This window comes from Pseudomonas fluorescens (assembly GCF_902497785.1).
Taxonomy (GTDB): Bacteria; Pseudomonadota; Gammaproteobacteria; order Pseudomonadales; family Pseudomonadaceae; genus Aquipseudomonas; species Aquipseudomonas fluorescens_BO.
Genome location: NZ_CABVHK010000013.1, coordinates 173,014 through 218,280, shown reverse-complemented (window position 1 = coordinate 218,280; position 45,267 = coordinate 173,014). Strand labels below are relative to the sequence as shown.

Sequence of the window (45,267 nt, the reverse complement as noted above, 5' to 3'; positions counted from 1 at the left end):
GCCGCCGTAGCTGGTGGTCACCTGTTGCTGACGGTCTTCGACGATCAGGTAAGTCTGCACGAACAGATTACCCGCGCTGCCCGCAGCGGCCGGGCGCAGGCCTCGCTGATCCAGCTGATCGGCCACCGACTGGCGGATGCGCTGTTCGGTCAGGTCGCTCTTGATCCGCGGATCATCGGGACGATATTGCAGGGCGGGGTCTTTCCAGCTCCAGCTGCGATAGGCGGCAAAATCGCGGCTGGCGTCGAAGTCATGATTGACCTGGTTGCCGGCGCAGGCACTGAGAAGCGCAGCCACAGCCAGTATAGCGAGACGGCGGAACATGATATTTCTCCGGTTGAAGACATGAACCTGATGGCTTCTTTAGCGTAGAAGCTAATTGGGAGGATACGCCGACATGGCCTTTTCCACAGCCTCCCGGATCGCATCGGCTTGCGCGCTCTGGCTGCCTTTACTGCTGGTTTCGGCGCTCGAACTCCACACGGGTTGACCGCTTTGCGCATCGAACAGGTCCACCTGCACCACCACGACCTGCTCCGAATACGTGCGAACAATCGGCACTGTGTTGTACATGCCGTAACCGCTGCCGTAACCGCTGCCATAGCGGTTGTAACCGCCATAACCGCCGCCGTAGTAACCGTAGTCGTCCCGAACCTGACGCAGGCGGGTTTCCAGATGCAGATTGGCGCTGACGAACAGGTCTGCCGGGCGATTGTCATGCAGCGGACGCAAACCGCGTTGATCGAGCGCATTGCTCACCGCCTCCGCCACTTGCGCCGAGTCCGCCCAGGCGGTGCCCGGCGGCAGGCGCCCGTCGAGCCAGGCCCAGCTGCGGTAGCGTCCGTAGTCGCGCGGCGGTGCCGGGTAGGCGCTGCGGTCAAACGTGTTGGCCGCACCGGGCGGCGCTGGCGGCAAGGGGTTGGACGTCGCCACGTAAGGATTGCTGCCTTGGCACGCGGCCAGCCCCAGGCAGATCATCAACAACCCTGAACGACTTTTCATTTCGCGCTCCGATCAGACCGGCCGACAGATCCAGTGCAAGTAGCGCCCAAGTCCGGCAAAGCTTGGGTGACGCCGGTGGGCCAGTTCCATTTCGAGCAAGTCCACCAGTTCGGCGCGGGCCTGGAATTCCACCGGCATGTAGTCGTGGAAAACACGCACCCCGCTCTGGGTTTCGACCTGCCACAAGCCCTCAAGTTGCGCCGCCAGTTCACGCGGATCAAGGGGCTGCTGCGGGGTCAGGCTTTGCTTTTCGCCGGCCATGTCGTTCTTGCGCATTTTGCGGAAATGGCCCTTGAGCAGGTTGCGGTAGATCAGTGCATCGCGGTTGTAGAAGGCCAGGGACAACCAGCCGTCCTGCCGGGTCAGTTGATGCAGCACCGGCAGGATCGCGTGGGGTTCGGCCAGCCATTCCAGCACGGCGTGGCACAACACCAGGTCGTAAGGTTCGGTGAGCTGACCGAGCAGCTCCTGCCACGGCGCCTGAATGAATGTCGCGCTCTGCCCGGCGTCGGCGAAGCGCTGGCGGGCGCCTTCGAGCATCGGCTCGGCCGGTTCGGCCAGCGTCACGTCATGCCCGCGCTGGGCCAGCCACAACGACATGTGGCCAAGACCAGCGCCGATGTCGAGTACGCGCAAGGGTCGGTCCGGCAGGGTTTCGGCCAGATCGGCCTGAAGCACGGCCAGGCGGATCGCACCTTTGGCACCGCCGTAGATCTTTTCGGCGAAACGCGTCGCGAGTTGATCGAAATGACGGTCGCTCATCAGCTGAACCTCCGTTCACTGTCGGCCAGTTTGCTGCGCACTACTTCATTCATGTCCAGGCCCAGCTCGCTGCACAGCAACAGTAGATAAAGCACGATGTCACCGACTTCCTGCCCGGCGTGGGCCAGTGTGTCTGCGGGTAATTGTCGCGACTGGTCTTCGTTCAGCCATTGGAATATCTCCACCAGCTCGGACATCTCCACGCTCGCGGCCATGGCCAGGTTTTTCGGGCTGTGGAATTGCTTCCAGTCATTGCGGTCGCGGATGGCGTGCAGGCGTTCGGTCAGTTCAACAAGGTTCATCGGGCTCTCCTGAAGGCGTATAGCTTCGGGGGGATGGCCGGGGATGGCAAGTGCGCCGTTTTTTGTGGGAGCGAGCCTGCTCGCGAAAGCGTCATCACATTCAACATCAGCGTTGACTGTCAGACCGCTTCGCGAGCAGGCTCGCTCCCACAGGGGTGCAACCTCTATGCGACGAGGGAACTCGCCAGCGTGATCAATGGCCCAAGGCTCAACCACTTACATCAGGACGTTAACGACATGCAGGTAGAAAGTTTTTTCGAATGGCTCGGCCAGGCCATAGGTTCGGTCATCCGCTTTATCGTTGACGGCCTCAGCGGCCTGTTCAATCTGTTGAGCCATGCCGGCAGCAATTTCGTCGAAGGGTTGTCCCGGGCGTTGGGCATGGACACTTCGATCATCAGCATCATCGCGTTGATCCTGGGGCTGATGCTGTTGTGGTCGGCGATCCGGGCGTTCATGAATGCGTCGATCATCATGGGGATCATCTGGCTGCTGCTGGGGTTGTGGTTGCTGAGCTGGATCATCCACTAACGCCACCAACACCTGTGGGAGCGAGCCTGCTCCGGGCGGCGTTCCGACGATGGTGTGTCAGCCGCCACCCACGCTGCTGACACACCGTCGTCGGAACGCCGCCCGGAGCAAGCTCGCTCCTACAATGGATCACGGCAGATTCAAAATGAATCGCTACAATGCCGGCTCTCCAAGGAGTCTGCATGTCCAACCTGATCGCCGACTGGCGCGACCGCCCGACCCATCGCCGGGTCTGGGCGCTCGCCGCGCCCATGATTCTTTCCAACATCTCCGTGCCGCTGGTGGCGCTGGTGGACAGCACCGTCATCGGCCACTTGCCCCACGCCCATCAACTGGGCGCCGTTGCGGTCGGGGCCAGCCTGTATACCTTTCTCGCCTGGGCCATGGGATTCCTGCGCATGGGCTCCACCGGGTTTGCCGCGCAGGCCGCCGGGCGCGGGGACGGCGCGGCGTTGCGGCAGATTCTGTTGCAGGGTTTGTTGCTGGCCATGGGCCTGGCCATTGTCCTGGGTGCACTGGGCGTTCCGTTGAGCGGTGTCGCGCTGCACTTCATGCAGCCGTCGGCAGAGCTGGATCAACTGACCCGTGAATTCTTCCACACGCGACTGTTCGGTCTGCCCGCCGCGCTGGCCAGCTATGCGCTGGTCGGCTGGTTCCTCGGCACCCAGAACGCCCGGGCGCCTTTGGCGATCCTGCTGAGCACCAATCTGGTCAACATCGCGCTGAACCTGTGGTTCGTCCTCGGCCTGGAATGGGGCGTGGTCGGGTCAGCCCGGGCTTCGGTGATCGCCGAATGGACCGGCGCGCTGATCGGCCTGCTGATGACCCGCAAAGCCCTGCGCGCCTACCCCGGCCACATCGTCTGGGCGGCGTTGGCGCTGTGGCAGAGTTGGCGACCGCTGCTGGCGGTCAACCGCGACATTTTTATCCGCAGCCTGTTGCTGCAATCGGTGTTTTTCCTGATCACCGTGCAAGGCGCGCGGCTGGGTGACGCCACGGTCGCCGCCAACGCCCTGCTGCTCAACGGTTTGCTGTTAACCGCACACGCGCTCGATGGATTGGCCCACGCCGTGGAAGCGCTGTGCGGGCATGCCATTGGCGCACGCGACCGCGACGCCCTGCGCCGTTCGCTGGTGGTGGCCTGTGGCTGGTCGTTGTTGGCGAGCGTGGGATTTGCCGGGCTGTTTCTGTTCGCCGGGCACTTGTTCATCGAGATGCAAACCGACATTCAAAGCGTGCGCGACACCGCGTTCATCTACCTGCCCTACCTTGCCGCCCTGCCGTTGATCGCGGTCTGGAGCTACTTGCTCGACGGTCTGTTTATCGGCGCCACCCGCGCCCGGGAAATGCGCAACGGGATGCTGCTGACGGTGCTCATGCTGTTGCCGTTTGCATGGGCGTTGCAAGGCCTGGGCAACCACGGGCTGTGGATAACATTCCTGTTGTTCATGGTGCTGCGCAGCCTGATCCTCGGGGCAATTGCGTGGTTTCTGCGCAACAACGACGGCTGGTTCACCGGACGAGCTCACTGACCCGCCGCTGCCCGGTTGACCCGTCGCCCAATTGTGCTCGCCAGAGGGTTGGACCTGTTGCTCAGGATGGATCGTTTTGCCAGCGTTGGCGCAGGCTGTCGAGACGCTCCTGTTGCGTCAATCCCGACAACGGTGGCACCCATAAAGCGCGGGGATGCTGCAAGCGTAGCCATAACCAGCCGTCGAGCACCGGCCGCTCGCTGAATCCCAGCGCCAGGCCCTCCTGCACGTGGGACCACAGGCTGCTGTAATCAGTCCCGGTGGAACGGCTCCAGCGCCAGGCGTGCTGCTCCAGCACGCACGTTTGCAGCTTTTCCCGTTGCCGGGGGCTGAGGTCTTCTTCCACCGCCAACGGGCGGACGGCGAGCCGCGGATTGAGCAACTGTTGCCAGCCCTCACTGCCGATCGCGCGGTCGGCCCAGGTGCCGCCGAACCAGTGCAACTGATCGATCGGGCCCAGCCAGCGACTCAACTCGAGCGCATCACAGGCATCAAAAAAATAGCTGGCCGTGTTGGGGTTGTAGTAACTCAACAAGGCCCGATGATGCAGCCCGAACGCCACCGTCAGCATGCGCCGCAGATGCGCCAGCAAGGTTGACGCTGATGCCTCGCTGACCACCAGCAGACCGCGCCAGGCATGCGTTTGGCCGTAGCACAACTGCGCCAGCGCCGGACACGTGCGAAGGTCCACGAGCGCGGGGCCGGCTTCGCGCAATGCGTGCAACTCAGTACCCTCGAACAACCGGAACCAGCGGGCCTGTGCCAGGCCCTGTTGCCGTGTCGCGCTCGCTTCAGGTGCCCCCGGGACGTCCAGCAACAGCCATTGCGGGGTTGCGCCGATCATGCCGCACCGCTCTGGCCAAACAGCGACACTGCCCGACAGGTACACGGTGCCTGAGTGCAATGACTGAAACTGCCTCCACCGGGTAACAGACACAACAACACCAACGGTTCGCCCGAGCGCAGGAGCGTCAGCAAACCTTCGTCGGGTGACTCGTTTTCAGGCAGGCTGGGCACTTTGGCTTCTTCGGCCAGCGGCGTCGCCGGTAGAAACCCGCAAATCAACGGTTGGTCCGGATCGCCCTCGATGAAACTCACCACCACCTCGGTCCCCTCGCACAGTGGCGGGACGCTCGACCTTTGCAGCTCCGCAGCCACCGGCAGCCAACAGTGGCTGGGGGTCGCGCCCTCCCCCTGATAGAGCCAGTCGAACTGCACCGCCACCGTTCTGGCCGGATCGGGCCGGTCTTCATCGACGTCAACCACCCAGGCCCGTTGCAGGCTGTGCATGCGCGGTTTGGTCCCGCAGTGGGGTGACACCAAGGGCGCTTCCCAGTGAATCGCGCGGATCTGGTTGCTGTAAGGCGTCAGCAGGTCCTGACTCCCCTGGTGCTCGACATGGGTCAGCAACCAGAGATGATTCCACTCGGCAACCGGGTGGCCGGTCAGCGGCATCAACTGCCCGCTGCGAAGCGCCGCGAGGTCCGTGCACCCCTCGGCAACTTGCACCGTCCGTTCGTCCATGCGTAGCTGGAACTGCCGCACCGCCGGTTGCTCGCGTTCGCCCTGAAACAGCGCGTCGTCGCCAAGGCGAAAATGCCCGCGACCATCACCAAATACCACGCAGTGCCCGCGCGCATGGTGCTCGAAGTGATAGTGCAGCGATTCCTGGGCGCACAACCGCTGGAGAAATTGCAGATCGGATTCCCGGTACTGCGTGCAGAAATCCCGGGGCGGGTAAACGCCACTCAACTCAAACCGGCGATCCTTGTCGGTGATGCCGTGTTCCTTGAGCACCTGGCTGAGGATCTCCGGTACCGACAGCGCACTGAAAATTCGCTGGCTGAAACGCTGGGAAAGACACGCCAGCTTCGGCCCCAATCGTACGTGGCAAAGCCGGACGCTCGGGCCGTGGTCACGCTGGACAAGTTCGTGCAGTTGTCCGTGGAAAGTGCTGCCCTCGGGCCCGACATGCAAAACGGCCGGACGGTACAGCAAGCTGCCAAGGTCAAGGGTCGGGTCATCGATCAGCAGATCCACGTCGAACACAAAGGGCTCGCTGATCGCTTCTCTACCGGTAAAGGCCAGAACTTCGAAAGGGTCGGGCAGACCGGCTACATCCAGACGAAATGAAGGTTCGTTGGCTGGATCGAACATCGGCGATTCTCTACAGGAGGGGCGGCCGGGGATTCTCGCCGAGAGACATGGCCGAGTAGAGTGCCGAAGTACAACTTAGGAAATGGCCTACGCGAAAAGAAGACCATATGGCTTGGATAGCCGGGTATGTCGGGTGTTTCGCTGAAAAAAAAAGAACCGTCCCACCAGGTCATCTGAAATTTCCGCAGCGTGCGGAAACTTTTCAGACAACCCGATGAGTACGGTGACTTACTTCAAGACGACAGGTAAGACGAACGGGTCAGGCCCAGACGCAAGGCGTCGAGGAACTGGGTACGTTCGGCGGCCGTGATACGCGCACTGGCGCACTTGTCGCGGTAGTGGGTCATCAGCTCTTCCGGCGACAAATGCACGTAACGCAGCATGTCTTCGATGGTGTCGTGGGTTTCGATACCCGCGTGGTACACGCTGCCGTCGGCATTCTGGTAGATGTTCACCGAGTCGGTGTCACCGAACAGGTTGTGCATATCGCCAAGGATTTCCTGGTAGGCGCCCACCAGGAAGATGCCCAGCAAGTAATCTTCACCTTCGTTCAGCGCGTGCACCGGCAGGCTGGTCTCGATGCTCTGCTCGTCCACGTATTGCTTGATCTTGCCATCGGAGTCGCAGGTCAGATCCTGCAGGACCGCACGACGCAGCGGCTCTTCGTCGAGACGGTGCAACGGCAGGATCGGCAGGACCTGGCCGATGGCCCAGGTGTCCGGCAGGCTCTGGAACACCGAGAAGTTGCAGATGTACTTGTCGGCCAGCTTGTCGTTGAGTTCGTCGAGCACCTGACGGTGCGAACGCTGACGTGCCTTCAGCGAATTGTGCAGGCGACGGCACACCGCGAAGTAGCACTGCTCGGCCAGGGCTTTCTCGGCCAGGGTCAGTTTGCCGTCGGCATACTGGGTCGCCACATCACTCATGTAGTGCGTAGCGCGCCAATAGGTTTCGGTGACCATTTCGATATCGGTCGGACCCAGCAGGTCAACCAGCCACTGGACGGTTTCCGGCAGCGCTTCCTTGTTCTCGATTTGCGGTATTTCGTCGTTGTGTTTCTCGACGTCAGTTACCTGCACCACCAGCATCGCGTGGTGGGCGGTCAGCGAGCGGCCGCTTTCGGAGAAGATGTTCGGGTGCGGCAGGTTCTGCGCGTCGCAGAATTCCTTGAGCATCCCGACCACGACGCCGGCGTAATCGTCCATGTCATAGTTGATCGAACTGGCGTTGCGCGAGTGCGTGCCGTCGTAGTCCACGCCCAGACCGCCGCCAACGTCGATGTGATCGACTGGCAGGCCGAGGTTGCGCAGCTCGCCGTAGTAACGAATCGCTTCCTTGAAGCCGTGCTGGTAGTCCGCCAGGTTGGCGATCTGCGAGCCCATGTGAAAGTGCAGCAGGCGGATGCCCTGATCCAGGCCCGCCGCGCGGAAACGCTCGACCACCGACAGCAGTTGCGCCGCCGACAGGCCGAACTTGGATTTCTCGCCGCCGGTGTCCGCCCACTTGCTCGATGCCAGGGACGACAGGCGCACGCGCAGACCGACCTGAGGCTTGACCTTCAGCGAAGCGGCTTCTTCGATCACCAGCTCAACTTCGGATTCTTTCTCGATCACGATAAACACGTTGTGCCCGAGTTTCTGGCCCATCAGTGCCAGGCGGATGAACTCGCGATCCTTGTAACCGTTGCAGACGATGGTGCCGCCCTTCGGCGCCAGCGCCAGCACCGCCAACAGCTCCGGCTTGGAGCCGGCTTCCAGGCCAATGGACACATCCTGGGTGGCGATGATGTTCTCGATCACCGCTTCTTGCTGGTTAACCTTGATCGGGTACAGCGCGGTGTACTTGCTCTGGTATTCCAGGCGCTCGATATTGGCATCGAAGGCACCGGTCAACTGGCGGACGCGGTCTTGCAGAATGTCAGGAAAACGCACCAGCAACGGCAAGGACAGGCCGCTTTTGCGCAGCTGGTCAACTTGCTCGAAGAGGTCGATAGGCGAACTGGTCGGACCGTTCGGACGAACTTCGACGCGACCGGCGTCATTGATCGCGAAATATCCGGCCCCCCAATGGCGAATCCCGTAAACACTGCGGCTGTCCGCAACTGTCCATTGGCTGCCATCGTCTTTGCGTGTGCGTCGTACGGACATTGAAGTCCCCTATAAAGAAGTCATAGAGCGTCACCTGGGTTCAGGCTGGCGCAGTCTAAAAGATGAAAATGACGGTTCGTCAACGAAGGGATAGACCTCGCTGACCGCAGTGAGTTTAGAAACCGGTCAGAACAGGCTCTGTGAAAACCATGTAAGCGACTCCAGACCCGCGATAAATCCGGACCGGGTCAAGCCGTGGGTGGTTTTCACAGAGGCTGCTAGCCGCCGGACTTCTTTGCCTTGAAACCGAGTTTGATCAGCTCGCCCAACAACAGCTCGACATGATCGCCCTGGATCTCAATGATGCCGTCTTTCAACGCGCCACCGGTCCCGCAACGTTTTTTCAACGTGGTGGCCAGGTCCTTGAGGGCGTCTTCGGCCAGCGGCACGCCGGTGATGGTGGTCACCGTCTTGCCACCACGGCCCTTGCTTTCGCGACGCACGCGAGCGATGCCGTCGCCGGTCGGGATAATGGTCTGTTTGCAGATACAGGCGTCCACCGGCTTACTGCAATCCGGGCAATGACGACCTGCGTCGGTGGAAAATACCAAGCCACCAAGGGCGGCGAAGGATGCGGCTTTTTTGGCCACCGGCAATCCTCTCGGGAGGACAAAGACTGGTCGCGGCACATCGGCCATCGACCGCGAAGCCCCACTCAGGCAGGGGCAGCGCTACTGAACCGGAAAAACCCTGTAGGAGCTGTCGAGTGCAACGAGGCTGCGATCTTTAATCTTGATTAAACAGCAAAATCAAAAGATCGCAGCCTGCGGCAGCTCCTACAAAAGCAATACGGTTCAGTTTCAAAAGGTCGCGCAGTGTAACGGCAAAAACGCCAGTTGCTAAGAGCCAATCGGCGCCAATTTATGCCTCTTTTGCGACGTCCTCGCCCCGTGCCCGAAGATAGCGCTTCAATGCCGCCAAAGAGTCCGGGCAGTAAGGCTTTTGCTGGATTTCCAGCATGACCTGATCGACGGGAATAAAGCGCGCTTCCAGCACTTCCTCCGGTTGCAGGATCAACGGGCCATCCCACACCGCGGAAAACGCCGAGCACCAGAGGCGATTACCGGTGTCCTCGAAGAAAAAATGATCATGGGCGGTCAGTTCCACACCGCTCACACCCAGCTCTTCCTCCAGCTCACGGGCTGCCGATTCGGCATATGTTTCGGTGGCCATCACCATGCCCCCCGCTGCCACGTCCCAATACCCGGGATAAATCGCCTTGCTCAAGGTGCGCCGATGCACGCAAAGCTCACCGGCGGAATTGAACAGCATGATGTAGGTGCCGCGCCCGATCAGCCCGCGCTCGCGCAGGTCCGAACGCACCAGGGCACCGAGCAGGTTGTCCTGCTCGTCGACCCAGGCGATGTGCTCGGCATCGGAGGCCGCGCGGTGGGCGGCCTCTTTGGAACTGTCGACCATGACTCAGCCCTGATTGAGCAGTTGACGCAAATCGATCACTGCGGCGTTGGCCCGGGAGATGTAGTTGGCCATGACCAGCGAGTGGTTGGCCAGTACGCCGAAGCCGCTGCCATTGAGGATCATCGGGCTCCAGACCGGCTCTTGCGAGGCTTCCAGCTCACGAATGATCTGGCGCACGCTGACCGTGGCGTTCTTCTTCGCCAGTACATCGGCAAAGTCGACTTCGATGGCGCGCAGCAAATGGGACAAGGCCCAGGCCTGACCGCGGGCTTCATAGAACACGTTATCGATCTGCATCCATGGGGTTTCGACGATTTCCTCGTCAACCTGTGGCACCTGACCCGGCGCGACGACTTCGGTTTTCAGCGCGGTATTGAGCTTGACCCGACCCACGCTGGCCGAGAGCCGTTGCGACAGCGAACCCAAACGGGTGCCCACATCGCCCAGCCAGTTGTTCAGGTTGTCGGCGCGAGCGTAGAACAGTGCGTTTTTCTGTGAAGGGTCGGACAGGCGCGCCTGATAACGGCTCAGGGAATTGATGCCTTCCTGATACTCGGATTCGCTGGAGGGCAGCACCCAGCTCTTGTTGTCGAAGTTGAAACGCGGCTCGGCTTTCGCCAGATCGGAGTCTTCGGCCGACTGCGATTGCGAGCGGGCGAAGTCTTTACGCAGCGCACGCGTCAGGTCGCGGACCTGGACCAGCACCCCATATTCCCAGCTCGGCGTGTTGTCCATCCACAGGCCCGGCGGGAAACGGTCGTTGGAAATATAGCCACCCGGCTTGGTCAGCAAGGTATCGGCGACGGTCTTGAGGGTTTCCACCGTGGTGTAGCCGATGACCATCTGCTTGCCTTCTTGCTCGGCAGCCACCTGGGCATTCTGTTGCACCGGGAACAGCGCCGGCTCCTGGCTCCAATACCAGCCGAGCGCAATCGCAACCAGCAGATAAAGACCAATCAGCGTGGCCAGCGCCCGACTGAACAACAGGCCACCGATGTAACTGCGGGTGGCCGATTTCGGTTCCGCGGCACGTTCAGGCGCGCTGCCCGCGCGATTCTTCCAGTCCAGCATGGCGATATCCTTTCAATCACTTGAGTTCATCGGTTCGACCACAACCATACAACAACGTGCCTTTGCCCGGCACCCGCCGTCGGGGTTATCCGGAAAAATTAGCGTCTGTGGGTGTGACAACCGGTTGTTTATGCGCTCAAGTGGCCATGCGCAAACTAGACGGCTATGACCTTCATTGAAATCCCCTGCACCTCGGCGGGCGTGAAGAGATGGGCGATACCCAACTCGTCGGTTCGACGCTGGGCACTGTCGCCGTCCACCGTCGCAATGTACTGATACTGCTCCAGCGGCGCGCCCGTTACGCTAACGCAAAGACGGAAGAGTCTGGGTGATCGCTTGGGCTGCACGGGCGGGTTTCTCATCATTTCCAACACCACCGGATCAAAAGCACGCATCGGCAGCCGCCATTCGACGAAGTCAGCCTCGGCGCGGATCAACCACCACTCGCCCCGCTCTAATTGCTCCAGCACTTCACTGTCGATATTGATCAGCAGTTCGGCGCGCAAGGTCTCAAGGCCCTCAATAGGCTGTCGATCAACCAGCGCCTGACGCACATGGTCCTGCGCTTCTTCTCTGGAATAGGCATGCTCGCGCTCTAATTCGGAGAGATCGCGTTGATTGACCAGCCTCATGCGTATCCTTCCGCGCTCCATTCGTCGGAGCCCATGGTGCGGCTGATCTCATGCCGCCAATAAATCCGCCGGTAACTGAAGTGGACCTTCTCCAGTTGAGTGATATGAGCGGTGCCGGGATCCTGACAATGAGGCATGAGCACTTCCGCGCCGATGATCAGCGCGTCTTCCAGTTCCATAGAGTAGAAGTGTTCCTGGATGCCCTGGGCCGAAGTGCGATACCACTCGACGCGGCATATTTTCAGCAACTCTCCAGAACATAAAGCGTTGTTGATCAGCGGTGTCGCCTTGTCGATGGTCTTGGTGATGATCAAGGGCTTGTGCATCCGACGGCCTGCGCCCGCGCCTTTTGGCACGAAAATGCCGTGGCTCAAGGCCTGGATCATGATTTGGTCCTCACGCCCCTTTTGGTAGGTGTTGCCCACCGACGCCTCGGTGAAGGCGCCTTCGCTGATCGGGCCTTGTCGTTCGCCGTGGAGGGTCATGAAGGCGGGGGTAGGCATGGTGGCGCTCCTTTTTTATTTGGGTTGTGGGGCGGGGAAGTGCGAGGGTTCGTCGTACATGTCTTCGATTTCGTCAAAGGGCGTCCAGGGTTTGGCGAGTGCGAGAGTGATGAGGTAGCGTTCTTCGGTGGGGTTTCGGTAATCCTTGAAGCGACCCACTACCAGCGAGACCTGATACTTATCGCCGGTTTGCCAGTAGGATCGTCCGTGCAATATTCCTTTGCTCAGATATGCCCGCCACTCAGGGGTATCGACGATCGTGGGGTTGTTCCGCAGCCCCTTCGCCACCCAACCTTTAGCGCGCAATTGGTCTTGCAGGTCAAGAACGACCTTCAGTGCGTCGTCTACCAGTAATGGTTCTACCTGCGGCGACATACGAACGGCTTCAATGACGTTGTCGTTGAATGTAACCGCGAAAAAGCGAGCTAAAGGCGTATCAAATCCATATTGCGGGTCGATAAATCGCAAGCGAGCATCGGTCTCGGGAATTCCGCCCCAGACATGTCCGCGTATCAGTGGACTGAAAGGGGCGGTGGAGTTTTTGCGCATTTCTTCATATGTCCCGCCTATTTCCAAAGCAATTTCCGGGTCATCCCAAAGAGGCTGCTGCAATTGGCGCATGGCGGCTACCATCAATACAGCCAGAACCAGCAGGCCTGCACCATGAAGTAAATAGGAACGACGCTGCCACAGACTCACAGATTTACTCCGCCCGCCGCGATCTCGTTGATCGATTGCACCAATGCGGTACGGTTGTAATCGTTGAGCATGTGATCAAAGCGTGCTGCTGCCCGGAGCACGAATGTCATTCTCTGTTTGATGTCTGACAAATCAGCCAGCGGGTTGCTGTCAAACTCGATAGTACGATCATCATCGACACGCGGGCATTGGCTGGTGAGTGTCAACTCGATAGCTTGAGCGACACCGGATGGAAAACCGGTCACGTAGGATGCATGGTTGGTGCGCAGCAACGTAATCAGTTGCCGATCTTCATAAATGGTTGGTTGGAGAATATTGAGCTGCTCATGCCACGCCAAAAGCTCCACGCTTCTAGCTATGTCGCCGGCCTCGATTGCCTCAAAGGCCAGGATAATTTCGGTGTAAAACTGCCCAAACGCGAGCCGTTCCTGACCCACTGGCCAAAGTACCGGAAACTTTGGATGTCCATAAATTGTTTCACGCGCTTTTAAACACTTCTTCAACTCCTTCAATCCACGCTTCGCATAAAACTCATGCAACGGAAAAACATCCAGAAACAGCGTGGTATTCCCCAGCGCCATCATGTCGTGCACATGCTGGAACTGTTGCTGCGCCAGCGATAGCTCCGCCCCACCAGAACGAAAATCCACAGAGGGCACCGGATTACGTGCATCCGCTTCCTTATATTCACGTAACTCATCCGCCTGCCCGGCCATCCTGTCCGGCGTTAACAAACCGAACTCACGGCGACCATCGCGCATACGCTCCCGCGTTTTTTGTTCCTCGCGAATAAGCTCGATACTGTCTGCCGCATGCAGTAACCCGCATCCCACCTGCTTGGAGGCAAACGCCGCCAGCCCGGCCCACTGAAATCTTGAGTCGTGCAGCCAAAGTCGGGCGTAAGCCGCATTGATCACCCGATTGCGCTCCACCGGATCAGCGATCAGAACGCCGTCTGGCGCAACGATTTCTTCCGCCGCACGCTGGTAATGCCGCCACAGGCACGCGCAAGTAAGAATCGGCACATCAGTAACCAGCATCCTGCTGCCATAAAGCTCCATCTCTTTACACTCACACTCATCAACTGGCGTGCTGTTGTGGTTGAGGAGCTGCCCGTCACAGGGTTGTTCTTTGAAACACTGGGTCATGATTGGCAGACAGCGTCTAGGGGAATCCCTGAACCCTACCAGCCGAAATCCGCCGCGAATCAGGCAGACGAAAAATCGGAATTGCCTGACTGCCAAGACTCGCCGGGGTTACAGAGTTTTCATACAAAAAGACCAACCAAGCGCTGAAACGCCCCGGCCACGGGGCATGTGCAACTCACCAACCAGAGTTCAGACCGACCAGTCACAAACTGAATGGCACCTTCGTGCAGATTATTGACGTACGACACTCATCCCACTGAAAAGAGGTGCTAGCATAGAGCCACCAGTCGACCTCAGCATGCACCCTAACTAGTAGTCAGGATATGACCGAGTCAGAAGACCCCAGCCGTGAGCGTCTCAAGCACCATTTTGCCCAGCGGGTAATTCATCAGGCGCGTCAAATTCTTGAGATCTGGCAGCGCTTGCAACGCAGTGAGTGGTCTTCCACCGACCTCGCGGAATTGAGCGAGGCCAACCTGCGCCTGCTGCGATTCGCCGAGCGCTTCGAACAACCCGAACACACGCAGCTGGCGCGCTACATCGGCCAGTCGCTGGAGGCTGTCGATGCCAATCGCGGACGCCTGAGCAGCGGCCTGATCACCGACCTCAACCGCTTGATGCAGCGCCTGTCGCGCACTGGCCTGCGTCATGGCGATCAACTCGAACAAACCTTCCTGCCGCCCCTGCGCAAGCCGATCTACGTGATGCTGCAGGACCACGACCGGGCCGAGCGTCTGGCCAAGCAGCTTGAGTTTTTCGGGCTCAGCGCCCAATCGCTGGACAGCGTGGCTGCGTTTCGCACATCGATGGTTGAACGCTTGCCCGCCGCGATCGTGATGGACGTGGACTTCAGCGGTCCGGGCGTCGGCCTGAAATTGGCCGCCGAAGCTCAAGTGGGTCTGGATGAACCGTTGCCACTGCTGTTCTTCAGCTTGCACGAGACCGACACGCCGACCCGCCTCGCCGCCGTGCGCGCCGGCGGCCAGGAGTTCTTGACCGGCACTCTGGAAGCCTCGAGCCTGCTGGAAAAAATCGAAGTCCTGACCTGCGTCGCGCAGTACGAACCTTATAAAGTGTTGATCATCGACGATTCTCGCGCCCAGGCCTTGCACACCGAACGCCTGCTGAACAGCGCGGGCATCGTCACGCGGACCTTGATCGAGCCTATTCAGGCCATGGCTGAGCTCGCAGACTTCCAGCCCGACCTGATCATCCTCGACATGTACATGCCAGCCTGCACCGGCACCGAACTCGCGAAGGTGATTCGCCACAACGACCGCTATGTCAGCGTGCCGATCATTTACCTGTCGGCCGAAGACGACCTGGACAAGCAACTCGACGCCATGAGCGAGGGCGGCGATGACTTCCTGACCAAACCGATCAAGCCCCGGCACCTGATCACCACCGTGCGTAACCGCGCGGCTCGCGCGCGCAACCTGAAAGCAAGGATGGTCCGCGACAGCCTCACCGGGTTGTACAACCACACGCACATTTTGCAATTACTCGAAGACTGCAGCTTCCGCGCCCGTCGCGAAAGCAAGCCGCTGAGTTTTGCGATGCTCGACATCGACCACTTCAAGCGGGTCAATGACAGCCACGGCCACCCGATGGGCGACCGCGTGATCAAAAGCCTGGCGCTGTTTCTCAAACAGCGTTTGCGCAAGAGCGATTTCATCGGCCGTTACGGCGGCGAAGAGTTCGCCATCGTCATGCCGGACACCGACATCGAAGCGGCCTACGGCGTTCTCGATGAAATTCGCCAGCGTTTTGCGGAAATTCACTACCCCGCTCAACCCCAGGACCTTTGGTGTACGTTCAGCGCCGGGGTGGTGGAATTTCATGAAGACTCCGACAGCCTGATGATGGCGAGCCAGGCGGACGAGGCGCTGTACCGCGCCAAGCACGCCGGGCGCAACCGCGTACAGACCTCGCGAGCGTCAAAGCAAAGTGCCACTTTTTCATCGGATTCGACTCATTCGGTCATAACCCTGTAACAGAACCGCAATAACTTCAGGGGCTTACCATTCTGCCGTTGGTAGTCCCACGATGCGCCTGAAACTGCTGACCAATCTCAACACCCTTCTTTTAGTCGCCGTGTGCGTGGCCCTCGGCGCCACACTCTGGTGGTCGCAAAAAGCCCTCGAACGCCCGTATCTGTTGATGGAGCGCTACTTGGGGTTGTCGCAACAATTCCAGAATGAAGTGGCGCGCAACGTCGAGGATTACCTCGCCAGCGGTGACGCACTGCGCCTCAGCAGTGCCAGTCAGGCCATCGACGCGCTGCAAAAGGAACTGGGAGAGTTGCCGCCCGCATTGGCCGACACCTTGCGCCCCAGCCTGACGAACCTCAGTGAATTCAGCAAAACCGACCTGCTGGCCGCCGGCAAACTCGCGGGCGATCCACAGGCATTGCTGTTGCAAGCTGAACGCGAGCTCGGCGCCAGCCTTGATCAGCTCAGCCAATACGCCAGCGGTAATGCGACGTATCTGACGCCTCTACTGGCCGCCTCCCAGCACTTAGGCAAACTATCCCTGGCCCGGGACAAACTGGTCAGCAGCGGTCGCAGCGAGCTGGCCGCCGATGTGGAGCGCGAAGTCACCAACATCCGGGCTCAGGCCGAAGTGTTGAACGCTCTGCCGCTGTTGGGCGTTACCAGCAAAACCGAGTCGGGCACCGACGATTTCGCCGCGATGATGGGCCTGGAGAACACCGAAACAGCCGTCGCCGAAGATGCCGGTGTCGGACTCAAGCGCGAACTCACAAGCCTGCTGACCCGCTACCCCTCGGAGCTTGCGCGCACCCGCGAGCAGATCCAGAAACGCGCCGACCTCAGCGCCGCGACTCACCTGAAAATCGCTGCAGTACAGCAGGCCATCGCCGGGCTGGAGCCGGTGGTCCGCGCCCAGCACGGGCACATCCAGAGCGAAGTACGGTTGATGCAAGGGTTGATGATCGGCCTGATCCTGTTGATCGCCTTGCTCATCGACACCCTGCAACGACGCCTGGCCCGCACGCTGACGAATCTCGCGCCCGCCCTGTCGACCTGGGCCGAGGGCGATTTCAGCCGCGACATTGAACTGGGCAAAACCAATCGCGAACTGCATGACATCCAGGCCTCGCTCAATCGTCTGCGCGCCTACCTTGTCGATCTGGTGGGGACCATTCGGCTGAACGCCGAACAGGTTGCCGGCAGCAGCCGGACCCTGGCGGAATTGAGTCATGACTTGCACAGCGGTGCCGAGCATCAGGCGGGTGACACGGCGCTGATCCGTGACTCCCTCGGTGAACTGGAGGCGACCATTCAGCAAGTCGCCGGCGATGCCAGTCAGGCCGCCGACGCCAGTCGCCATGCCGGACTGGCGGTGGAACATGGTCAGAAAGTCATCGGCTTGAGCCTCACCGGTCTGCATGCGTTGGTGGGTGAAGTGCAAGGCAATGCACAGATGATCGAACACCTGGCGGAGGAATCGGCAACCATCGGCGGCGTGCTCACGGTGATCCGCTCGATTGCCGACCAGACCAACCTGCTGGCGCTGAACGCGGCGATTGAAGCGGCCCGCGCCGGGGAAATGGGTCGCGGCTTTGCCGTCGTGGCGGAAGAGGTTCGGTCCTTGGCGCAACGCACGGCCGGGGCTACGGCCGAAATCCAGACCTTGATTGCCGGGCTGCAAACGGCGGCGCGGCAATCGGTGGAAGGCATGCGCGCGCAAGTCGAACACGCTGAAGCGACGGCCAATCAGGCGCAGGCTGCGGACGGCGCGCTGGATAAAATCGTCGGGGCGATTCAGACCATCGCCGACACCGCCGTACGTATCGCCGACGTCACGGCTCAGCAGAGCGGCGCCGTCAGTGAAATTCGCGATCACAGTGAGCGGATTCACCAATTGGGTGGGGATAACTTGCTGCGCATTGGCGAGGGACGCGAGCAAGGCGAGCACCTGTTAGTGTTGGGTGGGCGCCTGCATACGGCCGTTCAGGCCTTCCGCGTCTGACAACAATCCCCCGTAGGAGCTGCCGCAGGCTGCGATCTTTTGATCTAGTCTCCAGAAAATGGCGCCGCATCAAAAGCAAAGATCGCAGCCTGCGGCAGCTCCTACAGGGGCCAGAGTAGATCCCTGCATCGCGCACTCAGCTATCATGCCCCCACCTCCGATACGCGAGATCGTCATGCGCCGTTTGCTCTGCCTGCTGTTCTTAGTGCTCACTCTTCCGGCCACCGCCGCCGGGTTGCTGGAAAGCCGACCCAGCGCCACCCTCGGCTCGATCAACAACAGCGCCGACTTCCTGCCGGTGCGCGAAGCCTTTCAACTGAGCCTGATAGACAGCACGCCGCAATCGATCAAACTGCGCTTCGTCGCCACCGAGGGCTACTACCTCTATCGCCATCGCTTCCAGTTTCGCGCCGATCCCGCGGATGTCGCGCTTGGCGCGGCGCAGTTGCCTAAAGGCGAACAAAAGCATGACGAGTACTTCGGCGACGTCGAGGTTTACCACGAGATCATCGAGGTAGAGCTGCCGCGCACCGATCAACGGGCCTTCACCCTGGCAGTGACGTATCAAGGTTGCGCCGACAAAGGTCTGTGCTATCCGCCCGAGACCGAACGGCTGAGCATTGAGGGCTCTGGCACTGCAAAAAACTGGAGCTGGCGTGAACTGGCGCTGTTCTTCCTCGCCGGCCTTGGCCTGACCTTCACCCCTTGCGTGCTGCCGATGCTGCCGATCCTGTCCGGCGTGGTGTTGCGCGGCCAGGTCGGAGGCTTGCGCGGCTTCAATCTGTCGCTGGCCTACGTACTGCCGATGGCAGCCTGTTTCGCCTTGCTCGGTGCATTGATGGGAATGTTCGGCGCGCAGCTCAACCTTCAGGCGCGGTTGCAATCGGCCTGGGTGCTGGTGCCGTTCGCGATGTTTTTTGCAGTGTTTGCCCTGGCGATGTTCGGCGTCTTCGAACTGAAGTTGCCGCACGCCATCAGCAGCCGGCTGGATCGCATCGCCGGTCGCACCGAAGGGGGCTCGTTGTGGGGTGCGGCGGTGTTGGGCGTGGTTTCCAGCTTGCTGGTTTCACCTTGCGTCTCGGCACCGCTGGCCGGCGCGCTGCTGTACATCAGCGCCAGCGGCGATGCGCTGGGCGGCGGACTGAAACTGTTCATGCTCGGCCTCGGCATGGGCGCACCGCTGTTGCTGGTGGCCACCGGCGGCGCGGCCTGGCTGCCGAAAAGCGGGCCGTGGCTGATCTATGTGAAAAACGCGATTGGCGTGCTGTTGCTGGGATTGGCCATCGGTCTGCTCAGCCGCGTAATGCCGGGGCAGATCACCTTGCTGCTGATTGGTTTGCTGGCGGCGGGCGTCGGTTTGTTCCTCGGCGCGCTGGAGTTCGTCTACAAACCTCCGCGAAAACGTCTGGGCCAGTTACTCGGCATGTTCCTGCTGTTTTACGCGCTGGCGTGCTGGTACGGCGCGTTCAGTGGCCAGACCGATTTACTCAATCCAATTGGCCAGCCGCGCATCGTCAGCGGCAACGAGCAACCGCAAAAGACCGGCGACTGGCAGACCATCACCACGCCAACCGAACTGGATCGCGTGCTCGCCGACGCCCGGTCCTCCGCCACCCCGCTGCTGCTCGACTGGTATGCCGACTGGTGCATCAGTTGCAAAGTCATCGAACGCGAAGTGCTCAGCGACGCCCGGGTGCTCGAGCAATTGCAAGGCTATCGCCTGATCCGCTTCGACATCACCGCCAGTAACACCGAGCAACGTGCCCTGCTCGACCGCTACCAATTGTTTGGCCCACCGGCGTTGATGTTTTTCGGCAAGGACGGCGTCGAACGCGCCGATGTTCGCGTGATCGGCGAGATCAACGCGCAGGACTTCGCCGAACGTGTCGCGAAAGCAAATGACCGGATTTAATCACCCGGTCACATATCTCGCGCAAACATCGGCCATCGTGCTGGCTATTGCATAGAACTGGACAGTCACAAAGGCTTTGCGGCATAGTCGCCGGGTTCTGACACTTGCACACAGATCACAAGGAACAGCAGATGGCGACCTTACTGGTTTTGCACGGCCCCAACCTGAACATGCTCGGCACCCGCGAACCGGGCACCTACGGCGCGACGACGCTGGCGCAGATCAACCAGGACCTGGAGCGTCGTGCGCGGGAAGCCGGCCATCATTTGCTGCACCTGCAAAGCAACGCCGAGTACGAATTGATCGACCGCATCCACGCTGCCCGCAGCGAAGGTGTGGACTTCATTCTGATCAACCCAGCAGCTTTTACACACACAAGTGTCGCATTACGTGACGCGCTGCTGGCGGTGAGCATCCCATTCATCGAAGTGCATTTGTCTAACGTGCACAAACGCGAACCTTTCCGCCATCACTCTTACTTCTCCGACGTAGCGGTGGGAGTGATCTGCGGCCTTGGCGCCAGCGGTTATCGACTGGCCCTGGAGGCCGCACTAGAGCAGCTTGAAAGACAGGCAACGGCTTGAACAACAAGCGTTAAACGCCCCTGACCGACCCTTGGGAGTTGATGATTCATGGATATCCGTAAAGTTAAGAAACTGATCGAATTGCTGGAAGAGTCCGGCATCGACGAGCTCGAGATCAAGGAAGGCGAAGAGTCCGTACGCATCAGCCGCCACAGCAAGACACCGGCTCAGCAGTACTACGCACCGGCTCCAATGCACGCTCCGGCTCCAGCGCCTGTCGCTGCTGCTCCGGTTGCCGCCGCTGCCGCTCCTGCTGCTCCGGCTGCACCTGTTCTGAACGGCACCGTTGCCCGTTCGCCGATGGTCGGCACCTTCTATCGCAAATCTTCGCCAAGCTCGCCGTCCTTCGTTGAAGTCGGCCAGACCGTGAAGAAAGGCGACACCCTGTGCATCGTCGAAGCGATGAAGATGATGAACCACATCGAAGCCGAGACCAGCGGTGTGATCGAATCCATCCTCGTCGAAGACGGCCAGCCGGTTGAGTACGACCAACCGCTGTTCACCATCGTTTGAACCGCGGAGAAACTTTGATGACTGCGAAGTTGGAAAAAGTTCTGATCGCCAACCGCGGTGAGATCGCACTGCGGATCCTGCGTGCCTGCAAAGAGATGGGCATCAAGACCGTCGCCGTTTACTCCAAGGCTGACAAAGAGCTGATGCACCTGGGCCTGGCAGACGAATCGGTCTGCATCGGTCCGGCGTCAGCTGCTCACTCTTACCTGCACATTCCGGCCATCATCGCCGCCGCTGAAGTGACCGGCGCTACCGCCATTCACCCAGGCTACGGGTTCCTTGCGGAAAACGCTGATTTCGCCGAGCAGGTCGAGAACTCCGGCTTCGCTTTCATTGGCCCGAAAGCCGACACCATTCGCCTGATGGGCGACAAGGTATCGGCCAAGCACGCCATGATCGCGGCCGGTGTTCCCACCGTTCCGGGCTCTGACGGCCCGCTGCCGGAAGACGAAGAAACCGCGCTGCGCATCGGTCGCGAAGTCGGTTACCCGGTGATCATCAAAGCCGCTGGCGGCGGTGGTGGTCGCGGCATGCGCGTTGTGCATAAAGAAGAAGACCTGATCTCCTTCGCCAAGCTGACCCGCACCGAAGCTGGCGCGGCGTTCGGCAACCCGATGGTCTATCTGGAAAAATTCCTGACCAACCCACGTCACGTGGAAGTCCAGGTGCTTTCCGATGGTCAGGGCAGTGCTATCCATCTGGGCGACCGCGATTGCTCGCTGCAACGCCGTCACCAGAAGGTTCTCGAAGAAGCGCCGGCACCGGGCATCGACGAGAAAGCACGTGCTGAAGTCCTCGCTCGCTGCGTCAAGGCGTGCATCGACATCAACTACCGTGGCGCGGGCACTTTCGAGTTCCTGTACGAGAACGGCGCGTTCTATTTCATCGAAATGAACACCCGCGTTCAGGTTGAGCATCCGGTTTCGGAAATGGTCACCGGCATCGACATCGTCAAGGAGATGCTCAGCATCGCCGCTGGCAACAAGCTGTCGTTCACCCAGGATGACGTCGTCATCCGCGGTCACGCGCTGGAATGCCGGATCAACGCCGAAGACCCGAAAACCTTCATGCCGAGCCCAGGCACGGTCAAGCATTTCCACGCACCAGGCGGCAACGGCGTACGCGTCGATTCGCACCTGTACAGCGGTTATGCCGTTCCGCCGAACTATGATTCGTTGATCGGCAAGCTGATCACCTACGGCGCAACCCGTGACGAAGCCCTGGCGCGCATGCGCAATGCGCTGGACGAAATCGTGGTCGACGGGATCAAGACCAACATCCCGCTGCACCGCGACCTGGTCCGCGATGAAGGCTTCTGCAAAGGTGGAATCAACATCCACTACCTGGAACACAAACTGGCTGGCGACAAGCACTAGTCTGTGATCCAGACCAACAAAGCCGCTTTCGAGCGGCTTTGTTGTTTCTGGGTAAATCAAAAGATCGCAGCCTTCGGCAGCTCCTACAGGGTGTGCGCCTGCTCTAATGTAGGAGCTGCCGAAGGCTGCGATCTTTTCGGCATCACCCCGAAGTCGACCTGCCCCCATGGTCGTCTTCTGCGTTGCGCTCGCGTAAACTTGCGCGCTTCTCGCAGCCCGCTAGGCTGCAATCAATATTTTTCAAAGGTGCCCGCCATGCCTTGGCTGCAAGTCCGTCTCGCCATCAGCCCAGAACAAGCCGAAACCTACGAAGACGCTTTCCTTGAAGTGGGCGCCGTCTCGGTGACGTTCATGGACGCCGAAGACCAGCCGATCTTCGAGCCGGAACTCAACACCACCCCGCTGTGGTCGCACACCCACCTGCTGGCCCTGTTTGAAGGCGGCACCGAAGCCGCCAGCGTACTGGCGCACCTTGAGCTGCTGACCGGCAGCCCATTGCCCGAGCATCACAGCGAAGTCATCGAAGACCAGGATTGGGAACGCAGCTGGATGGACGGTTTCCAGCCGATGCGTTTTGGTCAGCGCCTGTGGATCGTGCCGAGCTGGCACGCCGCGCCAGAACCGGACGCGGTTAACCTGTTGCTCGACCCGGGCCTCGCGTTCGGCACCGGCACGCACCCGACCACCGCGCTGTGCCTGGAATGGCTCGACGGCCAGGACCTGAAAGACTGCAACGTGCTGGACTTCGGCTGCGGCTCCGGGATTCTGGCCATTGCCGCCCTGCTGCTGGGCGCCAAAGAGGCCGTTGGCACCGACATCGACGTGCAGGCGCTGGAAGCGTCCCGTGACAACGCCGGGCGCAACAATATTGCCGAAGCACTGTTCCCGCTGTATCTGCCGGAGAATCTGCCGCAGGTTCAGGCCGACGTACTGGTGGCCAACATCCTTGCCGGCCCGCTGGTGTCTCTGGCACCGCAACTGTCCAGCCTGGTCAAGCCGGGCGGTCGTCTTGCCCTGTCCGGCATCCTCGCCGAACAAGGTGAAGAGGTTGCCCAGGCCTACGCCCGGGACTTCGATCTGGACCCGATAGCCAATCGCGATGGCTGGGTGCGCATCACTGGCCGTCGGCGCTAGAATGAGCGCCTGCATACTCCGGATCGCCGCATGACCGACAGCTTCGTCACCCAGTGCCCGCATTGTCAAACCAGTTTCCGCGTCAGCCATGCTCAATTGAATGTGGCCCGCGGGGTGGTTCGTTGTGGCTCGTGCCTGCAAGTGTTCAATGCCGCCAGGCAATTGCTTGAACAGGCCGGCAAAGAAGCGATCACACCGGTTGCTCCAGCCATCGCCGAAGTGCCGGAACCGGAACATCGGGCCATCAGCCAGAAGCAATGGACCGCCGCCGAGCTGGACCTCGACAGTCTCGACCTGGACGAAGAACTCGCCCGGCTCGAACAACGGGAAATCCAGCCGACCACCGAATTCAGCCGCCACCGCGAAGACAGCCTGAGTGCCCGCCGGGATACCGCTGAGCACGACGAAGAACCGTGGTCCGACAGCCTGTTCAGCGAATCGGCTGCCGATCGCGCCGAAGCGGCCGAACAAGCGGTCACGCCAGAGCCGATCCTCGAGCCGAGCAAACCTTCGCGCACCGAACCGTCCCTGTCACTGTCGCTTGAACCCGTGGAACCGGACGACGAACCTCAGCCGCCGCAGTTGCGCCTGAACGATCCGCTCGATGCCCCGCTCCATCACGAACGCTTGTCGGCGTCCGCCGCCAGCGACGATTTCGACGACGACCTGCCTTCGATCGCGCCCCTGCGCAAGCGCCATGAACGCAGCGAATCGACCGAACGAGTCGAGGCCCTGCAAGACCTGACCGACGACCCGCTGCAACTCGACTGGCAACAGCGTCGCTCGCCCTGGGGCCGCCGGCTGTTCTGGTTGCTGTTGATCCTGCTGGGTGCAGGTGCGCTCGTCGGCCAATACGTCGCCTACCATTTCGATGAATTGGCGCGCCAGGACCAGTACCGCCCGTGGTTTCAGCAACTGTGCCCGCAAATCGGCTGCACCGTGCCGTCGAAAGTCGACATAGCGAAAATCAAAAGCAGCAACCTTGTGGTCCGCAGCCATCCGGAATTCAACGGTGCGCTGGTGGTGGATGCGATCATCTATAACCGTGCGCCATTCTCCCAGCCGTTCCCGTTGCTGGAACTGCGTTTTGCCGACCTTAACGGTCATTTGATCGCCAGCCGTCGCTTCAAACCCGGCGAGTACCTCAGCGGCGACCTTGAAGGCATGGCAGAAATGCCGCCGCAAACGCCTATCCACATCGCCCTGGATATCCTCGATCCAGGCGCCAAAGCCGTGAACTACAGCCTGAGCTTTCATTCGCCCGAGTGAAACGGTTCAGTGTTACGGGTTTGACGGCACATTTCTGACAGAGACCGCTCACACCAAACTGCTGGCGATAACAGAATAACTGTTCAGATTTTGTTCAATTCAGCCTTTATCCAGTCATCGAGAGCGGGTATCATGCCAACCCTTTTTCGAACTCTCATGATCCGGCCCCACAACAGGGAAGTCCTATGTCGGCGGTACGCATCGGTCCATATACATTGCACAACGGCTTGATTCTCGCCCCCATGGCGGGCGTCACCGACCAGCCCTTTCGTCAGCTGTGCAAGCGACTGGGCGCAGGGCTCGTAGTCTCGGAAATGGTCACCAGCGACATGAGTTTGTGGAACACCCGCAAGTCGCGCATGCGCATGATCCACGAAGGCGATCCCGAGCCACGCTCGGTGCAGATCGCCGGTGGTGACGCACAGATGCTGGCGGATGCGGCACGGGCCAACGTCGAACTGGGCGCGCAGATTATTGACATCAACATGGGCTGTCCGGCGAAGAAGGTCTGCAACAAGGCCGCCGGTTCCGCACTGTTGAAGGATGAAGCATTGGTGACCGAGATCCTGCAGGCCGTCGTGGCCGCGGTTGATGTGCCGGTCACCTTGAAGATCCGTACCGGCTGGGACCGGGACAACAAGAACGGCCTGACGGTGGCGAAGATCGCCGAGCAGGCAGGCATTACAGCGTTGGCGGTGCATGGCCGCACCCGTGCCGATCTGTACACCGGTGAAGCCGAGTACGACACCATCGCCGCGATCAAGCAGGCGGTGTCGATGCCGGTCTTCGCCAATGGCGATATCGATTCACCCGAGAAGGCCCGGTACGTGCTCGACGCGACCGGTGCCGATGGCCTGTTGGTAGGCCGGGCAGCCCAGGGGCGGCCATGGATTTTTCGTGAGATCGATCATTTTCTGCGTACCGGCGAAAAACTCCCGGCGCTGGCATTGATCGAGGTGGAACGCATTCTGCTAGAGCATCTGGCCGCGCTGCACGTCTTCTATGGAGACGTCATGGGTGTCCGCATCGCTCGGAAGCATGTGGGCTGGTATCTCGCAACCTTGCCGGGCGCCAGGGAGTTTCGCGCCCACTTCAATCGTTTGGAAGATACGGAAGCACAATGCGCCAACGTTCAGGGCTTCTTCGCCGAACGTTATAAGAGCCTGACAGGGGACGGAGAGTGGGTGGCCGCATGACGATGATGACCGAGACTTTAGTGAGTGGAACAACACCCGTGAGCGACAACGTGAATTTGAAACAGCACCTCAATACGCCGAGCGAAGAAGGTCAGACCCTTCGCGGGAGTGTCGAGAAAGCGCTGCACAATTATTTCGCCCACCTTGAGGGCGCTGCCGTCACGGATGTGTACAACCTGGTGCTCTCCGAAGTCGAGGCGCCCTTGCTCGAGTGCGTGATGAACTACGTCAAGGGCAACCAGACCAAGGCCAGCGAGCTGCTCGGGCTGAACCGGGGCACGCTGCGCAAGAAACTCAAGCAGTACGATTTGCTGTAAGCATTCAATCAAACCAGAAAGGCGCCCGCGTAAAAACGGTCGCCTTTTTTGCTGACTCCTTTGCTTTTGATGGAAATTGAAATGACCGACCAGACTACCCGCCTGCCGATCCGCCGCGCCTTGATCAGCGTTTCCGACAAGACCGGGATCCTCGAATTCGCCAAAGAGCTAGAAGCCCTGGGCGTCGAGATCCTCTCCACCGGCGGAACGTTCAAGCTGCTGCGCGACAACGGTGTTGCCGCGGTGGAAGTCGCGGATTACACCGGTTTCGCAGAAATGATGGACGGTCGGGTGAAAACCCTGCACCCGAAAATCCACGGCGGGATCCTCGGTCGTCGCGGTATCGATGACGCGATCATGAACGAGCACGGCATCAAGCCGATCGATCTGGTGGCGGTCAACCTGTACCCCTTCGAAGCCACCATCAACAAGCCAGGCTGCGACCTGCCGACCGCTATCGAAAACATCGACATCGGCGGCCCGACCATGGTCCGCTCCGCCGCCAAGAACCACAAAGACGTGGCCATCGTGGTGAATGCCAGCGACTACGCCAGCGTCCTCGAAGGCCTCAAGGCCGGCGGCCTGACGTACGCTCAGCGTTTCGACCTGATGCTCAAGGCGTTCGAACACACCGCCGCCTACGACGGCATGATCGCCAACTACATGGGCACCGTGAACCAGGCTGCTGACACCCTCAGCACCGAAGGTCGCAGCGAATTCCCGCGCACTTTCAACAGCCAGTTCATCAAGGCTCAGGAAATGCGTTACGGCGAGAACCCGCACCAGAGCGCGGCGTTCTACGTGGAAGCCAAGCCTGCCGAAGTGGGCATCGCCACCGCGACCCAACTGCAAGGCAAAGAGCTGTCGTACAACAACGTGGCCGACACCGACGCCGCGCTGGAGTGCGTGAAGAGCTTCGTCAAGCCAGCTTGCGTGATCGTCAAGCACGCCAACCCGTGCGGCGTTGCCGTGAGCCCGGACGCTGAAGGCGGCATCCGTCAGGCCTATGAACTGGCCTATGCCACGGACACCGAATCGGCATTCGGCGGCATCATCGCGTTCAACCGCGAGCTGGATGCTGAAACCGCCAAGGCCATCGTCGAGCGTCAGTTCGTCGAAGTGATCATTGCCCCAAGCGTCAGCGAAGAAGCCCGCGCCATCGTCGCGGCAAAAGCCAATGTGCGCCTGCTGGCCTGCGGCGAGTGGTCGGCTGATCGCGCCGCTGCCTGGGACTACAAACGCGTCAACGGCGGTTTGCTGGTCCAGAGCCGCGACATCGGCATGATCGGCGCCGATGACCTGAAAGTCGTGACCAAACGCGCTCCGACCGAACAGGAAATCCACGACCTGATCTTCGCCTGGAAAGTCGCCAAGTACGTCAAGTCCAACGCCATTGTCTACGCGAAGAACCGTCAGACCATCGGTGTCGGCGCCGGCCAGATGAGCCGTGTGAACTCGGCACGAATTGCCGCGATCAAGGCTGAACATGCTGGTTTGCAGGTGGCGGGTTCCGTCATGGCATCCGACGCGTTCTTCCCGTTCCGCGACGGCCTGGACAATGCGGCAAAGGTCGGCATCACCGCGGTGATCCAGCCAGGCGGTTCGATGCGTGACAACGAAGTGATTGCCGCGGCCGACGAAGCCGGCATCGCCATGGTGTTCACCGGCATGCGCCACTTCCGTCATTAATCCACCGCGCCTTCCTTAGGTAGGAGCACGTAGGTCACGTAGGTCACGTAGGAGCACGTAGGAGCTGTCGAGTGAAACGAGGCTGCGATCTTTTGATCTGGTTTTTTTAAAGCAAAATCAAAAGATCGCAGCCTCGTTTCACTCGACAGCTCCTACAGCTCCTACAGCTCCTACAGCTCCTACAGCTCCTTCACAGATTTTCGAGGTTTTTGAAATGAATGTTTTGATCATTGGCAGCGGTGGCCGTGAACACGCCCTGGCGTGGAAAGTGGCTCAGGATCCGCGCGTGCAGAAAGTTTTCGTGGCACCCGGCAATGCGGGCACCGCCATTGAAGCCAAGTGCGAAAACGTCGCTATCGATGTGCTCGCGCTCGAGCAACTCGCAGACTTCGCCGAAAAGAACGTTTCCCTGACCATCGTCGGCCCGGAAGTACCGCTGGTGGCCGGCGTCGTCGATCTGTTCCGCGCCCGTGGTCTGGACTGCTTCGGCCCGACCGCCGGTGCCGCGCAGCTGGAAGGTTCGAAGGCGTTCACCAAGGACTTCCTCGCGCGTCACAAGATTCCGACCGCCGACTACCAGAACTTCACCGAGATCGAGCCGGCCCTGGCTTATCTGCGTGAAAAAGGTGCACCGATCGTGATCAAGGCCGATGGCCTGGCCGCCGGTAAAGGCGTGATTGTTGCCATGACCCTGGCCGAAGCCGAAGACGCCGTGCGCGACATGCTCGCCGGCAATGCCTTCGGCGACGCCGGTTCGCGCGTGGTCATCGAAGAGTTCCTCGACGGCGAGGAAGCCAGCTTCATCGTCATGGTCGACGGCAAGAACGTCCTGCCGATGGCCACCAGCCAGGACCACAAACGCGTCGGCGATGGCGACACCGGCCCGAACACCGGCGGCATGGGGGCTTACTCCCCGGCCCCGGTGGTCACCAGTGAAGTGCACAAGCGTGTGATGGACCTGGTGATCTGGCCGACCGTGCGCGGCATGGCCGAGGAAGGCAACGTTTACACCGGTTTCCTCTACGCCGGCCTGATGATCGACAAGGCTGGTAACCCAAAAGTTATCGAATTCAACTGCCGTTTCGGCGACCCTGAGACCCAACCGGTTATGCTGCGCTTGCAGTCGAGCCTGGTATTGCTGGTCGAAGCGGCCCTGGCGCAAGCACTGGACAAGGTCGAAGCGCAATGGGATCCCCGCCCGAGCGTCGGCATTGTGCTGGCAGCAGGCGGCTATCCTGGCGACTACGCTAAAGGCGTGGCGATCAACGGTCTGGATGCAGCCGCGGCACTGGAAGGCAAAGTCTTTCACGCCGGTACTGCGCTCAAGGACGGCAAAGTAGTGACGGCCGGTGGTCGGGTACTCTGCGCCACTGCGATGGGCGCCAGCGTCGATGCTGCTCAGCAGCAGGCTTACAAGCTGGCGGCGAAGATAGACTGGGAAGGCTGTTTCTATCGCAAGGACATTGGCTACCGCGCCATTGCCCGCGAGCGTGGCGAAAATCAGGAATAAGCGCTTCATTCTGTCGGGCAAGGGTTTCAGCCCCTTGCCCGACTATTCCGGCGCCGCGCATAGTTGTAATCTGGCATCAACCTACGAAGGGATTTCGCCGTGCGCTGGCTCAGGATTGCCATAGGTTTCACTGTCACGCTGCTGACATTGCTCTGCGCGCTTGCGGCTCAGGCCGCGCAGGGCAGTGGCTGGGCGGTATTGCTCGACGATCAGGGCGACCTGCAACTCAGCGACATCCGCTCCACTCGCTACACCAATCAATTCAGCCCCATCGAACTCGAACGCCTAACCGCGGCCGAGCCCGGCGGTGCGCTATGGCTGCGTTTCAGACTGGCACCCGGCAAGCACGAGCAATTGTTGCGGGTGTTTGCTCCCGACCTGTCTCACCTCAACCTGTATGTGCTGGACGGCGACAAGCTGATCGACCAGTTGCACACCGGCACCGAACAGCCTCAGGTTGAACGCCCATTGCCCAACAGCGACTTCATGTTGCCGCTGCCGCAAAGCGACAAACCCCTCGACGTTTACCTGCGCCTGGTGTCCGAACACCAGATGCGGCCTTACATCACCCTGCAATCGGCGATCCTGACCGCTGCCAATCAGACCCAGACACTGATCTACGGTCTGTTGTTCGGCTGTATCGGCATGCTGATCCTGCACAACCTGATCCGTTACGCCTACACCCGATCACGCAGCAGTCTGTGGCTGGCCGGTTGTGAAGCATTGCTGATGACGAGCGTGGCATTGCTGCTGAACCTGGCCGGGCCATGGTTGCCGGACTGGCACGCGGTGCAAGCGCCGGGCGCCTACCTCGCCTTGCTGATGACCGCGCCGTGCGGATTGATATTTGCCTACCGCTTCTTCGCCCCGCTCGGTCCGCACCCGCTGAACAAGCTGCTGCTGGGCGACACCCTGTTCATTACCATCTGTGGCCTGCTGCTGCTGTTCGTCAACACCCTGCCGTTGAACATCATCACCTATGCGCTGGTCGCACTCGCCGGCCTGAGCATGTTGTTCGTCAGCGCCTGGCACTGGCAAAAAGGCTATCGCCCCGCGCGCTGGTTTGTGGCCGCGATGGCGGTGTTCAACATGGGTACGCTGATTATCCTCCCGGCCCTGCTCGGGCTGACGCTGATCGAGCCACAAGGCCTGATCACCGCTCTGCTGGTCTTCATCTGTATCAGCGGGCTGTTGATGAGCATTGCCCTGAGTGAACGTCAGCGCAGCATCACTGAAGACCGATTCAGCGTCAGCCGCGACCTCGCCGCCAGTAACGCCGAAATCAATGCCAAGGCCGAATTCCTGGCGAAGATCAGCCACGAAATCCGCACCCCGATGAATGGCGTGCTGGGCATGACCGAGCTACTGTTGGGCACGCCGCTGTCGGTTAAACAGCGCGACTATGTGCAAACCATCCACAGCGCCGGCAACGAACTGCTGACCCTGATCAACGAGATTCTCGACATCTCCAAACTGGAGTCCGGGCAGATCGAACTGGATGACGTGCAGTTCGACCTCAACGCGCTGATCGAGGACTGCCTGAGTATCTTCCGCGCCAAGGCCGAACAGCAAAACGTCGAACTGATCAGCTTTATCCAGCCGCAAGTGCCGCGCGTCATCAGCGGTGACCCGACACGCCTGCGCCAGACGCTGCTGAGCCTGCTGGAAAACGCGCTGAAAAAAACCGACGAGGGCGAAATCCTGATCGTCGTTGCGCTCGACGAGCGCAGTGCCAAACCGCGTCTGCGGATTGCCGTGCAGGATAGCGGCGAACCGATGGACGCCGAAGAGCGCGATGCGCTGATGCACGCCGAATTGCACAGCAAGAACTTTCTCTCGGCCACCCGTCTGGGCGGCAACCTTGGCCTGGTGATCGCTCGCCAGTTGATCCGTTTGATGCAAGGGGAATTCGGCATCAAGAGCGGCACTCACCAGGGCAGCACGTTATGGCTGACCTTGCCGCTGGACCCTGATCGACTCGAACACCCGACCTCGGACCTCGATGGCCCGCTGCAAGGTGCGCGGGTGTTGGTGGTCGACGACAACGACACCTGCCGCAAGGTGCTGGTGCAACAGTGCAGCGCCTGGGGCCTGAATGTCAGTGCGGTGCCGTCCGGCAAAGAAGCCCTGGCGCTATTGCGCACCAAAGCGCACCTGCGCGATTACTTCGACGTGGTGCTGCTGGATCAGAACATGCCCGGCATGACCGGCATGCAGTTGGCAGCGAAGATCAAGGAAGATCCGAGCCTGAACCACGACATCCTGCTGATCATGCTCACCGGCATCAGCAATGCGCCGAGCAAAATCATCGCGCGAAATTCCGGGATCAAGCGCATCCTCGCCAAACCGGTCGCCGGCTACACCCTCAAAACCACGCTGGCGGATGAACTGAACCAGCGCAACAAGGGCCTTGCCGTTTCGCAGCATGCGCCTGCCGGCCCTGCCCTGCCGATCAAGGTCCCCAGCGACTTCCGCATTCTGGTGGCCGAAGACAACAGCATCTCCACCAAAGTGATTCGCGGCATGCTCGGAAAACTCAACCTGCAACCGGACACCGCCAGCAATGGTGAAGAAGCCCTGCAGGCGATGAAAGCCCAGCGTTACGACCTGGTGTTGATGGATTGTGAAATGCCGATCCTCGACGGTTTCTCGGCCACCCAGCAACTGCGTGCCTGGGAAGTCGGCAACCAGCGAATCCGCACCCCGGTGGTCGCGTTGACCGCGCACATCCTCGCCGAGCACAAAGAGCGTGCGCGCCAGGCGGGCATGGACGGGCACATGGCCAAACCGGTTGAACTGTCGCAGTTGCGCGAACTGATCGAACACTGGGTGGCCCAGCGTGATCAGCAAAACCGGGCAGCAGCGCCTACGTCCTGAGCCGACAGACCCCGCAACGCCTGATAGACTCCCCCACGACTTCCTTCGCCAGTGAGCTCGCACCATGCTCCACGTGTTGTTCAGCGTTTACCTGAAGATGCTGGTGCTCTACAGCCCGTTCTTCGTGTTGTCCTGTTTCATCAGCCTGACCCGCGGCTACTCGCGCAAGGAACAACGTCGCCTGGCCTGGAAAGTGGCGACGGCCACGTTGGTCTCCAGCGTCTTGCTGTATCTGTTCGGGCGGGTGATTTTCAGTGTCTTCGGCATCACCGTCGACGCATTCCGCATCGGTGCCGGCAGCGTGCTGTTCATCTCGGCGCTGGGCATGGCGCAGGGCAAGTCGGCCGTCCAGACCGACAACGTGCAGCAGGACGTCACCATCGTCCCGCTGACCATCCCCCTGACGGTCGGCCCAGGCACCATCGGTGCGTTGTTGGTGATGGGCGTGAGCCAGCCACACTGGGATGACAAACTCACCGCCATCCTCAGCATCGCCCTGGCCAGTTTCACCGTTGGCGTGGTGCTTTACCTGTCGAACCGCATCGAGCGGATTCTCGGCGACCAGGGCTTGCAGATTGTCAGCCGCTTGATGGGGTTGTTTGTGTGTGCGTTGGCAGCGCAGATTATTTTTACCGGTGTGAAGGGTTATCTGGTGCCGTAGCGACCCGCGCCATCCGTTACACGCCCCGCTCCATCAAGTTAATTTAATAACCTGTTCCACCCGCGAGGCACCGAGCAACGACCTGATGGTCTCCCGTGAATACTCGTAATCTTCCGGCTCCACCACGGCCTTGAATCCGGCGATCGACAGGTTACCGAGCACTGTTTCGTGACGGAACCGATGGCTAAGAACGCTGCCCACGAAGTGATCGTCGTACTCGAAGGACAGCGCCGCAAAGGTGATCGAAACGCCGGGGGATATCACGCCGAACTTGAACCGGACGCGCTTCTGGTCTTGCACGGTAAACGCGTGAAGCAAAGCGCTCTCGGGGTGATCGAAAGGCCGCCGGGACAAAGCGTTCAGACTGGTTTTCAATGACTGTTGCGCATCCAACGACACCAGCTTACCTAATGTCTCCTGCGCCAGATCCGCTAACGTAAAACTGCCCCGATCGGACACTGGATAACTGTTGCCCGGCTCACTGAGGAGCATTCCTCCCAACGTTTTCATTGCCGACCTGCCGGCGTTTATCCAGGGATCAAACTCGGCAAAATCATGAAACTTTCGAGACGCAACTGTTTGCGAATAAAGCAGTGAATCAAGACCGTCCTGCCGGTCAGCGGCGGACAACTTGTTTGCTACCAGAACAACTGCACCCGCACAAAGACAAGGGCTATAGTTCGATGCTGTAATCATTGCGCCTCCTGGTGTAAAGCCAGAGTTTCAACACTCCGACTTCAATCAAGTTCTGGCCTTGCCAAACTCGTAGGTGAGTGCTTTTTGACGATTTTCCGACAGCGCCTTCACAATAAGCGACTCCACCATCGAATAGTCTTCTTCATCCATATGCATGTGCGCCGCGCTGTTATAGATCTCGACGCTGGAAGTGCTCCACTCTACGAACAACACTTTGGTCGGTTGTGCCGCGGCGAAATATTGAACGGCTACAATAGCCATGGTGATATCGCCGTCGGCACCTTCCAAAGCAGTCGACATACAGAAATTCCCGCCCTCGGCTTTTTTGGAGTTGTTTTCAAACAATGTCAGCGCCTCGGGTTCATTCTTCAGCGCTTCCATGGTCGCGTCAGCGACAGTGGAGAGCACTTTCAGTGCCGCCTGACCCTGACTGACTGCAGCGGTCACTGCAGTATGCAAAATCCCCAGCGCCACATTGTCCATCGTCAGCTTCTGGGAAGAGGTTTGATACTTATTGTAAGGTGCGCTGAAAACAAACCATCCAGCCAACTTCATAAGCTTCATGAATTCGTTGTAACGCTGCTCCTTCTGACCTTTGCCTGGAAATTTGAGCAAGGCGACAAGATCGGCATACATATAGGTATTCTTGACGATGCGTTTGCTTCGCTTGGACATGGACGCATCAAAACCGGCAATACCAGTCCCCATAATGGCTGCATTCAACTCATCTTTATCGATGGGCAGTTCTGCACGAGCAGATGCAAGCGAACGACGAGTTCGCGGTTGGCCAATTAACTTATTGCATTCTTCGATTAACGCAATACGTTCAGCCAGCGGGATTTTGTGATTGATAACTTCAGTCATTTATAGATTCCTTTCAATTAGTTGAACGCCGTAAGGGCGAGAATCAAAACTAACGCGCTATCCATGACCAATCAAACTATAAGGAATTCAACACATTTCAGAACCAAACTCACACACAATAAATAGCCGTGAAAAACACCAGCTTATAAACATTCAAAGCGGTTTATTGCTTAAAGCAACACTGTAGTAGCTGTCGAAGCCTGCGTCCGAACGCGGCCCGAGCCGGACGCAGGCTTTGCCAGCCGCTACAGGGGGTGTAGCGGCTTAAAGGATCGGCATTACTTATGAAGCTGGTTTTACGCCATACCAGCGCGGCGTGTACACCCAACTTCCACCTTCGGCGCGTGGGAACACGCACGTTGTGGACGAACCGATCAACACCATGGTGCGCATATCAACCTGGTCGGGGGTCAACTGCCCGAGGGTAGTGTTTCGTAGCGTCTGCCCCGGACGGCCAATATCCCGCCCCAGCGTCACAGGTGTTTCAGGAGTCCGGTGCCGGGCAACGATCTCCAGCGCCCGACCCAATTGCCATGGCCGCGAACGCGAGATCGGGTTGTAGAAAGCCAGTGCCAGGTCGGCTTGAGCCGCCAGGTCCAGGCGCTTCTCGATGATCTCCCAAGGTTTGAGGTTGTCTGATAACGACAACACACAGAAGTCATGCCCCAACGGTGCACCCGCTTGCGCAGCGGTCGCCAATGACGCAGAAACACCGGGCAGAATTTCCAGGTCAACGTTGTGCCACGCGGCATCAGTGGACTCGTGAAGTGCTTCCAGCACCGCGGCGGCCATGGCAAAAACGCCCGGATCACCTGATGAAACCACCACGACTGAACGGCCTTGCGCCGCGAGCTCGAAGGCGTGACGCGCACGCTGCATCTCTTCGCGGTTATCGGTGCAATGCATCACTTGATCGGCACGGAACGGGCCGGCCATGCGCACATAGGTTTCGTAACCGAGTACGTCGTTGGCGCGAGCCAGCTCAGCCTTCACCGCTGGCACCATCAGGTCGGAAGCGCCAGGGCCGAGGCCGATCACCGCGAGACGTCCGCGAGGGCGACCGATCAACAATGGGTCCAGCGGTTGTTCCGCCACCGCGATGGCAATGCGATCATCGCCAAGAATCGAAACGGGCTGGCCGGCAGCGTTGCGCGCCAGCTCACTCATCGGTCCGACATCGGCGGCAAATCGCAACGGTACACCCAGTTCCAGCGCTGCTTCACGCAGCGATGCACTCGACATGTCGCTATCAGCGGCCAGCAGACAGGCCATCGATTGCACGGCAATTCCTGCCCGATGCAAAGCTTCGCGAACGGCGCTCGGCACACCGGCCACACCGGCACTGACTGCGACTAAAACGTTACGCGGATAGATCAATAATTCGTTGGGTGCCGGCGTTCGCTCGCAATGTCCGACATGAACAGCCAACCGGGCGCGCGGATGTTCAGGTAACTGCGCCTGCGCCAGCCACGGCGCCGCGCCTTCGATGCGCACCGTTTCACCGGCAAGCAAATCAGAGACGAAGCGCTTGCCCAACTCCAGATCGCCCAAGGCATAACCACTGGGAGGATTGAGCAGGCAGGTGCCGAAGCGTAATTCACCACTGGTAGTGATCGCGGCGGACACGTCCAGCGCCACGGCAATCTCCCGCGCAAGCACGTTAACGCCACCCAACCCGCCAAGCAGCGGAACCACCGCGCTGCCATCTTCGGCCACTGCCAGCACGGGTGGCTCGGCGCCTTTTTCCAGCAGCAACGGCGCCAGGGTGCGGATCACGATGCCGGCCGCGCACAGGGCAATGATCGGCGTGTCCTGTTCGTAGAACTCGCGCAAGGTGGCGCCGAATTCCTGATAGACACGATCGGCGCCCTCAACCCGCCCGGCCAGACCATGGACAAGGGCACCGGGGTAAATTTGTTGAATCTTGCGCGCGGTGGCGAGGCTGCCATTGCCGAGAATGACAATTGCGGGAGCTGGACGAGTCATCAGCCTTGCCACCTTTCACCCGGAACGATGATCAGCGAGAAATACGGCGAGGACATCGGCTCGACTTCATTCAGCGGCACAATTTTCTGGTTGGCCATGGTCGCGCGTTCGACATACAACGCGCGCTCGGCCAGGCCGAGCTCTTCAAGTACCTGACGAACCTTGGGGAAGTTACGCCCCAGCTTCATGATCACCGCCGCATCGGCGTCGGCGAGTCGACGCTTGAGGTCATCGTGGGGCAGTACGCCGGACAGCACCGACAGACTCTGATTGCGATACACCAGCGGCGCGCCGAGCACCGAAGCACCGCCCAGCATCGAGCAGACGCCGGGCACGACTTCGGCTTCATAGCGTTCGGCAAGGCGATCGTGCAGGTACATGTAGGAGCCGTAGAAGAACGGATCACCTTCGCAGATGACCGCCACGTCACGCCCCGCATCCAGGTGCGCGGCGAGTTCTGCGCCGGCCGCATCGTAAAAATCGCTGATCACTTGCTCATAGGACAGCGGTGCCGGTAACGCCTCGGTGGTGACCGGATAAACCAGCGGCAGCAAGGTTTGCGCGTCCTGCAAATGGGCTTCGATGATGCCGAAGGCGTTGCCCTTTTTACCTTTGGCAACGAAGTACGCCACTACCGGCGATTCACGCAGCAGGCGCAGGGCCTTGACGGTAATCAGCTCCGGATCGCCCGGGCCAACGCCAAGGCCGATCAAACGTCCGGGTTGCTGCATCATTCGATCTCCGTGGCGAGCGCATTGACAGCGGCGGCGGCCATGGCGCTTCCGCCCAGCCGGCCCTGCATGATGACGAAAGGCACGCCGCGACTGTCCGCCGCCAGCGCTGCCTTGGATTCGGCAGCGCCGACGAAGCCCACCGGGAAGCCGAGAATCAACGCCGGTTTCGGTGCTCCGGCGTCGAGCATTTCCAGCAGATAAAACAACGCGGTCGGTGCATTGCCGATCACCACCACGCTGCCTTCAAGGTGCGGGCGCCACAGCTCCAGCGCTGCAGCGGAGCGAGTGTTGCCCAGTTCACGCGCAAGCTCAGGAACGCTTTCATCGCGCAGCGTGCAGATGACCTGGTTGTTGGCTGGCAAACGCGTGCGGGTCACGCCTTCGGAGACCATTCGCGCGTCGCACAGGATCGGCGCACCGGCCGCCAGCGCATCGCGTCCGGCCTTGCCCGCACCGTTGGAAAACTGCAGACCGTCAATCGCGTTGACCATGCCGCAAGCATGAATCACCCGTACCGCGAGTTTTTCCAGATCGGCCGGAATGCGCTCGAGGTTGGCCTCGGCGCGAATGATCGCGAAGGAGTTGCGATAGATCTCCTGACCGTCGCGGATGTAATCAAGCATCAAGGGGGCTCCGTGAATGGGCGTCGAGCAAGGTCGCGACCGCTTCAATAGTAAGATTGCGTGCGTGCAGGGCGCCGAAACCCGGCTGCCCCGCTTCACGAAAATAGAGGTCGTAGTGACCGGTGGTGACGGCCAGTAGCGTCACCGGCGCGGTATGTGCAGCCGCGCACGACCGCGGGCAACCGGACAGATGCACGCTCAGGGCGCGACCCTGCTGTTGAAGCAAAGCCGCGAGCTGCAAAGCGTCGGCCTTGGTGTCGGCCAGGCCTTTGCCGCAGCCATTGGAACCGGTGCAGGCGATCAACCGCGACAGGGGCTGGCTGGCTTCGCAGGACAGCCCCAACTGTTGCAGGCGCCGAATGACTTCGGCGACATGCTCAGTGCGAATGTTGGGCACCAGCAGGCTTTGCCAAGGTGTAAATCGCAGACTGGCGTCGCCGAATTCCGCCGCCAATTGCGCCGCGCCCCTGAGCATTGTCGGGTTGAGCCGTCCAAGCGGCGGCACCGCACCGATATACAGGTGATCGGCTGCCGCTTGTGGATGAGCGCCAATGTGCAGAACTTCGCAATTGAAAGAGCGCCGCCAGCCCTTGATAGACTTCAACGACACCCGTTCAGCCAGTCGTTCGAGAAAACCGGCTACCGGGTAGTCGGCCAATAAATGACGCATACGCGTCTGATCCGGACGAGCCAACTCGAGAAACAAATCAAGCACAGCAACCACCAATGCGTGCCCATCCGCCAATCGCACCGCACTGTGCGGGGCGTCCGTCGGGCAACCACCCAGCCCGAAGGCCAGCCATTTTTCATTGTCCTGCTCGACGGCACTCAACCACAGATCGTGCGGATGCTCGAGCATCGCCAACGCCTCGCCACCATCCAGCAGCACGGCAAACTTGGCGCTGAGGTCATGGAAACGGGCGTTGGTTTGCACCGTAGCAAGAATCCGCTCTGCCAGAAGGCGCGTATCGAAGAGCATCTGCCGATCAATCCCGGCACTGGGGCTGAGCATCAGGTTGCGCACATCATCGCCGGCCGCAGTTTGCGGTCCCAGGCCCACAGCGAGCAGGCTGTCGATCAACGCCGCGTGCTCGCAGCCGATACCGCGTATCTGCAGGTTGGCGCGGTTCGTTGCCTCGATAACCCCTTTGGCAAAACGTTCGGCTGCACCCGCCACCGCCTCGGCCTGAAAAGTGCTGATCGAGCCGCCGTTCAATTTGATCCGACAGATACCACCATCCAGTGCCGGGACGATACGCAACAACCCCGGGCAGGCCGAGGGGCGTGAGGCAATGTACATCGGACGTTGGTTCAAGGATGTGACCGGTTCAGGTGGCGAGGCAGTTCGCAGGCGAGCGCGCGGTATTATGCCTGCTTTGCCGTGCGGCATGAAAAACTGCCGGTCGGAATACCTCTACGCAGAGAGACGGGATGAGCCAACCCTTCCGACCGGTCTGCTTACACCTTCAATTCAAGCTCGGAAAACCTCATGTCTCGCACCGCTTCGGCGAGCATGTCGCGGTACTTGTCCATCTCGCGCGGCCTGGCGGAAAATCGTCGCACCCGAATGTCCAGTTGCGAGGCGGGATGCTCCACCTCCCAAAACAGAAAAGCCGAACTCCAGTTCGTACTGAGCAACCGCACATTGGTGACGACGATTTCAAGTTCTTTGGCACGATTATATTCGGCCGGTAAAAAACGGAAGTCTCCAGACTGCTGAGCGCGTTCGGCAAACAAGTCGAGTGCAGAGCGATCATGTTCCAGAGCGACGAACGTATCTTTAATTTTCTGCAACCTCGCCCTGCTGACTTGCGTAGACAGTGCCTTCGCCCAACTCTCTACGAGGCTGCCGGAATAGTTGCTTTGAACGACCTGCACCGGCGCGTGCTCCAGACTCCAGCCGACGGACCAGAGCCTGCCGGACAGATGTTCGAACCACTGGGCCGGGTCAAGTTTCCTGCTGTAGCGAAGGTCGGCTTGATGCTCAGCCCATCGAAGACTGTTTTTTATGTAGTGTTTATCTTGCCTGGACAAGCCAGGAAAAAACGCCATCAAGTTGTCATCAAGTACGGAAGCACTTTCGGGCTCGACCGAGAAGTCTCTTTTTATAAATGCGACATCAATTTCCTGTTCCATTTTTTATTACCTGCCATCCTGGCTTCAATTGAAAAACCACCCTAACAAAAAATTCCGTTGAATAAAAAAACATACTCGACATTTGATTTCGCACGCGCTCGAAGTGGTGAATAGAAGGAAGTCAGTTCAAGGAAGCCGCGCTATCATGCCGCCTTCGAAGATCGACGCGGTTTTGAGGAACGGCATGACACCCTGGCTGACGGTAGTAGGTATCGGTGAAGACGGCTTCAAGGGTCTGGGCAAAAATGCCCGACACGCCCTGCTACGCGCGTCAAAAATCGTCGGCGCTCAACGCCAGCTCGATCTGCTGCCCACGTGCATCCGCAGCGAACGCCAACACTGGCCGAGTCCGTTCTCTCTCGACGCGGTACTGGCCCTGCGTGGCGAACCCGTCTGCGTATTGGCCAGCGGCGACCCGATGTTCTTCGGCGTCGGCGCCAGCCTCGCCCGGCAATTGCCCGGCGACGAAATGCTGATCCTGCCGGCGCCCTCGTCCTGCTCTCTGGCCGCTGCGCGGATGGGATGGCCGTTGCAGGATGTCGTCACGCTGTCAGTCGTCGCGCGGCCAATTGCGGCGCTCACCGCGCAGTTGTTCAGCGGCGTTCGTCTGCTGGTGCTCAGCAACGATGGCCAAAGCCCGGCGGCGATTGCGGCGTTGTTACGCGAACGCGGTTTTGGGCCGAGCCGCCTCACCGTGCTGGAACATCTGGGTGGCGAGGCCGAACGGCGAATCGAAGGCGTCGCCCAGGAGTGGGCCGATCCGCTGATCGCCGATCTGAACCTGATCGCCATCGAATGCATTGCCGGGCCGAACACGCCGCGCCTGTCGCGCCTGGCCGGCTTGCCGGACTCAGCTTTCAAACATGATGGTCAACTGACCAAACGCGATGTGCGGGCAATCACCCTGGCACGCCTCGCGCCGGTGCCGGGTGAATTGTTGTGGGATGTCGGCGCCGGCAGCGGCTCGATCGGTGTCGAATGGATGCGCGCCCACCCGAGTTGCCGGGCTCTGGCCATCGAGGCCGATGAGGGCCGACAGCTGTTGATCGAACACAACCGCGACGCGCTCGGCGTGCCAGGCTTGCAACTGATTCGTGGCAAGGCACCCCAGGCGCTGACCGGGCTTGAACGCCCGGATGCGATTTTCATTGGCGGCGGCGTCACGCGCGAGGGCGTGCTGGAAACGTGCTGGGCTCAGTTGAAACCCGGCGGCCGTCTGATCGCCAACGCCGTCACGCTGCAAAGTGAAATGACCCTGATGGCCTGGCGCGAACAGCACGGCGGCGAGCTGACGCGCCTTCATATTGCCCAGGCGCAGCCGCTGGGCGACTTTGACACGTGGCGTCAGGCACTGCCGATTACCTTGCTCGATGTGGTCAAGCCTTTCGATGCGTGACGAAACCGCCGAAACCCCCGCCCCCCTGCGCAGCGGCCTGACCACAGGCAGCTGCGCCACCGCTACCAGCCTCGCCGCCGCCCGATTACTGCTCGGCGGCCCGAGCGCGGACGCCGTCGAGATCGTCCTGCCAAAAGGCAAGCAGGTGCAGATGCGTCTGGAATTCTGTCGGTTGCTGGCTGACGGCGCAGAGGCTGGCACGATCAAGGACGCCGGCGACGATCCGGACGTGACTCACGGCGCACTGCTCTACTCTCAAGTGCGATTGGTCGCAGAACCGGGCGTTCGTTTCAGCGCCGGTCGCGGTGTCGGCACGGTCACCCGGCCAGGGCTGGTGCTGGGCGTCGGCGAACCGGCGATCAACCCGGTGCCGCGAAAGATGATCAGCGATCACTTGACCACGCTCGCGCAGGAGCTTGGCTATCGCGGCGGTTTCGCGGTGACGGTGAACGTCGAAGGCGGTGAGGCGCTCGCCCTGAAAACCATGAACCCGCGGCTGGGCATTCTCGGCGGCTTGTCGATACTCGGCACCAGCGGCATCGTCCGGCCGTTTTCCTGCGCGGCATACATTGCCTCGATCCATCAGGGCATCGACGTGGCGAAAACCAACGGTTATCTGCACATTGCCGCGTGCACCGGCAATGCCAGCGAAGACACCATGCGCCGCGTCTACAACCTGCCGGAAATCGCCCTGATCGAAATGGGCGACTTCGTCGGCGCCGTGCTCAAACACTTGCGTAAAGTGCCTGTGGCTAAACTCAGCCTGTGCGGCGGCTTTGGCAAGATCAGCAAACTCGCAGCCGGGCACATGGATTTGCACAGCCGGCATTCGAGTATCGACCTGCCGCAACTCGCCGAATGGGCCGCAGCCGTCGGCGCCGATCAAGCCTTGCAACAAGCGATGCGCGAGGCCAACACCAGCCAGCAGGCCCTGGCGATGGCCAGCGCCGCCGGCATCGCGCTCGGCGATGCGGTGTGCCGGCACGCCTTGGCCTTTGCGCGCAGCGTGGTGCCGGCGCAGGTTGAGATCGAAGTGTTTGCCATCGATCGCCAGGGCGCGATTGTCGGCCATGCGGGTACTTTTCAATGAAGCGCATCTTGCTGCTCGGCGGCGTCACGGAAGCACTGGCCATCGCCCGCACGCTGGGGCCACAACACATTTACAGCCTGGCCGGCGTCGGGCGGGTACCGACCGATTTGACGTGCCAGGTCCGGGTCGGTGGTTTCGGCGGCGCAGACGGTCTGGCGCAGTTCATCCATGATCAATCCATCGGCCTGCTGCTCGACGCGACGCATCCCTATGCCGCGCAAATCAGCCAGAACGCCGCGACCGCCGCGCAGCTGACCGGCATTCCCTGCTGGGCACTCAGGCGCCCGGCCTGGCAACCGCAAACCGGGGATGACTGGCGCGAAGTCAGCGACTGGGCCGAGTTGATCGAAGCACTTGAACCCTTCCGCCGCCCCCTGTTCACCCTCGGCCGCGAACCCTTGCAACACCTGCACGAAATCCCGCCAGAGCAATTCTGGACATTACGCGCCCTGGACGTGTATCCCGGTAACCAGCGCTGCGAAGTGATCGGCGCACGCGGGCCGTTCCTGATCAACGATGAACGCGAGCTGTTTGAACGGAAGCAGATTGATGTGCTGATCAGCAAAAACAGCGGCAGCACCGCCACCGAACCGAAACTGGAAGTGGCGCGCGAGCGTGGGGTGCCGGTGCTGGTGTTGAAGCGGCCGGTGTTGGTGGGGGTGGATCGGGAGTTTGGCAGTGTAGGTGACTTGGTGATTGCCCTATCTGCGTCAGACCTTTCTTGAGACATGCTGAGTTCGGTTGCTTTGCCCGCAACACTCCCGGAAAGCGCCGACTGTACCTCCAATAGCTTCAATCCTATATTCCCGTTCCTTCGAATCCTCCAAGCAAAGACTCGATTCTTCAGGAACAACCCAACGCGAGTCGAGGAAAGGGTTGCTTGCCAATATGTATCCCAAGGAATACGATCCGACATGATCGACTTCGAACGATCCAAAGCATTTGCCGATTGGCTCGACTGCCTGAGAGACACCATCGGAAAAGCCAGGATCATTGCCCGACTCCGGGCAGCCGAACATGGCAATTTTGGCGATTGCGAACCCGTAGGTGAATCCGTCTATGAAATGCGGGTTCATCACGGTCCGGGCTACCGGATGTATTTCACTCGCCGAGGTGAAATTGTTTACCTGCTGCTGGTTGGTGGCGATAAATCGACTCAAAAACGAGATATCAAACGCGCTATTCAGATGGCGCAAAACATCGGTAATGAGGAGTAGATCATGGCCGAACAATTCACCCGTTTCGATGCCGCCGAGTTTCTCAAAACACCCGAGGAGATGGCTGCTTATCTGGACGCTTGCTTTGAAGAGGATGCCGGCGATGGAGTTTTGATACGGGCGGCGCTCAACGACATAGCAAGAGCGCAGGGAATGACACAGGTTGCACGTGATGCAGGCTTGGGCCGCGAGAGTTTGTATAAAGCATTGAGCAGCACAGGCAATCCGGAATTCGCGACTATCATGAAGGTTATGAAAGCGCTGGGTCTGCGGTTACATGCCACTGCGATCTGAGCACTGCGACACCAAACCGCACGCCGCTTTTTTACTTATCGGCATTGATCAGGCTAAATAGCCGCGCCTGATCGCCCACCTGACCGGATCTGTCCCATGTCTCGACAACGGCTCGCATTTGCCTGGATAGCCTGCTTCGCAGTGCTGTTCAACATGCTCGCCATGCCGATGAGCGGAGCGATGGCGCGGACGGCGAATTCGCCGGTCGAGCAGGTGATGTGGGGCAGTTTCTGTTCGTCCGGTGGCACCAAGATGGTGGCAACGTCTCTGGGCACGATCGACCAGAACCCTGCGCAGAATGACGAACATTCCAACATGCAGCATTGCTGGTGTTGCTCCGGCTCTGCACCGCTGGTGGCATTGCCCGGGCATGTGCCGCAGTTGTACTTCGCGCGTTTCGAGGCCAATCGAAGCCTGCCCGCAGCCTCAATCGATCACCCTGCTCCACGCCAGCAATGGCCGAGCCTCAACCCCCGCGCTTCCCCTCTGGTGTGATGCCTTCTCGCAATTGACTGCGTTTTGAATCGTTTCCGGAGAATTGCCATGTTGAACAAACTCATCGTTCTGGCTGCGTTGCTGCTGCCTGCCTGCTTTGCCAATGCCCATGAATACAAGGCTGGCGCGCTTGAAATCGCCCATCCGTGGTCGCAAGAGCTGCCACCGAATGCGCCGACCGTTGCGGCGTATTTTGTGATTCAAAACACCGGAAAAACGGCTGACCGCCTGCTCAGCGTCGACTCGCCGATTGCCGGCATTGCGCAGTTGCACGAGCATGTGATGCAACACGATCTGATGAAAATGCAGCAGGTGCCCGCCGTCGAAATTCCGGCCGGAGGCAACGTCACTTTTGCACCGATGGCGTATCACGTCATGTTGCTGGAACTGAAAGATCGCAGCCTGCTGAGCGACGGCAAGCGCTTCCCGTTGACGATGCATTTCGAGAAGTCCGGCGCGGTGACGGTTGACGTTACGGTGCAGAAAACCGCGCCGGACGGCCTGCAAGCGCATGCGCACAAACCGTAATCGCCAGCGCTGAATACGCCCATGCGACCGCTTAGCGTCAGGTCATCCGCCCCCCGTCGTCAGGCTTTGCACCTGACCCGCGGCAGCTGGATCAGCCTGTTCGCCATGTTGATGATTTTCATCGGCCCGCTGATTTCCCAGTCGATGCCGATGGATCAGCGCGCCTCCGCTCTGATGAGCGCCTCCATGAACATGTCGATGGACATGAGCATGGAGGCGATGGACCACACCGGTCACGACGCCCAACCCGCCGCCGAGCACTGCCCACCCAA

At 60.2% G+C, this 45,267-nt stretch carries 45 protein-coding genes (1 of these 45 only partly in view); 24 read left to right on the top strand and 21 right to left on the bottom strand.

What is annotated here, in order from left to right:
• The 4 genes from F8N62_RS20435 to F8N62_RS20420 form a co-directional block, all read right to left on the bottom strand.
• Positions 1 to 324: DUF4136 domain-containing protein (locus F8N62_RS20435; protein ID WP_150712374.1), on the bottom strand; the 324-nt coding region annotated here is incomplete at its 3' end.
• A gap of 51 nt (positions 325 to 375) precedes the next feature.
• Positions 376 to 1,002 (bottom strand): DUF4136 domain-containing protein, encoded by a 627-nt coding sequence (locus F8N62_RS20430; protein WP_150712373.1) that lies wholly within the window; start codon positions 1,000 to 1,002, stop codon positions 376 to 378.
• 12 nt (positions 1,003 to 1,014) lie between these two features.
• Positions 1,015 to 1,764, bottom strand: coding sequence for a methyltransferase domain-containing protein (locus tag F8N62_RS20425; RefSeq protein WP_150712372.1), 750 nt, complete (start codon positions 1,762 to 1,764; stop codon positions 1,015 to 1,017).
• Positions 1,764 to 2,066: a MazG-like family protein gene (locus F8N62_RS20420; RefSeq protein WP_150712371.1), complete on the bottom strand. Its 303-nt coding sequence runs from the start codon at positions 2,064 to 2,066 to the stop codon at positions 1,764 to 1,766. Before F8N62_RS20420 ends, F8N62_RS20425 begins: the two co-directional genes overlap by 1 nt.
• Before the next feature lie 237 nt (positions 2,067 to 2,303).
• Between F8N62_RS20420 and F8N62_RS20415 the strand changes: the two genes are divergently transcribed.
• Positions 2,304 to 2,597, top strand: a complete 294-nt coding sequence (locus F8N62_RS20415; RefSeq protein ID WP_149419345.1) for a hypothetical protein — start codon at positions 2,304 to 2,306, stop codon at positions 2,595 to 2,597.
• 182 nt (positions 2,598 to 2,779) lie between these two features.
• A complete protein-coding gene (locus tag F8N62_RS20410; protein ID WP_150712370.1) occupies positions 2,780 to 4,129 on the top strand; it encodes an MATE family efflux transporter in 1,350 nt (449 codons plus the stop codon).
• A 61-nt stretch (positions 4,130 to 4,190) separates the two neighbouring features.
• Here F8N62_RS20410 and F8N62_RS20405 read toward each other — a convergent pair whose 3' ends face one another.
• The 10 genes from F8N62_RS20405 to F8N62_RS20360 form a co-directional block, all read right to left on the bottom strand.
• Entirely contained in the window at positions 4,191 to 4,973 is a 783-nt protein-coding gene (locus F8N62_RS20405) for a DUF4123 domain-containing protein (protein WP_150712369.1), read from the bottom strand.
• On the bottom strand, positions 4,970 to 6,286 hold the full coding sequence (locus tag F8N62_RS20400; RefSeq protein ID WP_150712368.1) for a contractile injection system protein, VgrG/Pvc8 family: 1,317 nt from the start codon (positions 6,284 to 6,286) through the stop codon (positions 4,970 to 4,972). Before F8N62_RS20400 ends, F8N62_RS20405 begins: the two co-directional genes overlap by 4 nt.
• Positions 6,287 to 6,519: 233 nt before the next feature.
• A complete protein-coding gene (speA, locus tag F8N62_RS20395; protein WP_150712367.1) occupies positions 6,520 to 8,433 on the bottom strand; it encodes an arginine decarboxylase in 1,914 nt (637 codons plus the stop codon).
• A gap of 218 nt (positions 8,434 to 8,651) precedes the next feature.
• Complete coding sequence (locus tag F8N62_RS20390; protein ID WP_150712366.1) at positions 8,652 to 9,023, bottom strand: translation initiation factor Sui1; 372 nt, start codon at positions 9,021 to 9,023, stop codon at positions 8,652 to 8,654.
• A 271-nt stretch (positions 9,024 to 9,294) separates the two neighbouring features.
• Positions 9,295 to 9,852 (bottom strand): NUDIX hydrolase, encoded by a 558-nt coding sequence (locus F8N62_RS20385; protein WP_150712365.1) that lies wholly within the window; start codon positions 9,850 to 9,852, stop codon positions 9,295 to 9,297.
• Between the two features lie 3 nt (positions 9,853 to 9,855).
• Entirely contained in the window at positions 9,856 to 10,923 is a 1,068-nt protein-coding gene (locus tag F8N62_RS20380; protein ID WP_150712364.1) for a DUF2333 family protein, read from the bottom strand.
• 155 nt (positions 10,924 to 11,078) lie between these two features.
• A complete protein-coding gene (locus F8N62_RS20375; protein WP_150712363.1) occupies positions 11,079 to 11,555 on the bottom strand; it encodes a hypothetical protein in 477 nt (158 codons plus the stop codon).
• The gene (locus F8N62_RS20370; RefSeq protein WP_150712362.1) at positions 11,552 to 12,058 is read right to left on the bottom strand and encodes an Hcp family type VI secretion system effector; all 507 of its coding nucleotides are present in this window, start codon (positions 12,056 to 12,058) and stop codon (positions 11,552 to 11,554) included. Before F8N62_RS20370 ends, F8N62_RS20375 begins: the two co-directional genes overlap by 4 nt.
• Positions 12,059 to 12,073: 15 nt before the next feature.
• A complete protein-coding gene (locus tag F8N62_RS20365; RefSeq protein WP_150712361.1) occupies positions 12,074 to 12,757 on the bottom strand; it encodes a hypothetical protein in 684 nt (227 codons plus the stop codon).
• Entirely contained in the window at positions 12,754 to 13,905 is a 1,152-nt protein-coding gene (locus F8N62_RS20360; protein ID WP_150712360.1) for a DUF2515 family protein, read from the bottom strand. The genes F8N62_RS20365 and F8N62_RS20360 overlap by 4 nt, the downstream gene beginning before the upstream one ends.
• 323 nt (positions 13,906 to 14,228) lie before the next feature.
• On the opposite strand from F8N62_RS20360, the gene gcbA reads away from it, so the two are divergent.
• The 14 genes from gcbA to F8N62_RS20290 all read left to right on the top strand — a co-directional run bounded on the left by gcbA (position 14,229) and on the right by F8N62_RS20290 (position 32,936).
• Positions 14,229 to 15,899, top strand: a complete 1,671-nt coding sequence (gene gcbA, locus F8N62_RS20355) for a diguanylate cyclase GcbA (RefSeq protein ID WP_150712359.1) — start codon at positions 14,229 to 14,231, stop codon at positions 15,897 to 15,899.
• A gap of 52 nt (positions 15,900 to 15,951) precedes the next feature.
• Positions 15,952 to 17,898: a methyl-accepting chemotaxis protein gene (locus F8N62_RS20350; RefSeq protein ID WP_150712358.1), complete on the top strand. Its 1,947-nt coding sequence runs from the start codon at positions 15,952 to 15,954 to the stop codon at positions 17,896 to 17,898.
• Positions 17,899 to 18,073: 175 nt separating this feature from the next.
• On the top strand, positions 18,074 to 19,810 hold the full coding sequence (locus F8N62_RS20345; protein ID WP_150712357.1) for a protein-disulfide reductase DsbD: 1,737 nt from the start codon (positions 18,074 to 18,076) through the stop codon (positions 19,808 to 19,810).
• A 131-nt stretch (positions 19,811 to 19,941) separates the two neighbouring features.
• Positions 19,942 to 20,394: a type II 3-dehydroquinate dehydratase gene (gene aroQ, locus F8N62_RS20340; RefSeq protein ID WP_017336343.1), complete on the top strand. Its 453-nt coding sequence runs from the start codon at positions 19,942 to 19,944 to the stop codon at positions 20,392 to 20,394.
• 48 nt (positions 20,395 to 20,442) lie between these two features.
• Positions 20,443 to 20,907, top strand: a complete 465-nt coding sequence (gene accB / locus F8N62_RS20335) for an acetyl-CoA carboxylase biotin carboxyl carrier protein (protein WP_007947648.1) — start codon at positions 20,443 to 20,445, stop codon at positions 20,905 to 20,907.
• 17 nt (positions 20,908 to 20,924) lie between these two features.
• A complete protein-coding gene (accC, locus tag F8N62_RS20330) occupies positions 20,925 to 22,283 on the top strand; it encodes an acetyl-CoA carboxylase biotin carboxylase subunit (RefSeq protein ID WP_150712356.1) in 1,359 nt (452 codons plus the stop codon).
• A 255-nt stretch (positions 22,284 to 22,538) separates the two neighbouring features.
• A complete protein-coding gene (gene prmA, locus F8N62_RS20325; RefSeq protein WP_150712355.1) occupies positions 22,539 to 23,417 on the top strand; it encodes a 50S ribosomal protein L11 methyltransferase in 879 nt (292 codons plus the stop codon).
• A 30-nt stretch (positions 23,418 to 23,447) separates the two neighbouring features.
• Positions 23,448 to 24,686 (top strand): DUF3426 domain-containing protein, encoded by a 1,239-nt coding sequence (locus F8N62_RS20320; RefSeq protein ID WP_150712354.1) that lies wholly within the window; start codon positions 23,448 to 23,450, stop codon positions 24,684 to 24,686.
• Between the two features lie 185 nt (positions 24,687 to 24,871).
• Positions 24,872 to 25,882 (top strand): tRNA dihydrouridine synthase DusB, encoded by a 1,011-nt coding sequence (gene dusB / locus F8N62_RS20315; RefSeq protein WP_150712353.1) that lies wholly within the window; start codon positions 24,872 to 24,874, stop codon positions 25,880 to 25,882.
• On the top strand, positions 25,879 to 26,199 hold the full coding sequence (fis, locus tag F8N62_RS20310; RefSeq protein ID WP_007907419.1) for a DNA-binding transcriptional regulator Fis: 321 nt from the start codon (positions 25,879 to 25,881) through the stop codon (positions 26,197 to 26,199). The genes dusB and fis overlap by 4 nt, the downstream gene beginning before the upstream one ends.
• 81 nt (positions 26,200 to 26,280) lie before the next feature.
• The gene (purH, locus tag F8N62_RS20305) at positions 26,281 to 27,888 is read left to right on the top strand and encodes a bifunctional phosphoribosylaminoimidazolecarboxamide formyltransferase/IMP cyclohydrolase (RefSeq protein ID WP_150712352.1); all 1,608 of its coding nucleotides are present in this window, start codon (positions 26,281 to 26,283) and stop codon (positions 27,886 to 27,888) included.
• 214 nt (positions 27,889 to 28,102) lie between these two features.
• The gene (purD, locus tag F8N62_RS20300; RefSeq protein ID WP_150712351.1) at positions 28,103 to 29,398 is read left to right on the top strand and encodes a phosphoribosylamine--glycine ligase; all 1,296 of its coding nucleotides are present in this window, start codon (positions 28,103 to 28,105) and stop codon (positions 29,396 to 29,398) included.
• A 99-nt stretch (positions 29,399 to 29,497) separates the two neighbouring features.
• Positions 29,498 to 32,275 carry a hybrid sensor histidine kinase/response regulator gene (locus F8N62_RS20295; protein ID WP_150712350.1) on the top strand — a complete coding sequence of 926 codons (2,778 nt, stop codon included), beginning with the start codon at positions 29,498 to 29,500 and terminating at the stop codon, positions 32,273 to 32,275.
• Positions 32,276 to 32,339: 64 nt separating this feature from the next.
• Complete coding sequence (locus F8N62_RS20290) at positions 32,340 to 32,936, top strand: MarC family protein (RefSeq protein WP_007937197.1); 597 nt, start codon at positions 32,340 to 32,342, stop codon at positions 32,934 to 32,936.
• Between the two features lie 33 nt (positions 32,937 to 32,969).
• Here F8N62_RS20290 and F8N62_RS20285 read toward each other — a convergent pair whose 3' ends face one another.
• From F8N62_RS20285 to F8N62_RS20255, 7 genes are all read right to left on the bottom strand, one after another.
• Positions 32,970 to 33,632 carry a hypothetical protein gene (locus F8N62_RS20285; protein ID WP_150712349.1) on the bottom strand — a complete coding sequence of 221 codons (663 nt, stop codon included), beginning with the start codon at positions 33,630 to 33,632 and terminating at the stop codon, positions 32,970 to 32,972.
• 45 nt (positions 33,633 to 33,677) lie between these two features.
• The gene (locus F8N62_RS20280) at positions 33,678 to 34,496 is read right to left on the bottom strand and encodes a hypothetical protein (RefSeq protein WP_150712348.1); all 819 of its coding nucleotides are present in this window, start codon (positions 34,494 to 34,496) and stop codon (positions 33,678 to 33,680) included.
• A 282-nt stretch (positions 34,497 to 34,778) separates the two neighbouring features.
• Complete coding sequence (gene cobJ / locus F8N62_RS20275; protein WP_150712347.1) at positions 34,779 to 36,482, bottom strand: precorrin-3B C(17)-methyltransferase; 1,704 nt, start codon at positions 36,480 to 36,482, stop codon at positions 34,779 to 34,781.
• Complete coding sequence (locus tag F8N62_RS20270; RefSeq protein WP_150712378.1) at positions 36,482 to 37,213, bottom strand: precorrin-2 C(20)-methyltransferase; 732 nt, start codon at positions 37,211 to 37,213, stop codon at positions 36,482 to 36,484. The genes cobJ and F8N62_RS20270 overlap by 1 nt, the downstream gene beginning before the upstream one ends.
• Complete coding sequence (locus F8N62_RS20265) at positions 37,213 to 37,839, bottom strand: precorrin-8X methylmutase (RefSeq protein ID WP_150712346.1); 627 nt, start codon at positions 37,837 to 37,839, stop codon at positions 37,213 to 37,215. Before F8N62_RS20265 ends, F8N62_RS20270 begins: the two co-directional genes overlap by 1 nt.
• Entirely contained in the window at positions 37,832 to 39,139 is a 1,308-nt protein-coding gene (gene cobG, locus F8N62_RS20260) for a precorrin-3B synthase (RefSeq protein WP_318181558.1), read from the bottom strand. The genes F8N62_RS20265 and cobG overlap by 8 nt, the downstream gene beginning before the upstream one ends.
• A 158-nt stretch (positions 39,140 to 39,297) precedes the next feature.
• Positions 39,298 to 39,975, bottom strand: a complete 678-nt coding sequence (locus F8N62_RS20255) for a hypothetical protein (RefSeq protein WP_150712344.1) — start codon at positions 39,973 to 39,975, stop codon at positions 39,298 to 39,300.
• Positions 39,976 to 40,159: 184 nt separating this feature from the next.
• Between F8N62_RS20255 and cbiE the strand changes: the two genes are divergently transcribed.
• The 8 genes from cbiE to F8N62_RS20215 form a co-directional block, all read left to right on the top strand.
• Positions 40,160 to 41,371 (top strand): precorrin-6y C5,15-methyltransferase (decarboxylating) subunit CbiE, encoded by a 1,212-nt coding sequence (gene cbiE / locus F8N62_RS20250; protein ID WP_150712377.1) that lies wholly within the window; start codon positions 40,160 to 40,162, stop codon positions 41,369 to 41,371.
• Entirely contained in the window at positions 41,364 to 42,461 is a 1,098-nt protein-coding gene (locus F8N62_RS20245; protein WP_150712343.1) for a cobalt-precorrin-5B (C(1))-methyltransferase, read from the top strand. The genes cbiE and F8N62_RS20245 overlap by 8 nt, the downstream gene beginning before the upstream one ends.
• Positions 42,458 to 43,186, top strand: a complete 729-nt coding sequence (locus tag F8N62_RS20240) for a cobalt-precorrin-6A reductase (RefSeq protein WP_150712342.1) — start codon at positions 42,458 to 42,460, stop codon at positions 43,184 to 43,186. The genes F8N62_RS20245 and F8N62_RS20240 overlap by 4 nt, the downstream gene beginning before the upstream one ends.
• Before the next feature lie 189 nt (positions 43,187 to 43,375).
• The gene (locus tag F8N62_RS20235; RefSeq protein WP_150712341.1) at positions 43,376 to 43,678 is read left to right on the top strand and encodes a type II toxin-antitoxin system RelE/ParE family toxin; all 303 of its coding nucleotides are present in this window, start codon (positions 43,376 to 43,378) and stop codon (positions 43,676 to 43,678) included.
• A 3-nt stretch (positions 43,679 to 43,681) separates the two neighbouring features.
• Positions 43,682 to 43,972: an addiction module antidote protein gene (locus F8N62_RS20230; RefSeq protein ID WP_150712340.1), complete on the top strand. Its 291-nt coding sequence runs from the start codon at positions 43,682 to 43,684 to the stop codon at positions 43,970 to 43,972.
• Between the two features lie 96 nt (positions 43,973 to 44,068).
• Positions 44,069 to 44,467: a DUF2946 domain-containing protein gene (locus F8N62_RS20225; RefSeq protein ID WP_150712339.1), complete on the top strand. Its 399-nt coding sequence runs from the start codon at positions 44,069 to 44,071 to the stop codon at positions 44,465 to 44,467.
• A gap of 48 nt (positions 44,468 to 44,515) precedes the next feature.
• Positions 44,516 to 44,995 (top strand): copper chaperone PCu(A)C, encoded by a 480-nt coding sequence (locus tag F8N62_RS20220; RefSeq protein ID WP_150712338.1) that lies wholly within the window; start codon positions 44,516 to 44,518, stop codon positions 44,993 to 44,995.
• A gap of 21 nt (positions 44,996 to 45,016) precedes the next feature.
• Positions 45,017 to 45,267: the 5' portion of a DUF2946 domain-containing protein gene (locus F8N62_RS20215; protein ID WP_150712337.1), read on the top strand. It continues 202 nt past the right edge of the window; 251 of the gene's 453 nt are visible here — the first part of the coding sequence; the start codon lies at positions 45,017 to 45,019; its stop codon lies beyond the right edge, outside the window.

Bases quoted from the DNA above. Each gene is read 5' to 3' on its own strand.
- F8N62_RS20370 (WP_150712362.1), bottom strand. From the start codon at position 12,058: ATGCCTACCCCCGCCTTCATGACCCTCCACGGCGAACGACAAGGCCCG.
- F8N62_RS20375 (WP_150712363.1), bottom strand. From the start codon at position 11,555: ATGAGGCTGGTCAATCAACGCGATCTCTCCGAATTAGAGCGCGAGCAT.
- cobG (WP_318181558.1), bottom strand. From the start codon at position 39,139: ATGTACATTGCCTCACGCCCCTCGGCCTGCCCGGGGTTGTTGCGTATC.
- accC (WP_150712356.1), top strand. From the start codon at position 20,925: ATGACTGCGAAGTTGGAAAAAGTTCTGATCGCCAACCGCGGTGAGATC.
- F8N62_RS20255 (WP_150712344.1), bottom strand. From the start codon at position 39,975: ATGGAACAGGAAATTGATGTCGCATTTATAAAAAGAGACTTCTCGGTC.
- prmA (WP_150712355.1), top strand. From the start codon at position 22,539: ATGCCTTGGCTGCAAGTCCGTCTCGCCATCAGCCCAGAACAAGCCGAA.
- F8N62_RS20430 (WP_150712373.1), bottom strand. From the start codon at position 1,002: ATGAAAAGTCGTTCAGGGTTGTTGATGATCTGCCTGGGGCTGGCCGCG.
- F8N62_RS20405 (WP_150712369.1), bottom strand. From the start codon at position 4,973: ATGATCGGCGCAACCCCGCAATGGCTGTTGCTGGACGTCCCGGGGGCA.
- F8N62_RS20230 (WP_150712340.1), top strand. From the start codon at position 43,682: ATGGCCGAACAATTCACCCGTTTCGATGCCGCCGAGTTTCTCAAAACA.
- F8N62_RS20380 (WP_150712364.1), bottom strand. From the start codon at position 10,923: ATGCTGGACTGGAAGAATCGCGCGGGCAGCGCGCCTGAACGTGCCGCG.
- speA (WP_150712367.1), bottom strand. From the start codon at position 8,433: ATGTCCGTACGACGCACACGCAAAGACGATGGCAGCCAATGGACAGTT.
- F8N62_RS20350 (WP_150712358.1), top strand. From the start codon at position 15,952: ATGCGCCTGAAACTGCTGACCAATCTCAACACCCTTCTTTTAGTCGCC.
- F8N62_RS20410 (WP_150712370.1), top strand. From the start codon at position 2,780: ATGTCCAACCTGATCGCCGACTGGCGCGACCGCCCGACCCATCGCCGG.
- F8N62_RS20240 (WP_150712342.1), top strand. From the start codon at position 42,458: ATGAAGCGCATCTTGCTGCTCGGCGGCGTCACGGAAGCACTGGCCATC.
- F8N62_RS20415 (WP_149419345.1), top strand. From the start codon at position 2,304: ATGCAGGTAGAAAGTTTTTTCGAATGGCTCGGCCAGGCCATAGGTTCG.
- F8N62_RS20235 (WP_150712341.1), top strand. From the start codon at position 43,376: ATGATCGACTTCGAACGATCCAAAGCATTTGCCGATTGGCTCGACTGC.
- F8N62_RS20360 (WP_150712360.1), bottom strand. From the start codon at position 13,905: ATGACCCAGTGTTTCAAAGAACAACCCTGTGACGGGCAGCTCCTCAAC.
- fis (WP_007907419.1), top strand. From the start codon at position 25,879: ATGACGATGATGACCGAGACTTTAGTGAGTGGAACAACACCCGTGAGC.
- F8N62_RS20280 (WP_150712348.1), bottom strand. From the start codon at position 34,496: ATGACTGAAGTTATCAATCACAAAATCCCGCTGGCTGAACGTATTGCG.
- F8N62_RS20290 (WP_007937197.1), top strand. From the start codon at position 32,340: ATGCTCCACGTGTTGTTCAGCGTTTACCTGAAGATGCTGGTGCTCTAC.
- F8N62_RS20245 (WP_150712343.1), top strand. From the start codon at position 41,364: ATGCGTGACGAAACCGCCGAAACCCCCGCCCCCCTGCGCAGCGGCCTG.
- cobJ (WP_150712347.1), bottom strand. From the start codon at position 36,482: ATGACTCGTCCAGCTCCCGCAATTGTCATTCTCGGCAATGGCAGCCTC.
- dusB (WP_150712353.1), top strand. From the start codon at position 24,872: ATGTCGGCGGTACGCATCGGTCCATATACATTGCACAACGGCTTGATT.
- F8N62_RS20345 (WP_150712357.1), top strand. From the start codon at position 18,074: ATGCGCCGTTTGCTCTGCCTGCTGTTCTTAGTGCTCACTCTTCCGGCC.
- cbiE (WP_150712377.1), top strand. From the start codon at position 40,160: ATGACACCCTGGCTGACGGTAGTAGGTATCGGTGAAGACGGCTTCAAG.
- F8N62_RS20400 (WP_150712368.1), bottom strand. From the start codon at position 6,286: ATGTTCGATCCAGCCAACGAACCTTCATTTCGTCTGGATGTAGCCGGT.
- purD (WP_150712351.1), top strand. From the start codon at position 28,103: ATGAATGTTTTGATCATTGGCAGCGGTGGCCGTGAACACGCCCTGGCG.
- F8N62_RS20225 (WP_150712339.1), top strand. From the start codon at position 44,069: ATGTCTCGACAACGGCTCGCATTTGCCTGGATAGCCTGCTTCGCAGTG.
- gcbA (WP_150712359.1), top strand. From the start codon at position 14,229: ATGACCGAGTCAGAAGACCCCAGCCGTGAGCGTCTCAAGCACCATTTT.
- F8N62_RS20285 (WP_150712349.1), bottom strand. From the start codon at position 33,632: ATGATTACAGCATCGAACTATAGCCCTTGTCTTTGTGCGGGTGCAGTT.
- F8N62_RS20425 (WP_150712372.1), bottom strand. From the start codon at position 1,764: ATGAGCGACCGTCATTTCGATCAACTCGCGACGCGTTTCGCCGAAAAG.
- F8N62_RS20420 (WP_150712371.1), bottom strand. From the start codon at position 2,066: ATGAACCTTGTTGAACTGACCGAACGCCTGCACGCCATCCGCGACCGC.
- F8N62_RS20385 (WP_150712365.1), bottom strand. From the start codon at position 9,852: ATGGTCGACAGTTCCAAAGAGGCCGCCCACCGCGCGGCCTCCGATGCC.
- aroQ (WP_017336343.1), top strand. From the start codon at position 19,942: ATGGCGACCTTACTGGTTTTGCACGGCCCCAACCTGAACATGCTCGGC.
- F8N62_RS20320 (WP_150712354.1), top strand. From the start codon at position 23,448: ATGACCGACAGCTTCGTCACCCAGTGCCCGCATTGTCAAACCAGTTTC.
- F8N62_RS20270 (WP_150712378.1), bottom strand. From the start codon at position 37,213: ATGCAGCAACCCGGACGTTTGATCGGCCTTGGCGTTGGCCCGGGCGAT.
- purH (WP_150712352.1), top strand. From the start codon at position 26,281: ATGACCGACCAGACTACCCGCCTGCCGATCCGCCGCGCCTTGATCAGC.
- accB (WP_007947648.1), top strand. From the start codon at position 20,443: ATGGATATCCGTAAAGTTAAGAAACTGATCGAATTGCTGGAAGAGTCC.
- F8N62_RS20220 (WP_150712338.1), top strand. From the start codon at position 44,516: ATGTTGAACAAACTCATCGTTCTGGCTGCGTTGCTGCTGCCTGCCTGC.
- F8N62_RS20265 (WP_150712346.1), bottom strand. From the start codon at position 37,839: ATGCTTGATTACATCCGCGACGGTCAGGAGATCTATCGCAACTCCTTC.